The organism is Shewanella insulae, from assembly GCF_009831655.1.
In the GTDB taxonomy this organism is placed as follows: Bacteria; Pseudomonadota; Gammaproteobacteria; order Enterobacterales; family Shewanellaceae; genus Shewanella; species Shewanella insulae.
In genome coordinates, this window is the sequence record NZ_WRPA01000017.1 from 1 (window position 1) to 56,959 (window position 56,959).

General features: G+C 55.0%; 54 protein-coding genes (1 of these 54 cut by a window edge). 25 read left to right on the forward strand and 29 right to left on the reverse strand.

What is annotated here, in order from left to right; translation table 11 throughout:
* The first annotated feature begins 570 nt into the window (after positions 1-570).
* The gene (locus tag GNT65_RS16320; RefSeq protein ID WP_160798137.1) at positions 571-1,128 is read left to right on the forward strand and encodes a gamma carbonic anhydrase family protein; all 558 of its coding nucleotides are present in this window, start codon (positions 571-573) and stop codon (positions 1,126-1,128) included.
* Between the two features lie 134 nt (positions 1,129-1,262).
* On the opposite strand, the gene GNT65_RS16325 is transcribed toward GNT65_RS16320, so the two are convergent.
* Together GNT65_RS16325 and aroE are read right to left on the reverse strand one after the other, a co-directional pair.
* A complete protein-coding gene (locus GNT65_RS16325) occupies positions 1,263-1,535 on the reverse strand; it encodes a DUF1488 family protein (protein WP_160798139.1) in 273 nt (90 codons plus the stop codon).
* 38 nt (positions 1,536-1,573) lie between these two features.
* The gene (gene aroE, locus GNT65_RS16330) at positions 1,574-2,401 is read right to left on the reverse strand and encodes a shikimate dehydrogenase (protein ID WP_160798298.1); all 828 of its coding nucleotides are present in this window, start codon (positions 2,399-2,401) and stop codon (positions 1,574-1,576) included.
* Between the two features lie 188 nt (positions 2,402-2,589).
* Here aroE and GNT65_RS16335 point away from each other — a divergent pair, with 188 nt between their 5' ends.
* Positions 2,590-3,018 (forward strand): group II truncated hemoglobin, encoded by a 429-nt coding sequence (locus GNT65_RS16335; RefSeq protein ID WP_160798141.1) that lies wholly within the window; start codon positions 2,590-2,592, stop codon positions 3,016-3,018.
* A gap of 86 nt (positions 3,019-3,104) precedes the next feature.
* Here the strand turns inward: GNT65_RS16335 and hemF are convergent, their stop codons facing one another.
* From hemF to GNT65_RS16350, 3 genes are all read right to left on the reverse strand, one after another.
* On the reverse strand, positions 3,105-4,016 hold the full coding sequence (hemF, locus tag GNT65_RS16340; protein ID WP_160798143.1) for an oxygen-dependent coproporphyrinogen oxidase: 912 nt from the start codon (positions 4,014-4,016) through the stop codon (positions 3,105-3,107).
* Between the two features lie 18 nt (positions 4,017-4,034).
* Complete coding sequence (tsaC, locus tag GNT65_RS16345) at positions 4,035-4,592, reverse strand: L-threonylcarbamoyladenylate synthase type 1 TsaC (RefSeq protein ID WP_160798145.1); 558 nt, start codon at positions 4,590-4,592, stop codon at positions 4,035-4,037.
* Positions 4,593-4,694: 102 nt separating this feature from the next.
* On the reverse strand, positions 4,695-5,258 hold the full coding sequence (locus GNT65_RS16350; RefSeq protein WP_160798147.1) for a DNA topoisomerase family protein: 564 nt from the start codon (positions 5,256-5,258) through the stop codon (positions 4,695-4,697).
* Positions 5,259-5,395: 137 nt separating this feature from the next.
* On the opposite strand from GNT65_RS16350, the gene GNT65_RS16355 reads away from it, so the two are divergent.
* Positions 5,396-7,201 (forward strand): collagenase, encoded by a 1,806-nt coding sequence (locus GNT65_RS16355; protein ID WP_160798149.1) that lies wholly within the window; start codon positions 5,396-5,398, stop codon positions 7,199-7,201.
* 75 nt (positions 7,202-7,276) lie between these two features.
* Here GNT65_RS16355 and GNT65_RS16360 read toward each other — a convergent pair whose 3' ends face one another.
* From GNT65_RS16360 to GNT65_RS16370, 3 genes are all read right to left on the reverse strand, one after another.
* Positions 7,277-7,750 (reverse strand): DUF494 family protein, encoded by a 474-nt coding sequence (locus tag GNT65_RS16360; protein WP_011867527.1) that lies wholly within the window; start codon positions 7,748-7,750, stop codon positions 7,277-7,279.
* Between the two features lie 2 nt (positions 7,751-7,752).
* Positions 7,753-8,772 (reverse strand): DNA-processing protein DprA, encoded by a 1,020-nt coding sequence (gene dprA / locus GNT65_RS16365; RefSeq protein ID WP_160798151.1) that lies wholly within the window; start codon positions 8,770-8,772, stop codon positions 7,753-7,755.
* Positions 8,773-8,860: 88 nt separating this feature from the next.
* Positions 8,861-9,958, reverse strand: a complete 1,098-nt coding sequence (locus GNT65_RS16370) for a LysM peptidoglycan-binding domain-containing protein (RefSeq protein ID WP_160798153.1) — start codon at positions 9,956-9,958, stop codon at positions 8,861-8,863.
* Between the two features lie 125 nt (positions 9,959-10,083).
* On the opposite strand from GNT65_RS16370, the gene def reads away from it, so the two are divergent.
* The 5 genes from def to GNT65_RS16395 are packed head-to-tail and all read left to right on the forward strand — an operon-like array spanning position 10,084 to position 15,763.
* Positions 10,084-10,596, forward strand: coding sequence for a peptide deformylase (gene def, locus GNT65_RS16375; protein ID WP_160798155.1), 513 nt, complete (start codon positions 10,084-10,086; stop codon positions 10,594-10,596).
* Between the two features lie 7 nt (positions 10,597-10,603).
* Complete coding sequence (fmt, locus tag GNT65_RS16380) at positions 10,604-11,590, forward strand: methionyl-tRNA formyltransferase (RefSeq protein ID WP_160798157.1); 987 nt, start codon at positions 10,604-10,606, stop codon at positions 11,588-11,590.
* Positions 11,587-12,870, forward strand: a complete 1,284-nt coding sequence (rsmB, locus tag GNT65_RS16385; protein WP_160798159.1) for a 16S rRNA (cytosine(967)-C(5))-methyltransferase RsmB — start codon at positions 11,587-11,589, stop codon at positions 12,868-12,870. Before fmt ends, rsmB begins: the two co-directional genes overlap by 4 nt.
* Before the next feature lie 10 nt (positions 12,871-12,880).
* A complete protein-coding gene (gene trkA, locus GNT65_RS16390; protein ID WP_160798161.1) occupies positions 12,881-14,290 on the forward strand; it encodes a Trk system potassium transporter TrkA in 1,410 nt (469 codons plus the stop codon).
* Between the two features lie 30 nt (positions 14,291-14,320).
* Positions 14,321-15,763, forward strand: a complete 1,443-nt coding sequence (locus tag GNT65_RS16395; RefSeq protein ID WP_160798163.1) for a TrkH family potassium uptake protein — start codon at positions 14,321-14,323, stop codon at positions 15,761-15,763.
* Positions 15,764-15,786: 23 nt separating this feature from the next.
* Here GNT65_RS16395 and rlmF read toward each other — a convergent pair whose 3' ends face one another.
* Positions 15,787-16,944: a 23S rRNA (adenine(1618)-N(6))-methyltransferase RlmF gene (rlmF, locus tag GNT65_RS16400; RefSeq protein ID WP_160798165.1), complete on the reverse strand. Its 1,158-nt coding sequence runs from the start codon at positions 16,942-16,944 to the stop codon at positions 15,787-15,789.
* 44 nt (positions 16,945-16,988) lie between these two features.
* On the reverse strand, positions 16,989-17,396 hold the full coding sequence (locus GNT65_RS16405; RefSeq protein WP_160798167.1) for a flagellar basal body-associated protein FliL: 408 nt from the start codon (positions 17,394-17,396) through the stop codon (positions 16,989-16,991).
* Positions 17,397-17,607: 211 nt separating this feature from the next.
* Between GNT65_RS16405 and GNT65_RS16410 the strand changes: the two genes are divergently transcribed.
* A complete protein-coding gene (locus GNT65_RS16410) occupies positions 17,608-18,174 on the forward strand; it encodes a chorismate--pyruvate lyase family protein (RefSeq protein WP_160798169.1) in 567 nt (188 codons plus the stop codon).
* Between the two features lie 30 nt (positions 18,175-18,204).
* Here GNT65_RS16410 and GNT65_RS16415 read toward each other — a convergent pair whose 3' ends face one another.
* From GNT65_RS16415 to GNT65_RS16425, 3 genes are all read right to left on the reverse strand, one after another.
* Positions 18,205-21,060, reverse strand: a complete 2,856-nt coding sequence (locus tag GNT65_RS16415; protein ID WP_160798171.1) for an immune inhibitor A domain-containing protein — start codon at positions 21,058-21,060, stop codon at positions 18,205-18,207.
* 378 nt (positions 21,061-21,438) lie between these two features.
* Complete coding sequence (locus GNT65_RS16420; RefSeq protein ID WP_338091785.1) at positions 21,439-23,706, reverse strand: MGH1-like glycoside hydrolase domain-containing protein; 2,268 nt, start codon at positions 23,704-23,706, stop codon at positions 21,439-21,441.
* Positions 23,707-23,822: 116 nt separating this feature from the next.
* Positions 23,823-24,416 carry a YhgN family NAAT transporter gene (locus GNT65_RS16425; RefSeq protein ID WP_160798173.1) on the reverse strand — a complete coding sequence of 198 codons (594 nt, stop codon included), beginning with the start codon at positions 24,414-24,416 and terminating at the stop codon, positions 23,823-23,825.
* A gap of 229 nt (positions 24,417-24,645) precedes the next feature.
* Between GNT65_RS16425 and GNT65_RS16430 the strand changes: the two genes are divergently transcribed.
* A complete protein-coding gene (locus GNT65_RS16430) occupies positions 24,646-26,232 on the forward strand; it encodes a metal transporter (protein WP_160798175.1) in 1,587 nt (528 codons plus the stop codon).
* Positions 26,233-26,301: 69 nt separating this feature from the next.
* Positions 26,302-27,108 (forward strand): NRDE family protein, encoded by an 807-nt coding sequence (locus tag GNT65_RS16435; protein WP_160798177.1) that lies wholly within the window; start codon positions 26,302-26,304, stop codon positions 27,106-27,108.
* Here GNT65_RS16435 and GNT65_RS16440 read toward each other — a convergent pair.
* Positions 27,105-27,527 (reverse strand): YybH family protein, encoded by a 423-nt coding sequence (locus GNT65_RS16440; RefSeq protein WP_160798179.1) that lies wholly within the window; start codon positions 27,525-27,527, stop codon positions 27,105-27,107. The two genes, GNT65_RS16435 and GNT65_RS16440, sit on opposite strands and share 4 nt — an antisense overlap.
* 239 nt (positions 27,528-27,766) lie before the next feature.
* Between GNT65_RS16440 and GNT65_RS16445 the strand changes: the two genes are divergently transcribed.
* Both GNT65_RS16445 and GNT65_RS16450 read left to right on the forward strand, forming a co-directional pair.
* Positions 27,767-28,318, forward strand: coding sequence for a lysophospholipid acyltransferase family protein (locus GNT65_RS16445; protein WP_160798181.1), 552 nt, complete (start codon positions 27,767-27,769; stop codon positions 28,316-28,318).
* Between the two features lie 75 nt (positions 28,319-28,393).
* Positions 28,394-29,017 carry a LysE family translocator gene (locus tag GNT65_RS16450; RefSeq protein ID WP_160798183.1) on the forward strand — a complete coding sequence of 208 codons (624 nt, stop codon included), beginning with the start codon at positions 28,394-28,396 and terminating at the stop codon, positions 29,015-29,017.
* 39 nt (positions 29,018-29,056) lie between these two features.
* Here GNT65_RS16450 and GNT65_RS16455 read toward each other — a convergent pair whose 3' ends face one another.
* Entirely contained in the window at positions 29,057-30,313 is a 1,257-nt protein-coding gene (locus tag GNT65_RS16455; protein WP_160798185.1) for a mechanosensitive ion channel family protein, read from the reverse strand.
* Between the two features lie 183 nt (positions 30,314-30,496).
* Here GNT65_RS16455 and GNT65_RS16460 point away from each other — a divergent pair, with 183 nt between their 5' ends.
* Both GNT65_RS16460 and GNT65_RS16465 read left to right on the forward strand, forming a co-directional pair.
* Positions 30,497-31,021 carry a porin family protein gene (locus GNT65_RS16460; RefSeq protein ID WP_160798187.1) on the forward strand — a complete coding sequence of 175 codons (525 nt, stop codon included), beginning with the start codon at positions 30,497-30,499 and terminating at the stop codon, positions 31,019-31,021.
* A 93-nt stretch (positions 31,022-31,114) separates the two neighbouring features.
* Entirely contained in the window at positions 31,115-31,807 is a 693-nt protein-coding gene (locus GNT65_RS16465) for a DUF3157 family protein (protein WP_160798189.1), read from the forward strand.
* A gap of 49 nt (positions 31,808-31,856) precedes the next feature.
* Here the strand turns inward: GNT65_RS16465 and GNT65_RS16470 are convergent, their stop codons facing one another.
* From GNT65_RS16470 to hutC, 4 genes are all read right to left on the reverse strand, one after another.
* Complete coding sequence (locus GNT65_RS16470) at positions 31,857-32,336, reverse strand: PaaI family thioesterase (RefSeq protein ID WP_160798191.1); 480 nt, start codon at positions 32,334-32,336, stop codon at positions 31,857-31,859.
* 150 nt (positions 32,337-32,486) lie between these two features.
* Positions 32,487-34,019 (reverse strand): histidine ammonia-lyase, encoded by a 1,533-nt coding sequence (hutH, locus tag GNT65_RS16475; RefSeq protein WP_160798193.1) that lies wholly within the window; start codon positions 34,017-34,019, stop codon positions 32,487-32,489.
* A 27-nt stretch (positions 34,020-34,046) separates the two neighbouring features.
* Positions 34,047-35,717, reverse strand: coding sequence for a urocanate hydratase (gene hutU / locus GNT65_RS16480; protein ID WP_160798195.1), 1,671 nt, complete (start codon positions 35,715-35,717; stop codon positions 34,047-34,049).
* A 121-nt stretch (positions 35,718-35,838) separates the two neighbouring features.
* Complete coding sequence (hutC, locus tag GNT65_RS16485; protein WP_160798197.1) at positions 35,839-36,546, reverse strand: histidine utilization repressor; 708 nt, start codon at positions 36,544-36,546, stop codon at positions 35,839-35,841.
* 181 nt (positions 36,547-36,727) lie between these two features.
* Here hutC and hutI point away from each other — a divergent pair, with 181 nt between their 5' ends.
* The gene (hutI, locus tag GNT65_RS16490; protein ID WP_160798199.1) at positions 36,728-37,954 is read left to right on the forward strand and encodes an imidazolonepropionase; all 1,227 of its coding nucleotides are present in this window, start codon (positions 36,728-36,730) and stop codon (positions 37,952-37,954) included.
* A 684-nt stretch (positions 37,955-38,638) separates the two neighbouring features.
* On the opposite strand, the gene GNT65_RS16495 is transcribed toward hutI, so the two are convergent.
* Positions 38,639-39,652, reverse strand: coding sequence for an IS110 family RNA-guided transposase (locus GNT65_RS16495; RefSeq protein ID WP_160798201.1), 1,014 nt, complete (start codon positions 39,650-39,652; stop codon positions 38,639-38,641).
* Positions 39,653-40,059: 407 nt separating this feature from the next.
* On the opposite strand from GNT65_RS16495, the gene GNT65_RS16500 reads away from it, so the two are divergent.
* Positions 40,060-41,697, forward strand: coding sequence for a KAP family P-loop NTPase fold protein (locus tag GNT65_RS16500; RefSeq protein WP_160798203.1), 1,638 nt, complete (start codon positions 40,060-40,062; stop codon positions 41,695-41,697).
* Between the two features lie 325 nt (positions 41,698-42,022).
* Here the strand turns inward: GNT65_RS16500 and GNT65_RS16505 are convergent, their stop codons facing one another.
* From GNT65_RS16505 to GNT65_RS16515, 3 genes are all read right to left on the reverse strand, one after another.
* A complete protein-coding gene (locus GNT65_RS16505; RefSeq protein ID WP_160798205.1) occupies positions 42,023-42,247 on the reverse strand; it encodes a GDCCVxC domain-containing (seleno)protein in 225 nt (74 codons plus the stop codon).
* Between the two features lie 239 nt (positions 42,248-42,486).
* Complete coding sequence (locus tag GNT65_RS16510) at positions 42,487-43,434, reverse strand: PDC sensor domain-containing protein (protein ID WP_160798207.1); 948 nt, start codon at positions 43,432-43,434, stop codon at positions 42,487-42,489.
* Between the two features lie 274 nt (positions 43,435-43,708).
* Positions 43,709-44,854 carry an alpha/beta hydrolase-fold protein gene (locus GNT65_RS16515; RefSeq protein WP_181006341.1) on the reverse strand — a complete coding sequence of 382 codons (1,146 nt, stop codon included), beginning with the start codon at positions 44,852-44,854 and terminating at the stop codon, positions 43,709-43,711.
* A 277-nt stretch (positions 44,855-45,131) separates the two neighbouring features.
* Between GNT65_RS16515 and mtnC the strand changes: the two genes are divergently transcribed.
* Both mtnC and GNT65_RS16525 read left to right on the forward strand, forming a co-directional pair.
* Positions 45,132-45,809, forward strand: a complete 678-nt coding sequence (gene mtnC, locus GNT65_RS16520; protein WP_041509768.1) for an acireductone synthase — start codon at positions 45,132-45,134, stop codon at positions 45,807-45,809.
* Positions 45,810-45,996: 187 nt separating this feature from the next.
* Positions 45,997-46,425, forward strand: coding sequence for an acyl-CoA thioesterase (locus GNT65_RS16525; protein ID WP_160798211.1), 429 nt, complete (start codon positions 45,997-45,999; stop codon positions 46,423-46,425).
* A 15-nt stretch (positions 46,426-46,440) separates the two neighbouring features.
* Here the strand turns inward: GNT65_RS16525 and GNT65_RS16530 are convergent, their stop codons facing one another.
* Entirely contained in the window at positions 46,441-47,466 is a 1,026-nt protein-coding gene (locus GNT65_RS16530) for a Solitary outer membrane autotransporter beta-barrel domain (RefSeq protein ID WP_338091786.1), read from the reverse strand.
* A gap of 97 nt (positions 47,467-47,563) precedes the next feature.
* On the opposite strand from GNT65_RS16530, the gene GNT65_RS16535 reads away from it, so the two are divergent.
* The gene (locus GNT65_RS16535) at positions 47,564-47,809 is read left to right on the forward strand and encodes a GNAT family N-acetyltransferase (RefSeq protein WP_160798213.1); all 246 of its coding nucleotides are present in this window, start codon (positions 47,564-47,566) and stop codon (positions 47,807-47,809) included.
* Positions 47,810-47,814: 5 nt separating this feature from the next.
* Here the strand turns inward: GNT65_RS16535 and GNT65_RS16540 are convergent, their stop codons facing one another.
* The 5 genes from GNT65_RS16540 to GNT65_RS16560 all read right to left on the reverse strand — a co-directional run bounded on the left by GNT65_RS16540 (position 47,815) and on the right by GNT65_RS16560 (position 52,763).
* On the reverse strand, positions 47,815-48,219 hold the full coding sequence (locus GNT65_RS16540) for an acyl-CoA thioesterase (protein ID WP_041509764.1): 405 nt from the start codon (positions 48,217-48,219) through the stop codon (positions 47,815-47,817).
* A 120-nt stretch (positions 48,220-48,339) separates the two neighbouring features.
* Positions 48,340-50,136, reverse strand: coding sequence for an AMP-dependent synthetase/ligase (locus GNT65_RS16545; RefSeq protein WP_160798215.1), 1,797 nt, complete (start codon positions 50,134-50,136; stop codon positions 48,340-48,342).
* A gap of 127 nt (positions 50,137-50,263) precedes the next feature.
* Entirely contained in the window at positions 50,264-51,526 is a 1,263-nt protein-coding gene (locus GNT65_RS16550) for a hypothetical protein (RefSeq protein ID WP_160798217.1), read from the reverse strand.
* Positions 51,523-52,368 (reverse strand): ABC transporter ATP-binding protein, encoded by an 846-nt coding sequence (locus GNT65_RS16555; protein WP_244952211.1) that lies wholly within the window; start codon positions 52,366-52,368, stop codon positions 51,523-51,525. The genes GNT65_RS16550 and GNT65_RS16555 overlap by 4 nt, the downstream gene beginning before the upstream one ends.
* 14 nt (positions 52,369-52,382) lie before the next feature.
* Positions 52,383-52,763 carry a GntR family transcriptional regulator gene (locus GNT65_RS16560; RefSeq protein ID WP_160798221.1) on the reverse strand — a complete coding sequence of 127 codons (381 nt, stop codon included), beginning with the start codon at positions 52,761-52,763 and terminating at the stop codon, positions 52,383-52,385.
* A 115-nt stretch (positions 52,764-52,878) separates the two neighbouring features.
* Between GNT65_RS16560 and GNT65_RS16565 the strand changes: the two genes are divergently transcribed.
* The 5 genes from GNT65_RS16565 to GNT65_RS16580 form a co-directional block, all read left to right on the forward strand.
* On the forward strand, positions 52,879-54,432 hold the full coding sequence (locus GNT65_RS16565) for an alpha/beta hydrolase (RefSeq protein ID WP_160798223.1): 1,554 nt from the start codon (positions 52,879-52,881) through the stop codon (positions 54,430-54,432).
* Complete coding sequence (locus GNT65_RS16570; RefSeq protein WP_160798225.1) at positions 54,425-55,159, forward strand: ABC transporter ATP-binding protein; 735 nt, start codon at positions 54,425-54,427, stop codon at positions 55,157-55,159. Before GNT65_RS16565 ends, GNT65_RS16570 begins: the two co-directional genes overlap by 8 nt.
* Entirely contained in the window at positions 55,159-56,292 is a 1,134-nt protein-coding gene (locus tag GNT65_RS16575) for an ABC transporter permease (protein WP_160798304.1), read from the forward strand. Before GNT65_RS16570 ends, GNT65_RS16575 begins: the two co-directional genes overlap by 1 nt.
* A 180-nt stretch (positions 56,293-56,472) precedes the next feature.
* Entirely contained in the window at positions 56,473-56,595 is a 123-nt protein-coding gene (locus GNT65_RS20705) for a hypothetical protein (protein ID WP_276508672.1), read from the forward strand.
* 157 nt (positions 56,596-56,752) lie between these two features.
* Positions 56,753-56,959, forward strand: the 5' portion of a protein-coding gene (locus GNT65_RS16580) for a hypothetical protein (protein WP_160798227.1). 39 nt of this gene lie beyond the right edge of the window; only the first 207 of its 246 coding nucleotides appear in the window; it begins with the start codon at positions 56,753-56,755; its stop codon lies beyond the right edge, outside the window.

A 56,959-nucleotide genomic window follows, 5' to 3' on the forward strand; every position in this document is an offset into this window, starting at 1 on the left:
AGCCATGATCAAACTCTTCAATTAAAAGTTTTTTGATTCCTAAGAATCGACTCAATGAATTCTGATTCATATAAATGACTCGGAAGAATCATCTATATGTTTGTACATATTGCTATGGACTCTCACTATCTCTAGTGAAACTAGATTTAGTAAATCATGCATTGAGATTTAAATCGTTTTCGATTAACTCAATACCTGTGAGTGTCCACACAGATTTCTTGTTTTATCTTGTTAAAGAGCATTGCATCGTGATTTTCGATGCCGCCGTCGGCGCCGGGCCGTTGGCTTAGGGATGCGTATTCTACACTTCCCGATGTCGGCGTCAAGTGATTTTTAAGAAGTTTTTCAACTTTTCACTCGAACCATCTGAAGGCTGTTATCGTCGCTAAGTAGCGCCGTTTGCCGTGTCAGTGGGAGCGCCATTATAGGGAGCCAAATCTTTTACGCAAGGGCTTTTTTAAAGAAAAGTGCTACTTTTGCATTGTTTGAACGCTTTTTCGCCTGACTAGCCAATTTTTCCCCATTATACTGGGTGACCCACACTCATTTGGCCGTTTTAAGGATCTAGCCATGACAAAATCTATCCGTGCCTATAAGGGCGTTAGCCCACAATTTGATGCCAGTGTGTATATTGATGAAGCCTGTGTACTCGTCGGTGATATTGCATTAGACACAGATGCCAGCGTCTGGCCCATGGTGGCGGCGCGAGGCGATGTTAATCACATCCGCATTGGTAAACGTTCAAACGTGCAAGATGGCACTGTATTGCATGTGACCCGTAAGTCGGCCAACCGCCCCGAGGGTCATCCATTACTTATCGGCGATGATGTCACCATAGGCCATAAGGCAATGTTGCATGGTTGCCGAGTCGGTAACCGTATCCTTATCGGCATGGGCGCCATCATACTGGACGGCGCGGTGATTGAAGATGACGTGATCTTAGGTGCTGGTTCTTTGGTGCCACCCGGAAAGATACTGGAGAGTGGTCACCTTTATGTAGGCAGCCCAGCTAAGAAGGTAAGAGCACTGACAGAGGCTGAGATAAACTTCCTACCCGAGTCGGCCGACAACTATGTCCGCCTGAAAAATGAATACATTGAAGAGGCGTTACAGGATTTGCCGACCTAGGCGATTCTCGGCTGCTTGGGCCTAGCTAAGCCTTAACGAGTTAGACCTTAAAAAGCCTGGATTTAGAAGGCGTCGATGCTTAGGCGCCTCTATGCCAGCATTAAGTCGTCAGTGACGAGAGCTGGAAGCGCAAACTAGTCGACACGTTCCACCTGTATATGGCCTTGAACGTCAAACGCCTCCTGCTCGATCAACTTTTCCGCCTGCTCCTCGATATCGAAACGAAACTGCTCAAACAGCGACAGCGCCTGTTCGCTGTTGTTAATCTTCTCGGCCGCCAGATGCTCGAGCACCTTCAGCCCTATATAGCAGTCGATCAACACCCCCTGCTGCTGCGCCGTAAAGTGAATCGCATTTAGCTGAGCGTCCCAGGTCAATTGCTCGGTAAATATGATGCTTTGATTCATGGCCCATTACTCCTGTTGCCAATCGATATAAGTACTTATCACGCCTGCTCCGCGAGTTCACTACGCAACTTTGCCAGTACAGGCTCGACGGCAGGCTCGACGCCACGCCAGATGGCAAAGCTCTTTGCCGCCTGTCCCACCAGCATACCCAGGCCATCGATCGCCTCGCCCGCGCCCTGGTCTAAGGCCCAGCGATTAAAGGCTGTCACCTCCCTGCCATACATCATATCGTAGCAGATGCTATGGGCGGCGATAATCGCTTGAGGCAGATTCGGCAGCTCGCCACTCAGGCTGGCAGAGGTTGAGTTGATCACTACATCGAAGCTATGGGTTAACGCTTCCAAGGTACAAGCCTTCACCTGACCATAGGCCTTAAATGCCTCGGCCAGTTGCTCCGCCTTGCTGTGGGTGCGGTTATGTATTGTCAAAGATGCAATACCGGCATTCAGTAGCGGCAATATGGCACCACGGGCGGCGCCGCCTGCACCGATAAGCAAGACGTTTTTACCGCTTAAGGAGCCTATGTGACGCTCGAGATCCGCCACCAACCCCAAGCCATCGGTATTATCACCCTTGATGCGGCCATCGGTCAGGCGAGTGAGGGTGTTCACCGCGCCAGCTAGCCTCGCCTCGTCGCCCAGGCAATCACACAAGGCGTAGGCCTGCTCTTTGAATGGCAGGGTCACGTTGGCCCCCTTGCCACCATGTTCGAAGAAAGCTTGCAGAGACTCGGCGAAACCATCGAGGGGCGCCAAGATAGCTTCATATTGCAGCGACTCGCCCGTCGACAGGGCGAAAGCCTGATGAATAGCGGGGGATTTACTATGCCCTATGGGATGGCCAAATACGGCGTATCTATCTTGCACCTGCTGCGTCATGGGGAAATTGTCTCTGTTTGCTCCGATTGCGCCCAGTCTACTGAGCTTTTTCGGTGAAGCAAAGGGCGCTACCATGCAATTTCTTCAGGGAAACTTGGATTGATTGCCACCGGAGAATCCGCTAGTGTGCCGCTTGATATTCAAAATCGGTAAATCAGAGCCCGCGAGAGAGTCAGATGAAGTGGTTAAAAAAGATGATGGCTAAGCCTTCGGCCGAGCGTGATCCTCAGCAATCGAACGCCTATGACAGAATTGGTGGAGAGAAGGTGATTCGGGCGCTTGCCAAGCAGTTTTACCATCAGATGCAGACCAACCCAGATACCCAGGCCTTGCTGGCCATGCACAGAGCTCCCATTGCCGAGTCGGAGCAGAAGCTGTTCGAATTTCTCAGCGGCTGGCTTGGCGGCCCGCAGCTGTTTCATCAACGTCATGGCCATCCTGCCCTGCGCGCCAGACACATGCCCTTTAGCATAGACGAGACGATGCGCGATCAATGGCTACTCTGCATGCAGCGGGCATTGGCGATAGAGATCAAAGAGCCGCAGCATAGGGAGGCTATCTACCAAGCGATCTCGACGCTCGCCGACCATATGCGCAATCAATGATCTCATTGCCTTGATGTCAATGTCATTGATTTCATCACCAAAGAAAAAAGGGCTCATTGGAGCCCTTTTTCTATTGGCCTTATGCCTTACGCCTCGAGCCACTCTCTGGGCTTGAGGAAATCGCTATAAAGCTTGGCCTCTGGGCTGCCAGCCTCTGGGGTATAGGCATATTGCCAGCGCACCAGTGGCGGCATAGACATCAGGATAGACTCGGTACGGCCGCCGGTCTGTAGGCCAAATAGTGTGCCTCTGTCATATACCAGGTTAAATTCAACATAGCGGCCACGACGATAGAGCTGGAAATCACGCTCACGTTCGCCATATTCGGTGTCTTTACGCTTCTCGACAATCGGCGCATAGGCCTTCAGGAAGCCCTCGCCCACCGCCTGCATGAAGGCGAAGCTGTTTTCGAACCCAGCCTCATTAAGATCGTCAAAGAAGAGTCCACCGACGCCACGGGTCTCGTTACGATGGGGCAGGAAGAAATACTCATCGCACCATTTCTTATATTTAGGGTAAACGTCTTCACCGAAGGGCTCGCACAATGCCTTGGCACTCTGGTGCCAGGTCACCACATCTTCTTCGAACGGGTAGTAAGGGGTCAGATCGAAGCCGCCACCGAACCACCAGACAGGATCCGATCCCTCTTTCTCGGCGATGAAGAAGCGCACATTGGCGTGGGTCGTCGGCACATAGGGGTTGTTGGGATGAATTACCAGAGAGACACCCATGGCTTCGAAGCTACGTCCGGCCAGCTCGGGTCTGTGCGCAGTGGCCGATGCCGGCATGGCTGCACCTGTCACATGGGAAAAGTTTACCCCGGCCTGCTCAAACACCTTGCCCTTAGTCAATACTCGGCTGGTGCCACCACCGCCCTCTTCCCGGGTCCAGGAGTCGGCGACAAACTTAGCCTCACCATCGAGTTGTTCCAGGCCTTCACAGATCCTTTGTTGCAGGTAGAGTAAGAATGCTTTGACTTGCGTGGCATCGGGCTTCATAAAAATTCCTTGTTATGGTTATCGTAAAATCTTTCCGCTAATCACATCTATTATGGTCGACGGCTTAGGCTCAACGCCCAGGCTACCGGCCACCAGGCCATCTATCTTGCCATCAAACTGACGGTTAACTTCCTCTGGGGTCAAGGCGGGCTCTTCCCCGGTCAGGTTGGCACTGGTCGAGACGATGGGCTTACCCAGCGCCTGACACAACGCCTGCACGCCAGGATGATTGGAGACGCGTACGGCGAGGGAATCGAACTGACCGCTCAAGAGGCTAGAGAGCCCGGGGCGTTTCGGCATGATGAAGGTAAAGGGGCCAGGCCACTTGTCGAAGGCCGACTGCAACTGCGCCTCGGTGAGGACAGAACTGTCGATATAGGGCGTTAACTGATTGAAATCGCTGGCGACCAAGATCAAACCTTTCTGCCACGGACGCTGCTTTAAATCCAGCAGCTTCTGAATCGCCTCATCATTGTCGGGGTCACAACCCAGCCCATAAACGGCCTCTGTCGGATAGGCTATGACGCCTCCTTGCAGTACCGTTTCAACCAGGGCAGCGGGATCTTGCTGTAACATGTCGCCTTACCTTTCTATGTTCAACGGGTCGACTTGACCCTATGGGTCGAGATTATACAGACAAAGCTAATACGAACAATGGCGGCAAAGGGTAAATAGGCCCTACAGCGGACGCTTGTACTTACAGCTCTTTTGAGGACACTCCAGACGCATGCCGGCGGCCCCTTTGCGCTCGACTAAGATACCGAAACCACAATCTGGACAGGTTTCCTGCACGGGAGGGAAATTTACCAAGAACTTGCACTTAGGGTAGGCACTACAGGCATAGAAGCTTTTGCCAAAGCGGCTGGTTCTATGCTCCATCACCCCTTTATGACAGTTGGGACAGGTAACGGCCTCGGCGGGATCTTCCTGATCATGCTTCTCGATATGCTTGCAGTCTGGATAACGGGTGCAACCGATGAAGATACCGAAACGACCCGACTTTACCGCCAGCTCGGCGCCGCATTCGGGGCACTCTGAGCCTTCTATCACCTGGGTCTCGATCGCCTCGTGATGGACCAGGGGCCGGGTGTAGTCACAGCTGGGATAGTTGTTACAGCCGATGAATCCACCATGCTTACTGTTTTTCACCGATAGCTCACAGCCACACTTAGGGCAGAGTTCATACTCTTTCTCCAGTGCATGCTCGTGTGAACTAAACAGTTGATCATCTATCTTAGACATGGTTTTCTCGACAGCCGGTGACTCTAGCTATTTTACCAAGCTCTGCAGCGCCTTGGGAATCGAATGTGCACTTAATTATAGCTAGTCTTCTTCATGGGATTGAAATATATTGTATGCAAAAATAATAAGGAGACCCTATGTTGCGCCAATCCCTCTGCGCCCTCTTGCTCGTCGGCACCAGCCTCTTGGTGGGCTGCAGCGTCACTGCCCCAGGACAGATAGCCCCAAGACAAGCAGATTCGAGCTTTATCAATGATCTAAGCACCTTGCCGTCACAGCGGCTCTTCAGCCATGACAACCCCCTGCTCGATACCGCCAGCTTAGCTAAGGCAGTACGAGCCATAGCCCAAAGCCAGGATGAGGCAAGCCTTGACGCCCTGCTCTATTACCTTAGAGCCTTTAGCTATTTCGGCCCCATGGATAAGCTGACAGATGCCGAATACGCAGCGCTGACAGGCGCCTTGAACAGGCTTGGGGATAGTCCGTTGATTCTAGAGTCACCCAGATTACAGGAGCACTTCGCGGTCACCCTTTATCGCTACTATGGCATTGATAACAAAGAAGACAAAGTAAATGACCAGCGCGCCGAGCAGCTTGCTAGCTTGCTTCCCCTGCTGAATCAGCAACTAAAGAGAACCGCAAAACAATCCCCTAGCCAGGCAACAGACTATGCCCTGTGGGAGACCCTGAGAGCCTATGGCATGCTGCTCAATGTCGGGCGAAAACAACCTGATGGCGCGCTCAATAAGCAGCTGATCGCCGCCGAACTAGATAAAGTTTTGCTCGACTTTGCGGCCTCTACACAAAGCCTGCGTGATCAGCAAGACTGGCCGAGAGCCAATGCCTATTGGGCGCTTGGCCTCTATCGCCTTGCGCTCCCCAGCGGCGAAGAGGGCAAGATCACCCCAGCCGAACAGGCACTGGACGATGCCATGGTAAGACTCGCCGAGCAAGATGTCGCCCAGCGGGGCGAGGCCGCCAAGGCCACCTATACCTTGGGCTATCATGTGAACGCCTTCGCCGGCCAGGAGGCCTGTAGGGATCGCGGCACTGTCTGTCTGCTCCCCGAGTTGTCGCAAGTCTTACCCATACGCCATCAGTGTTCGGATAGCCTGTATATCCTGGCGCAAGATCTCACCCCAGATGAACTAAGTATCAGCTGCACTAAGCTCACCTCACAGGAAGCCGACTTTCATCGACTGCTCAAGACTCAGCATCAGCCTACCGCCAACGATAACAATGACGCGCTACAGGTAGTGGCCTTCAAGAATTGGAGCCAATACAACGCCTACGGCCAATTGCTGTTCGACATAAGCACGGATAACGGCGGCATGTATATCGAAGGCACGCCGTCGAATCCCGATAATCAGGCCAGCTTCTTCGCCTACAGACAGTTTTGGATCGCGTCTGAGTTTGCCATCTGGAACCTGAATCATGAATATGTGCATTATCTCGACGGCCGCTTCGTGAAATACGGCGGTTTCGGCCATTTCCCGCGCAAGCTGGTGTGGTGGTCGGAAGGGCTGGCCGAGTACGTCTCCAAGGGCAATAACAATCCATCGACCCTAAAGGTGATCAAGGAAAAACTCGCTGAGGCGCCGGATCTCAAGACCATCTTCGCCACAGAATATAAGGATGGCCTCGACAGAACCTATAAGTGGAGTTACATGGCCATCCGCTTCCTGGCCGAACATCATCCCGAAGCCTTGGTACGCCTGAGCCATTACCTGAAGACAGACTATTTTGAGGGGTATGAGAAACTGCTCGATGAGCTCGCTCAGCAGCAAAGTGCATTTTCAAATTGGCTAACCGAGCAGGTTGCCCAGTTTGAGGAAAATGACGCGGATAAGGCGCCCAAGATAAACAAGCTTAATCGTTACGCCTATCGCGATTATCTGATGCCGACCCATCTTAAGTTAGACGAGGCCCATCAACATTTTTAATCGAACCTCCTTCTTCGATGCCAAATTAAAAAAGGAGGCTCAGGCCTCCTTTCTTTTAAATCCGAATCGAGTCAATTAGGAGTGTAGCCGACCATCGGGTTGCTCGAAGATCAGATCCTCCATCTGCTCATAGGCAGACTCGTTACCCGGCACATTGAACAACACCATGAGGATCACCCACTTAAGGTCTTCCAGGATCAAAGCAGGTTCGTCCAGCTCCATCACGCGATCGATCACCATCTCGCGCAGCTCGACATTAAGCACCTTAATCTGTTCTAAGAAGAGCAGGAAACCACGACACTCGACATCTAACTTCTCCATCTCGGCCTGAGTATAGATACGGAAGGAGTGTTGATCATGATTACATAGGTAGGGTTGATCACTTTCTTGTAGCGATGCCAGGTGTTCCAACCAGGACAAGGCCTTGATAATCGCCGATTGATGAAAACCCGCGCGTGTCAGCTCTTGGGTCAACTCATCTTCATCGACTAGTAACTCGACCTCACTGTGCACATAGTTTTCAAATAGATACATGAGGATATCGAACATGGCTAGCTCCTCTTAAGTCTTATATAACCACCGGGTACAGCTGAAACCCAACCTTGAAGTTCAAGTTCAAGCAACTGCTCTAATACTAGCTCTATCGTTTTTCCACTATGCTCGACCACCACATCTAATGGTGTGGCCTCATAGCCTACACTAGCTAACAGCGAGGCAAATGGCAAATCAGAAGCTAACTCCTCCCCTATATGGTGACGACGATGCAACTCTTCAAGGTGAAATTTTGATAAAGCTGCAACCTCTTCGATAATATCGGCGGCGCACTCCACCAACTTAGCACCATCTCGTAACAAATCATGACAACCCTGATGATCCCCCGCCAGGATATTACCCGGCACGGCAAACACCTCGCGACCCTGCTCCAGCGCGAGACGCGCAGTGATAAGTGAGCCACTCCTGCGCGCCGCCTCGACCACGAGTACGCCAAGCGACAACCCGCTGATGATACGATTGCGCTTGGGAAAGTTGCCCGCGTAGGGTTTCATCTGAGGCCAGAACTCGCTAAGCACACAGCCCCTCTGCTGGATCTTCTCGTAGATGGGTTTGTGACGCTTGGGGTAGACGACATCTATTCCTGTGCCCAACACGGCCAAGGTCACGCCATCCATGTCTAATACCCCTTGATGGGCCGCACCGTCGATGCCGGCGGCCATGCCACTGATCACCGCAACCTTAGCTGCGGCGAGTTCCTGAGCCAGTTGATAACTTGCGGCTAATCCCGATTGAGACGCGGCGCGGCTGCCCACCATGGCAATGCTGGGATGCACCATGGCATTAATGTCGCCCTTGGCAAATAGGATCGGCGGCGGGTCGTTAATCTGCAGCAGGAGGCTGGGATAGAGAGCATCTTGGGGGCAGAGAATATGGTGGTGAGATGCGGCATCTTGCCATGCAAGCGCGTGTTCGACCAGGGAGAAATCGGGGGACAGCTTAGCCGTCAATAGACGCTCAGGCAGGGGTAAGGCATCGGGTTCATGCTCCAGCCTTTGCCTGAGCTCTGCTACATCCATGTAGTTTAATAATTGTTTAACCCGGGCCGGTCCTAACCCGGGTACTGCAGAAACAACTAGCCAGTCGACCAGCTTGTCGTCGATGGCACTATTCGCTCGCTAACAGGGTATCCGGTTGCAGCAACTTGTCATTCACACGCACAGGCTTCTCGTTGATCAGAATCAGTCCCATGCTGACACGGTCGAACACCTTGAAGACCATCAGCTTACCACGATAGATATCCGGCATCTTCACCGCGTTATCGGAAGAGATATTTGCCAGCAGCTCCTCATAGGCGCTGCGGTCCTTAGGTTGTACCGGCTTGCCGTCACCGTCGATCACCACCTCGGCACCGTCCCGGAAAATAGAGAACACATGACCAGGCTCGACGCCGTCTTGGCTACCACGGTCTATATAGACCACATCCAGTTTACCCATGGCGCGCACATCTTTTTCTGAGGCGAGCACTGTGCCGGGCGTCGTCGCCGCCTTAGGCATAAAGTAGGCCGACATCAGCGAATCATCTTCGATAGGCAACACACGATAGCCCGCCTTGGTCTCACGCATATTGCTCAGCAAACGCACCTTAGAAACAGGGCCAGACTCTATGACGCGGCCACTGGCAGTCAGAATCACCTCTAGCCCCAGCGCATCGCCGGACTCGGCATCTTCAAACTGACGTCCCTTGGCATAGACACCAAACTTATCGCCCAGGATGAGCTCACCTTGAACATAGATGACATCGTCTGTCACATGGTACCTGGACTCGCTCTCGCCGCCCATGACCATAGGCTGCTTATCGAACCACTCACCATCGACCACTCTATTTTGTACCAGGTAAGGCTGAATCAGGCTGAGATCCACCGCAGGAATCGCGCCGCCTTTAGGCAGGACACGTCCTTCGGGACTCTTACGAATATGAGGCTTGACCACCAATCTGGGTTCGCCGTCGATAAAGACCAGGGTCAGTCTGTCTCCGGGATAGATAAGGTGAGGGTTGGCGATCTGTGGGTTAGCGCCCCAGAGCTTAGGCCAGCGCCAGGGATCCTTGAGAAATTGGGCTGAAATGTCCCAAAGGGTATCCCCTTTCTTCACCACATACGAATCGGGATGGCCAGACTTCAATGTCAAGGTATCCGCGACAACAAACGAACTACTAAAAATCATTAAACCGAGTAAAATTAGTCGTTTCATGGGGGTATCCATGCTGTTTGCCCTTTATATAGAGCTTTTACTGTTATTGAATGCCACTAAGGATTAAAATTAACCCATTAGCCTGAGTCAGTATAACCAACTGTCTCGAATTTGACAGACTTGTTAAGAGTTTATGTATGAGTTTACTAAAAGTTTTACGCTTTCCCGATGAGCGCTTACGCACCATTGCGAAGCCCATTACAGAATTTAACACTGAGCTTCAGACACAAATCGATAATATGTTCGAAACCATGTATGAAGAGAAGGGAATTGGTCTGGCAGCGACCCAGGTAGATTATCATCATCAGTTGATCGTTATGGACCTGCAAGATGACGTAGAGCGCCCTAAGGTTTTCATTAATTTAGAGATAATCGAGAAAAGTGGCGATTTTTGCAACGAAGAGGGCTGCCTCTCAGTGCCCGGCATCTACGCCAAAGTCGATCGCGCCGAGTTTGTCACCATCAAGGCCCAGGACAGAGAGGGCAACGAGTTCACTTTAGAGGCTGATGGCCTGTTCGCCATCTGTCTGCAACATGAGCTTGATCACCTCAATGGCAAACTGTTTGTCGATTACCTCTCGCCCCTCAAGCGTCAGCGCATCAAACAGAAACTCGAAAAAGCCGCGCGCCTCGAAGCCAAACAAGGATAAGCCTCATTTGAAACCACTCAAGATACTCTTTGCGGGTACGCCAGATTTTGCCGCCCGCCATCTACAAGCACTCATAAATTCAGAGCACCAGGTCATCGGGGTCTACTCCCAACCAGACAGACCCGCGGGCCGTGGCAAGAAACTACAGGCCAGCCCGGTCAAGGCCCTGGCAATTGAGCATGACATACCCGTCTACCAACCCGTGAGCCTGAGAAACGAGGATGCCCAGGCAGAGCTCGCCGCTCTCGGTGCCGACATCATGGTGGTGGTTGCCTACGGCCTGATCTTGCCTCAGGTGGTACTGGACACCCCAAGGCTGGGCTGCATCAATGTACACGGTTCCATCCTGCCCCGCTGGCGCGGCGCGGCGCCGATTCAGCGCGCCCTTTGGGCCGGCGACGAGGCAACCGGCGTCACCATAATGCAGATGGATATAGGGCTGGATACCGGTGACATGCTGCTCAAGACTCATCTGCCGATCGAAGACAACGACACCTCCGCCAGCCTGTATGAGAAGCTAGCCGAACAGGGACCAAGCGCCCTTATCCAGGCACTAGAGGGCCTCGCCGAAGGCAGCCTCAAGCCCGAGCCACAAGACGAAGCCCTGGCCAACTACGCCGAGAAGCTCAGCAAGGAGGAGGCGCAGCTCGACTGGCGTAAATCGGCGCAGCAGCTGTGGCGTGAAATCCGCGCCTTCAATCCATGGCCCGCGAGTCACTTCCCCCATCAGGATGCGGTGATCAAGGTATGGCAGGCCAGCGTGTCTAACGAGGAAACGAAGCAGATCCCAGGCACCATCATCCGCGCCGACAAGCAGGGCATAGTGGTCGCCACAGGTGAAGGGGCGCTGACACTCGAGACAATTCAGTTGCCGGGCAAGAAGGCCATGGCGGTGGCCGACGTACTCAACGCCCGTGGCGACTGGTTTACCCCAGGTACACTGCTACAGGGCACAGATAACGTAAACAATAGCTCGGATGAGGCGCAGGCATGAAGAATCTGCGCGCCCTCGCGGCCAGAGTCGTCTTTCAGGTATTAGAGAAAGGGGTCTCACTATCCGTGGCCCTGCCCGAACAACAGCAAAGACTCGGCAGCGGTAAAGACAAGGCCCTGCTGGCCGAACTCAGCTATGGCGTGATGCGTCACCTGCCCCAGCTCGACAAGCTGGTGAGCGACTGCATGAGCAAGCCGCTCAAAGGTAAGCAGCGCATAGTGCACCAATTATTGTTGGTCGGCTGTTATCAGCTCTATTTCACCCGCATCCCCGGCCATGCGGCGATTTCGGAAACCGCCGAGGCCTGTCGCCAGCTCAAATTCGAGGGGCTGGTTAAGGTAGTCAACGGCGTGCTGCGTAACCTGCAGCGCAACCAGAAACCGCTGCCCGAAGACAGCGAGACCCTGGCCTTTAACACCCCAGCCTGGCTGATTAAGCGCCTCAAGGCCGCCTACCCAGAGGCCTGGCAGGAGGTGATCGCCCAGAGCCATCAACGCCCACCCATGTGGCTGCGTAACAATCAGTTGTCCCAGACCCGAGAGCAATATCTGGCGCTACTCGACGAGCAAGAGATAGCGGCGACACCCGGGGCAAACGAAGACGCCATACTGCTGGAGAGCCCGAAAGATGTCGGCCTGCTCCCAGGTTTTGCCGATGGCGCGGCGTCGGTGCAAGACGGTGCTGCGCAGTGGGCCGCCAGCCTGCTGGCGCCCGAGGCCGATGAGCTGATTCTCGATGCCTGCGCGGCCCCAGGCGGCAAGAGCTGTCATCTGCTGGAGAGTGAACCCAGCATAGATCTGGTAGCGGTCGACTTCGATGCCAAACGCCTGGAGCGGGTGCAGCAGAACCTCGACAGATTAAAACTCAAGGCCAAGCTGGTACATGGCGACGCCGCCAAGATAGACGCCTGGTGGCAGGGCGATAAGTTCGATCGCATCCTGTTGGACGCGCCTTGTTCGGCCACAGGCGTGATCCGCCGCCACCCGGACATCAAATGGCTACGAAAGCAGGCCGATATCGAAGAGCTAGCCACATTGCAGTCACAAATTTTGGATCATTGCTGGCAGTGGCTTAAACCCGGTGGCACACTCTTGTATGCTACATGCTCAATTTTACCGCAAGAGAACGCCGAGCAGATCAAGGCTTTCTTAGCGAGAACCCAAGACGCAACCCTGGTCCCCATCGCACAACAACAAAACTGCGATGACATTGGCTGGCAGATCACGCCAGGCCAAGACAATATGGATGGGTTTTACTACGCTCGCTTGGTTAAGGGATAAAGTTTAGGCTATGAAAATTATCATATTAGGTGCGGGTCAGGTCGGCGGCACATTGGCGGAAAACCTGGTTGGTGAGAACAACGACATCACCATAGTGGACAATGACCGCGACCGGCTGCGCTCGCTGCAAGACAAATATGACTTGCGGGTAGTGCTGGGCCACGGTGCCCACCCTGGCGTCCTCAAGGACGCGGGCGCCGAAGACGCCGATATGTTAATTGCCGTGACCAATAGCGACGAATGCAACATGGCCGCCTGCCAAATAGCCTTCTCCCTCTATGGCACCCCCACCAAGATCGCCCGAATCCGTTCGGAGCAGTATCTGGCGCTGCGTGACAAGCTGTTTATCGATAGCGAGACCAAGCAGAGCGAGAACCGTCCCCGCGGCGGCTTCATCATAGATGAGTTAATCGCCCCCGAGCAGCTGGTTACTTCCTATATACGTCGCCTGGTGGAATACCCAGGCGCCCTGCAGGTGCTGGAGTTTGCCGAGGGACGCCTAAGCCTGGTGGCCGTGCGCGCCTATTATGGCGGCCCCTTGGTGGGTAACGCCCTGGCGGCCCTGCGCGAGCACATGCCCAATATCGACACCCGTGTGGCGGCCATCTTCAGACAGGGCCGTCCCATCATGCCACGGGGCACCACCATCATTGAGGCGGACGACGAGGTATTCTTCGTCGCCGACAGCCGCCATGTGCGCGCCGTGATGAGTGAGATGCAGAAGCTGGACAACACCTACCGCAACATCATGATTGCCGGCGGCGGTAACATAGGCCTGGGGCTGGCCAAGCAGCTGCAACGCAATCATGCGGTTAAGCTAATCGAACACAGGCAGGATCGCGCCGAGGCGCTGTCGGAGAAACTGGAAAATACCACTGTATTCTGTGGTGACGCCTCAGATCAGGAGCTACTGCTCGAGGAGCATATCGATCAGACCGACGTGTTTATCGCGGTCACCAACGACGACGAGGCCAACATCATGGCCGCCCTGCTGGCCAAGCGTATGGGCGCCAAGAAGGTAATGGTGTTGATCCAGCGTGAAGCCTATGTGGATATCGTCCAGGAAGCCAATATCGATATCGCCATCTCCCCGCAACAGGCAACCATCTCGGCCCTGCTGACCCATATTCGTCAGGGGGATATCTGTAACGTCTACTCGCTAAGACGCGGCGCCGCCGAGGCGATCGAGGCCATCGCCCATGGCGACCCCAGCACCTCCAAGGTGGTGGGCAAGCAGATCGGCGAGATCAAACTGCCTCCCGGCACCACCATAGGCGCCATCGTCCGTGACGACGAGGTGCTGATGGCCCACGATAAGACAGTCATAGAACAGGGCGATCATGTGATTCTATTCCTGGTAAACAAGAAATTTATCGGCGAAGTTGAAAAGCTGTTCCAGCCTAGTGCATTCTTCTTCTAAGCTACTCGAGAAGCAAAAACTAAATTCGCGATGCTAAATTATCGGCCGCTACTCTTCATCTTAGGCGTGTTCCTGTCGACCCTGACCGCCTTTATGTTTATTCCACTGCTCTTCGCCCTGCTCTATGGCGAGGAAACGGTGGGCGCCTTCATGATCGCCTCACTGGTCACAGGCACCTGTGCCAGCGCATGCATGCATCAAGGCCAGAGTGAAAACATCCGCCTCAATATCCGCGATATGTTCCTGCTCACCAGCCTGACCTGGTTTATCGTCAGCCTGTTTGCCGCCATGCCCTTTACCCTCTATCACGGCATCAACTATACAGACGCCTTCTTCGAGACCATGTCGGGGATCACCACCACGGGCTCGACCGTATTGTCTGGCCTGGATACCATGGATCACAGCATCCTGATCTGGCGCTCCCTGCTGCAGTGGCTGGGAGGAATAGGCTTTATCGTGATGGCGGTGGCCATTCTGCCCTTCCTCAACGTGGGTGGCATGCGGCTGTTTCGCACCGAGTCCTCGGACTGGAGCGACAAGGCGGTGCCTCGCACCCAGGATATGGCCAAGCACCTCTTCTACGTCTACATCATACTGACTGTCTGCTGCTGCCTCGCCTATCATGTGGCGGGAATGAACTGGTTTCAGGCGATCAACCATGCCATGACCACTCTATCTACCGGCGGTTATTCCACCTCAGACAGCTCCATGGCGGCCTTCTCTAAACCCGCACACTGGGTCGGCACCATCTTCATGGCGGCCGGCGGCTTGCCGCTATTGATGTTTGTTCACAGCCTTTCGCAAAGATCCCTGCGGATCTGGGACGATGCCCAGGTGAAGGGCTATTTCATCTTCCTGGTATTCGTCTCCTGCAGCCTGGCCTTCTGGCTCTACCACGGACACGATATGACGACGGCCGACGCCCTGCGTCTGGCCAGTTTTAATGTGGTTTCAGTGGTAACGACTACGGGTTACGGCCTCACCGACTACACCGCCTGGGGCGCGGTGGCCAACGTGGCCTTCCTCTTCCTGATGTTTGCCGGCAGCTGTTCGGGTTCTACCTCGGGAGGGATCAAGATCTTCCGTTTTCAGATCGCCATAGCGATCATGCGCGAACAGCTGAAGCAGCAGTTTCATCCTAACGGTATCTTCAAGGAGCGCTACAACGGTAGGCCAATTACCGAAGATATCGTGCGCTCCCTAGTCACCTTCATCCTGCTGTTTATGCTGGTGATAGTGCTCTTGTCGGTGATCTTGGTGTCGACCGGACTCGATCCCACCACCAGCTTTACCGGTGCCGTCACCGCGGTGACCAATGTGGGCCCTGGGCTTGGGCCAGTCATCGGCCCGGCGGGGAACTTCTCCAGCCTGCCGGACATCGCCAAGTGGTCGCTGGCCATCGGCATGCTGCTGGGACGTCTGGAGATCTTGACGGTGGCGGTGCTCTTCCACCCTAACTTCTGGAAGTACTAAGCGAACTAGCGCCTAGGGCCCGACTAAACGCGATACTGACTCCAGAGGCGATGCTGCTCCTGGGTTAGGAAGGTCCAGGCCAGCACCCGGGTCAGCTTGTTGCCCTGGGCCATCTCCAACGTCTCAACCCGCTTGGCGCCCACCTGCTCCAGCAGACGATAGCAGGGTTTGAGGTTTTCCTTCTTCGACACCAAGGAAGTAAACCAGAGGCACTGCGAGCCGAACTCCCGGCTCTCGCGGATCATCTGGCTAAGAAAAGCGAGTTCGCCACCTTCGCACCACAGCTCCGCCTTCTGACCACCAAAATTGAGCTTCTCCTGACCCTTCACTACCTCATGGCCCTTGGCTCGCTTGTTGGCTGCCAGGTTCTTCAGCTTGCGCTCGCTGCCTCTGCTCGCCTCCGCCAGAGAGGCATGAAAAGGCGGATTGCACAGGGTTAGATCGAACCTGTCCTCGGCCCTGATAATACCGGTAAAGATCTGTTTCGAATCTGACTGCAGGCGTAGGCTCAGCTTGCCCGCCAGCTGTGGGTTGTTTGCTATGATCCTCTCGACGTTCGTAAGAGACACTGGATCGATATCGCTGGCCACGAAGCGCCAACCGTAGACCTGATGGCCCAGCAGTGGATAGATGCCATTAGCGCCTGTGCCGATATCCAAGGCGACCACTCGCTCTCCCCTGGGCGCTCTCGTCACATTAGGCAGCTTGCGCTTGGCTCCCTTGCTCGCGGGAGTCGATTCGGCCAGCAGATCCGCTAGATAGTGCAGATAGTCCACACGGCCCGGAATCGGCGGGCAGAGAAACCCCTCGGGTATATCCCAATAGCTCAGCCCATAATGCAACCTGAGCAGCGCCAGGTTGAGCTGTTTCACCGCCTTGGGGTCGGCAAAGTCAATCGACAAGTTGCCATAGGGGTTGGGGCGCACGAAGGGCTTAAGCGCCGGCGTGGCTTTCATCAGCGCGTTAAAGTCATAACCCTCGGCGTGTAGGTTTCGCTCATGTAGCCCCTTGGGCTGACGAGGCGTCTTACCTGATGTGGGCTTTGTTTTTTGCTTTGGCTTTGATGCCTTAACTGAGTTAGACGGCTTAGCTGCCTTTGATGCCTTAGCAGGCCTAGATGGTGACGCTTGAGAGGCAGACTTTCTTGCACCGGGGCGCGGGGGCTTGGGAGACTGGGTCATGAAGGGGATCCTGGCTGCACGCACAGCATGCAGCCCATAACACATTAATCGTACAGGTATTTAGTAAACAGCAGGTTGACGATCAGCGGCTTGCCGATCTCCTGCTCCAGGAGACGATTCAGGGTGTCGTAGCACTCGCGGCGGATCTCCTCCTTGCCGGTAAGGGACTTCACCTTATCTTCCGTCTGCGCCCCTAAGATCTCTATGATGGCGGCGCGCAGCAGCGGGTCGTGATGCTCGAGCACAATCAAATCTTCCGGCACCTTCACCATGAGCTCGACACTGATCTTCACGAAGCCCAGCTTCTTACGATTGGAGATATAGTTAGTCACAATATCGGGCTCGAAACCGTAATAGGCGTAGGTATCGACCACCTCTTCCTCTTCGGCATATGCTCCCAGGCTAAGTACACTGGCCACTAGCATGAGGCACAGCAGCGCAAACTTTTTCATATTAGACGAATACTCCGTTCATGATTTAATGGCCAACACTCGCTTTTCAGCCTGGCGATACCTTTATTAGCGGCACCAATACTTAATGCTTTAGTACCCAAGGCTTTAGCGCTCAATACTTTAGTACTCAAGGCTTAAGGCTTTAATTACCGACATCAAAGCCCCGTCGTGATAAACTGCTGACGTTTTTGAGTATTGTACCGAGAATTTAATGAGTGTGACCAGGTTAAGCTTCCCTTATGGTGAATCCATTCAATGGCATTCACCGGATCAAATTCCCCAGCTGCCAACCAGCCCCTTCAGGGAGTGGCTATTAGCTTCCGGTAGTTTAACCCAAAAACTCAAGTCTCACTGCAACCAATTTGAGGTCAAGGTGTTAGGTGAGGCCATGCTGCCCCCTTTCCCCGGCGAATTGCCCCATCAGGGACAGGCCTGGATTAGAGAAGTACTGCTCTGTCTCGACGGTATTCCCTGGGTTTTCGCCCGTACCTTAGTCCCTGGCGCCATGATGGACAGCGCCCAGAACAACTTCCTCTCTCTGGGCACCCGCCCCTTGGGCGAGCTGTTGTTTACCAGTGGCGATTTCACCCCGGGCAAGATAGAGGTCAGCCAGTTTACCGCCTGCGACTCCCTCGCCAGCCTCATCGATTCGCTGGAGCAAGAGAGTCATCACCCGCTGTGGGGCCGAAGACGCTACTTCAGTCACGGGGCGCAGCAACTGATCGTCAGCGAAATTTTTCTGCCTAAGGCCCGCCAGCTTATCGACCGACTGGTATAAAAAAACGCCTCATCAAGAGGCGTTTTTTGTTTAGCTTCTGCGGCGTAGTCCTAGCAGCATCAGCAATGACAGGCTGATCCACCCCAGGCTACCACCACCCGAGTCCTGATTGGTCTCCACCACAGGCGGCTGCACTACGGGAGCGGTCACGTTCAGCGTCAGGCTCTTGCTCGCCTGATTGTTCGCCTCATCGGTTACCGTCAGAGTCACTGTATAGCTCCCCGCCGCGCCATAAGTATGTGTCGGCGAGGCGGCCGTGCTCGTCTGCCCGTCGCCAAAGTTCCAGCCATAGCTCAGCGAGCCAACCCCTTGATTGGACAGGTTGCTAAAGGTCACGGTCAAGTCGCTGGCCTTATAGCTAAAATCGGCCACAGGCTGGATGACGACCGTCACCTGAGTATTGACAGTGACCGATTCACCGGCGCCATCTGTCACCGTCAGGGTCACCTGATAACTTCCCGATGCCTGATACACATAGGTTGGCGCCGCTAGGGTGCTACCAGCGCCGCTGACACCGAAGTTCCAGGCATACTGATAATTGCCATCACCACCTGTCACATTGGCACTGAAGCTAACGCTCGCCCCCTCTTGCGTCTTAGCGATAGAGGCACTTAGCACCTCTGGAGCCGGCGGTGGCGTCACAGTGCCCGAATACTCGAAGCGTACCTTGGCGCTGCTGGAGTCCTGGCTCTGGGTAACCACCTCCATGGTCAGGCCCAGCTCTGGCAGTATGATACCCGCCTGCGGCTTAAGGGGCGCACTGTAGTCCTGGCTGTCATCAAACAGGCTGTTGCCCGCCAGATGATTGTCACCCAAATAGGTGGATTGGTTATACAGGCTAAAGGTGGCATCGCGGATCTGGGTCGCCGTGCCATTGGTGCCAATTAGCACCTGGTCGGCGTCGACCACACCGATCAGGCCACTACCCGGATGGGTACTTGAGTTGTTGTCGGACTCGTTAAAGTTTTCCAACCAGAGCAAAACACCCGGCTCATAGGCATGGCTCTTCAATCCCGCATCGACGCCGTTGTAGCTGCGCAGCTGCACCAGGTAGCGGCGCGGCTTGCCCGGACGGGTGTTATCGATTCTGGCAAAGCCACCGTTGAGCGCCATGGTATTTGGCTCCTCGGCACCGTCGCTGTAGATAACCGACTCACCGTCGAGCACCTTAAGCTCATCGAACACGAAACCATAGTCGCCCACGGCCTGATCGGTGAAGTAGACAATGCTGATCTGGCGATCATTACTGCCCGCATAGGCACTGAGGTCGAAACTTAGCTCCACCCAGGAGTCGGCGCCTTCGGCACCCGCCACATCAGAAGACTTGCCCGTGATGATGTTCTTGGCGTTATTGATGATGTTGCTGGCCTTGGTGTGGTTACCCGCTAAGGCCACATCGCCCACCTTCACCTGCACATAGTCATAGTCTGTCTCTATGTTCCAGTGCGCCTTCATCTTCAGCGTCAGGCTGCTGCTCGCCGGGAAATCTAGGCTAAAGGAGGCCGCGGTGCTCAGCAGGTTACCCTGACCCGAATAGTACTGATAGCTGCCGGCATAGGGCTGCTTGAAGGGAATATTGTCCGAAGGTAGAGGAATAGAGATCTGGTTGACCTGGTTGGCATTGACTGCCTCGGCCAGCTGTACTTCCTGGCCACCCGTCGGAATAGACGCCAGATCCACCTGAGTCTCGTTGATCCACTTGCCCTTATACTTGTTTTGCAGGTAAGAGCGGGCATAGGGACTAAAGCCTGTCGGCTCACTGCCAGGGATAGCCCCGGTCCAGCTACCACCAGACATGATAGACCAGGAGCCCACGGGCGAGCCGTCTCCGCTGTTGCTGGTGTCGTACTCGTCCGGCAGGCCGAGATCGTGGCCAAATTCATGGGCGACCACACCGGCAGCCGCATCTATGGGCTGAACCGTGTAACCAAACACCTTCTTGCCCGTACCTGGGATCTCATAGCCAGGCGAATTGCCCTCATACACAAAGTAACGGTGGGACCAGATGGCATCATCACCCAAGACACCGCCACCGGCCTCCTCGCCTATGCTGGAGTGAAACAGCATCACATGGTCTATGTCGCCGTCGGCCTCATTGAGGTTGCCGTCACCGTCGAGATCATAAGGGTCTTCCACGTCGAAGGAGGCAATTTCGCTGGGCGTCATGCTTGCCAGTGCCTGGGTCACCGCCTCTTTCACCAGCTCGGGCACCGCCTTGTCGTCATCGTCGCTGTTGGGGTCGTTCTGCCCGTAATAGGCCGCGTTCTGGCTGGCGGTATACCAACCATAGACCTTACCGGTGAAATAGAAGCTACCACCGGATTCCGCCTGATAATATTGATACCCGGTCAATAGATTCTGCCCCTGAGGGCCGGCAAAGCCAGTCGTCGAGAACATGAGATCCTGATAGTGGGAGACAGGGTAGCTCGAGTAATACATGGGCGTATCGGCCGCGGTCAGGCGGTTGTTGTCGTGAGGCAGATCGGGAAAGTCGATCAGCACCCCCAACACCTTCACCGTCTTGGTCACATCCGCGTCGGCCTGAGGCGTCACGAAGGACATCACCCTAGCCTTCTGCTGGGTCTTCTGACGCAGACGCTGCTGCGACTCCAACTTGGCCTGTACCTGACCACCTTTTTCCTGATAGCCCTTGGCTCTCTGGGTATAGGCCTTAATGGCGGCACGCTTCTCCGCCTCGCTGGCATCACTGGCCAACTCGCCGCGTTTCACCAGCCAATAGAGGATCTGCTGCTCGTTAATCACCCCGGCATCCGCCACGCCTGTCACTTCCTTCATGGTGATCGGGGCGGCATTTGCCGACCCACCAATCAGCAGGAGGGAGAGGCTCAATGCAGACAACGCACCGGTATAATACTGTCTCTTCATGCTAAAAATTCCTTGTGCCTTCACTTATCCCCAAACGGAATGCCTTCCCGGCTGGGTGACCCTAAGGCAGGCTGCCTAACTTAGATAATTTTAGTGGGGACTTGGGAAGGAGGCTAACTCATCGCTATAGGCAGTCACATCGCCAATAAAAATAAATACAAAAAACGCGTAGAGTTAAGCGGCCGATGACTCGGCCAGACGGGTGTTAACGCCTACTTGGCGGCAAACGTAACAACAACACCCAAGGTCCACTACAAGACATTAACAGTATTTTTCCCTGTAGAGTAGAGCAAAAATGCTATTTTTCACTAAGGAGGTATAAGTCAGCGGGCAAACTGAGTCCGAATTGCCGGGCCAGTCTGACGCTTTCTCCCACCTCTATGGCTCACCTCTATCCTCGCTGAGCCAGCTGCGATAGATGAGCAACAGCACAGAAGCCGACCAGCTAAAGTTAGTGCAGTGCAGTCCGTCTCCCGTCAGAGGATCATAGTTCTCCCGAATGGGTGCATCACCCAGCACTCCTTCGGCCTCATTCACCAGCCGAGTGGCGAGGCGCCGCGCCAGCTCGTCGTGGCCGTAGCGGGAGACTCCCTGCAGACCAAACAGCGCCTGATCCAGCCAGACAGGGCCGCGCCAGTAACGCCTCGGGGCAAAGGCCTGATTGTCGGCGCTTACCGTGGGAAAAGGCAACTTAGTCCCAAAGTTCGAAGCGTTAAGCTGAGTGGCGATCATCTGCTCCGCCTGAGCCTGACTGGCGGCGCCGGCCCACAGCGGTAACCAGCCCTCTACCCCCTTACCCTCGGCAATCATCAAGCGTGAGTGCTCACCGGCTAAACGCCTGTCGTAGAAGAAGCCGCTCTGCGTATCGAAAAACTCGCCGCGTATCAGCTCTCCAAGGCGCGCCGTCTGCTCACGCCAGGCTGCCGCCTCGGTGTCTAAGCCAAGCTGCTCGGCCATCTGCGCCAGATAGCCCTTCTCCGCATACAGGTAGCTGTTGAGATCCACAGACTCCTGGGAGATGGAGTAGCCCAGCAGCCGCCCTCTGTCATCATAGTTTTCCAACACCTTGAGACCATCGCTCATGTCGAAGCGCGGGGCATTGTCCATGCCCGACTCCCAGGCCGCCGCCTCGATCACCGCCTCCCTGTCCGGCTTACCCGGTTTGCCATGGCGGGGATGACGGTTGGCGCCATATTCCACCAGGCCGTTATGGTTATGATCCCGATTGCGATACCACCACTCATGGTAGGCGACCAGCTTAGGGTAGAGTCTCGTAATAAACGCCTTGTCATGATTCTGCTGGTAGATCTGCCACACGGCCCAGGCCGCCAGCGGCGGCTTGCCGTTACGTTCGTTCCAGTTACCCCCCTTGCCGCCGCGACTGGCATCAGGGTTATAGAAGATGGCATCGGGCAGGTTGCCCGCATCCTCGGGACGTAGCGGATCCTTGACATCGAACTGATAATCAAACATCGCCAGCACATTCGACTCGGCCAGCGCCACGTCGAACTGCGCCAGCGCCACTGCCTGCTTCCAGCTGTCCCAGGCCCAGACGCCATTGAACCACTTGTAAGTCACAGAAGGGGTGACGGCATCATGCAACAGTGCGCCCGCCGGGCTACGCCAGTTGTGCAGCAGGGTCACCATGGCCTTGGTGGCCAGGCGCTTGGCTTCGAAGTCCCCTCCACGTACTAGCTTATCCAGCCGCTGCTGCCAACGGGACCGATTGGCCGCAAGCTTTGCAGTCACTACCGCCCAATCAAGCTTAGCCCCGCGGCTGGCCTCACTTTGAGTGTGAAAATACTGGTGAGCGGCACGCAGTACCACCGTCTCTCCCGGCGCCAGGGTCAACAGCCCACTGTCGGCACGATAACCCTGTGGGCCCTCTGCCGATAGGGTTACCGCCTGCTCAAACTGAAGCCGGTAACTGGCATCGTCGAGCTGCATCTGCCAGGTCTGGTCTATGGGGGTAAACAGCCAGGTGACGGCGCGATCGGACAACAATCGCTTGTCGATCAGGCGATACTGTTTCAGCTTGGGATGAGAGTTGAAGGGGCTGCCCGACCAGCTCAAACGCCAGGAGCTTGGCTTGTCGCTCAGGTTAATCAGCCTGGTCGAGACGATGGCGGTGCGATTATCGCTATATTCCAAAGTGGTGGTCAGCTCAAGATCCCTGAAACTAAAGCGCTGCACTAACCCCCAGGGCTCGCTATAGATCTCAACCTTCTCCGCCCGGGCCAGCTCTATGGTCTCGCCAGTCTCTCCCGAGAACAGCTTCAGCCGCTGCAGGCTATCGCTTAGATGCAGGCTGTATTCCTGGGCGATAAACAGCGGCCCGGTGAAGTCGCCATAGTAGGCGGGCGAATCCGGCAGGTGAAAACCATGCCAGGCACCTTGATCTATGTAAACGGCGGGAATCGTCAGATTACCCTGGGGATCCCGCTGCTCCATGGTGCTTGGTACCCCACGATAGTTGAGCAGATCGCGATACTCGCTGGCCTGCGCCATCGAAATAAGAGGCAGGGATACGAGAAGAGAAATAGCAAACAGCAGGAAGCGGCGGACAGATAGGGCAGGCAGACGCGTCATGGGATCACTCAAGAGAAAATTGAATACAATATCCAGATGATTCCAGAGTCGGTTCATAGATGCAAGGAGATCTCTTGCTCATCAGACTTCAAACTAAAGATATTAAACCAGCAGATCACGTCGTAAGGGTTAAGCACTGGCTGTCTCGGCAAGCGCCTAACCACCAAATTCATTTATGCGGCGTGGGCGATATATTTAGCCACGCCGTCGAGGAACATCTGCACAGAGATCATCACCAGCACCATGCCCATCAGACGCTCTACCGCTGTCAGGCCCTTCTCTCCCAAGAGCTTGGTAAACAGCTTATAGAAGAGCAAGATTACTGCGCTAGCCGCCCAGGCGGCAAACAGGGCTATGGTCCAGTCCAGCATGCGTGAGTTATCGGTATGTGCCAGCAAGATCAACGCCGCCAACACCGACGGGCCGGCCATCAGGGGGATCGCCATAGGGACGATGAAGGGCTCCTCGCCCGCCGCCAGTCCCACCACCCCGCCAGGCTGCGGGAAAATCATCCGGATGGCGATCAGGAAGAGTATGATGCCGCCGGCGATGCTGACCGACTCGGACCTCAGGTTCAAAAAGCTGAGAATCGCCTCACCGGCGAATAGGAAGAGCATCATGATGACCAAGGCGAATATCAGCTCCCGCACCAACACCTTGCGCCGCTTCTTAGGCTCGATATGACGAAGGATCGAGGCAAAAATGGGTAAGTTCCCCAGGGGATCCATGATCAAAAACAACATTACCGCAGCAGAAAAGATATCCATAACTCAATATTCGTCAAAAGTTGAACCTATATTGTATAACCTAATGGCAATATTAATCAGTAGCTAAGGTAACAAAATCGACACCGAACCAAGGATTTTCGGCCATCACTAGACGTGCAACACCTGCCGTGCCATGTAAATTCTGCTGCCCTTCGGGTTATTTGTTCGATTGGCAGACATAAGACTGATATACTAGCTGGCTTTCTAGGCTCCCTTTGTTAACACTTATATGTACTATCTCGTCGCCAGTTGTATTGCACTCCTGCTAGGCCCACTCTTCTATCGTTTCTTTACGACAGGGACAGGTCTGCAAAAAGGCTTAGATGGTTTCATCTTCGTGTCTCTTGGCGGACTGGTGCTGATCCATATTCTGCCCGAGCTTCTGGAGCATGGCGGCTTCCTCTCCCTGATGTTTGTGGTCGTCGGCCTCTGGGGCCCGACACTCAGCGAGCACCTGTTTCACCGCTACTCAGAGGTCACCCATAACCTGACACTGACCCTGGGCGTAGGCGGCCTGCTGCTGCATACCCTCACCGATGGCGGTGCCATGGTGCTGGCTCAGCAAGACGGCAATTCCAGCCTGTTGGCCCTAGGCGTTATCCTGCATCGTCTGCCTGTGGGGCTGGCGATCTGGTGGCTGCTCAAGCCCCAGGTGGGCAGTCGCTGGGCATCCATAGTATTAGGCGGCATGATGCTGCTGACCGGCGTGGGCTATTTTGCCGGCGAGCAGTTGCTGGCGCAGCTCAGCCTGGACAACACCGTCTATCTGCAGGCCTTCGTCACTGGCTCGATTCTGCACGTGGTGCTGCATCAGCCCCATGGCCATACCATAGACGACAAACAGGGCAAGTATGAATATCAGGCAGGCATCGGCAGCCTGCTGGGTATCGCCCTGCTATTTGTGCTGCTGGCATTCGATTCAGGCGGCCATGACCATCACGAACACAGCCACAGCAGCGAACAACTGCTGGACTGGCTGCTGACCCTGGCCCCAGTGCTACTGCTGAGCTATAGCCTGGCGGCGATGCGTTATCTAGTTGGCCTGTCACCCCACCATAAGCGCCTGAGCCAGCGCTGGCTGCAACGCCTGGCGGGACCGGAAGCCCTGGTGATCACCCTGCTGCTCCTGGGGCCTAGCCTGGCAATTATCCAGTTGATCGGCCTGACATTGGTAGGGATCTTACTCACTATGACCAGGGTCGAACCGACAGATCCCCATCATGGACTACCAGGTTCGGCCTGGCGCTTCGGCTTCGCCCACCTGGTGGATCGTAGTGCACCCTGGATAGTTCTCAGCCTGGTGCTGGCAAACCTAATCGGCCATCCCTCTGTGCCCCTAACCTCACCTATGGTACAGGTAGGCGTCTTGCTCCTACTGCTTCTGCCGATGCGTTTCTGTAGTCTCGGCGGTGCCGTGCTGGCCCTGACGCTGGCCTACAGCGGCTGGACCATGGAGGCAGTCATGCTGGTGTTGCTGGCGGCACCTGTGTTTAACCTGGCACAGCTGAAGCAGATGGACTGGACCCAACGCCTGGCACTCACAGGAGTGATCGGGCTCTGTCTGCTGGGTACCCATTGGTTAATCCCTGAGTGGAGCCGGCTGCTCAGCCTACCCGAAACAGTCAACCTGCTGAGTCTGGCCCTGGTCGCCCTGCTATTCGCCGCCAGCCTGTTACGGCTGGGGCCGCGTAAGTTTATGGCCCGCATCATGCTTTGGAAGCCTAAGGCTCATGATCACAAGCACAGCCATGGCCCGGCTAACGGCAAAGGTCATAGCCATGAGCACACACATCACCACGAGCACGGTCAGCATTAAGGGCTAAGGGATAGCTTTTCTCACCACGGGGCGCTAAGTTAGAGACAAACGCCCCCTCTGGAGCCATCCATGTGCATTCTCTTCGTCGCCCTCGAGGTACATCCCCAGTATCCACTGATCCTCTGTGCCAACCGTGACGAGTTTCACCACAGACCCACTGAGCCGGCCCACTTCTGGCCACCCGACAATCGGCTGCTTGCAGGTAAAGATCTTGAGGCTGGCGGCAGCTGGCTCGGGGTAAACCGCCAGGGGGAGCTCGCCGCACTCACCAATATTCGCGCCCCTGAATTGCACGAGGCTAATCGCCACAGCCGGGGCGATCTGGTGATCAAGGCGCTGACCCAGTCTCAGACCATGACAACGTCCTGGCTCAGGGAGCACAGCCAACACTACAACCCCTTCAACCTGCTGTTCGGTAAAGACTTAGAGCTCTACTGCTACCACAGCGTCAGCAAGACGGTTAAGCCGCTGTCACCAGGCTTTCATGCCATCAGCAACGGCGCCCTCGACGATATCTGGCCCAAGATGGCTCAGGGGACCCAGGCGTTAGAGCGAGAGATTAACAAGAGCGGCGAGATAGATGTTCAGGCCCTGCTGACCATAATGACAGACGAGCGTCAGGCGCCCGATGAGGATCTGCCGCAGACCGGGGTCGCGTTGGAGTGGGAGCGCCTGCTCTCCTCCATCTATATCAAGCATCCGGAATATGGCACCCGCTCAACCTCTATCCTGCTAAGAGACAAGCAAGGCAGGTGTGAGTTTGTCGAGGTCAGATACGATGGTAAGGGCAGAAACTTGGGCAGGCAGGTGTTTAAGTTTCAGACCGGCCCCGAACAGGGGGCCGAAGTGAACGGTGAGTCGCCTAAAACGGCCTAATCCGACGAGTGATCGTGGGTGATCACCCACTTGTCGTCTATCTTCTCTACCAGCAGGGTAAACACACCATTTGGTTTGTCTTTGACCCGGATCAGCTGCCAGCGGCCCACGACAATGGCGGCATAGTTGCTGAGCATCTTGGTCTCTTCTATGGTGAACTTGAGCTGCCCCAGGGTGGCCTTATCGGGATAGTTCTTCTTGTAGGCCGCCAATGTCTCGGCCCAGCCATAGCGGAATTTATTGCCCGAGACGAAACGCATCTTGTCGCTCTGCCAATAGCCTTGCATATAGGCATCCAGATCGCCTCGATTCCAGGCCGCCTCCTGTTCCCGCAGGATATTGGCGATATCGTCCGTCGGCACCGCCTGCACCGGGAGTCCCAGCAGCAGGAACAGTAAAATCCATCCTTTTTTAAGCATCATCATCTCCAGGTGGGAGGCTAGGGCCAGTTTATCTTCCCTATCTGTTTTTACAGCAGTTTGCAGGCGATTTCTAAAGGCCGAGCCTGATTATTCTAGCCATTCTACACAAACTGGCGATAACGCGGTAGAAATGGCCAACAAACCCTGCCTAAGGGTGTATTATATAATAAATGTTAGTAAGGCATTATCTTCTCTATAAAAATGCCTCGTTCGAGCGATTCAGTAGAGTCTAATTTATGTTTCAATCTTTGTGTAAAGCCATCCTTAAACTCAGCGGCTGGACCATAGACGGTCAACTCCCCGAGGCGAAGCAATATATCGCCATCGTCGGCCCCCATACCAGCAACTGGGACTTCATCGTCGGGGTGTTGGCCAGAGGCGCCCTGGGGCAGAAGATCCACTTCCTCGGCAAGCATCAACTGTTTATTCCCCCCTGGGGCTGGCTATTTCGTGCCATCGGCGGCACCCCGGTGGATCGCCGCAAGAGCAACAACCTGGTCGACGCCGCGGCGCAGCTGTTTCAGCAAGATCCAAATTTCAAGCTTGCCCTGGCACCGGAAGGTACCCGCAGCCCGGTAACACGCTGGAAGACTGGCTTCTACCATATTGCCACCAAGGCACAGGTGCCCATAGTCACGGTAGCATTGGATTTTGCCGGTAAGCGAGTGGTGCTCCCAGAGGCGCTATACGTCACAGGCGATATCGACAAGGAAATGTCGCAGATCCTCGATTTTTACCGCACCATCAAGGGCCGTCATGCCAAGGTCATCCCCGACTACCAAGCCTAAGATTGCCTAACAGATTGCCAAATCGGATCGCACTGGTTATAGTGCGGCCACCGGCATTTTGTATACAATTTTCAGATGAACTTAGATACCTGGCTACTCTACTTGGCGGCGATCCTGCTTATCGCCATCTCCCCCGGCACCATGGCGGTGCTGTCCATGAGTCATGGGATCCATTTCGGCAAGGTACGCAGCCTGGCCACCGCCCTGGGAAGCGTCAGCTCGGCCTTGCTGTTGATGTTTGCCTCCGCCGCCGGCCTGGGCGCGCTGCTGAGCGCCACCGAGTACGGCTTTACCCTGCTCAAATATTGCGGCGCCGCCTACCTTATCTATCTGGGGATCAAGCTGATACTGACCAAGGCCAGCGCACAGGGGCTGGACCTGCAACATATCAAGGGCAAGGGCTCGCCTAAGCAGATGTTTAAAGAGGCCTTCCTGGTAGGGATAAGCAACCCTAAGGATCTGCTCTTCTTCGGCGCCCTATTTCCACAGTTTATCGATATCACCGCGCCCCAGGGACCACAGCTCGCCATCCTGGCACTCACCTGGGCCCTGGTGGATTTCAGCTTCGTGATGATCTACGCCAGCATGGCAAACGTGCTGGCACCCAAACTCAGGGCCAGCAACCGCCTGCATTGGTTCGACCGCACCAGCGGCGGCGTGTTTCTCACCCTGGCCGCCATACTGGTGACAAAAGACTAATCAGACTGCCCCAGTCCCGACAACGTCAAGAAGCTGGGTTTATAGCGCGCCCTTTAGGCTACGCACATCGGCGCCGGTCGGCCCCTGGAAGGCCCTCAGGTTAAACTGCGGCAGAATCGCATAGATATGATCGAAAATATCCGCCTGAATATCCTCGTAGAACGCCCAGCGGGTATCGTTGGTAAAGATATAGATCTCTATGGGTAACCCCTCTGTGGTCGGTGCCAGCTGACGCACCAGCAGGGTCATCTCCTGATGCACCTTAGGGTGTTTACGCATATATTCCAGCAGATAGGCCCTGAATGTGCCGACATTGGTCAGGTTGCGGCTATTCACTGGCATGTCACCATCCTGAATATTGGCGTTGAACTCGGTGATCTCCGCCTCTTTGCGGGCCAGGTAATCCTTGAGCAGGTTGATCTTACCCAGACGTTTGAGCTGTTCATCACTGAGAAAGGCGATGGAGTCGATATCGATATTGACCGCCCGCTTGATGCGCCTGCCGCCAGACTCAGACATGCCGCGCCAGTTCTTGAAGGCGTCGGACACTAGGGCATAGGCGGGGATCATAGTGATGGTCTTGTCCCAGTTCTGCACCTTGACCGTGGTCAGTGAGACTTCTTCCACCGCGCCGTCGGCACCATACTTATCCATCTGGATCCAGTCACCCGGGCTGACCATGCGGTTGGCCGCCAGCTGAATACCGGCCACGAAACCCAATATGGTGTCTTTGAACACCAACATCACCAGACCCGTGGCGACACCCAGGCCGCTGAGGAAGTAGACCGGCGACTGCTCTGCCAGCACGGAGATCGAGATGATGATGGCGACGAAGAACATAAACAGCTTGAGTAGCTGCACGAAACTCTTGATCGGCAGGCGACGACTGATCAGGTTAACGTCGGCAATCTCGTTACCTGCATCCAGCACGCTATACACGGCGCGCACGAAGAGAACCACGATAGTCACATCAAGCAATCTATCCGCCAGGCTGCTGAGCAAAGGATGCTCCACCAGCGCCAGCGGCAACAAGATGTTGAGGATCAAGGCGGGCACCAGCTTGGCCAGCTTCTCCAGCACCTTGTGCTGCATGAAGATATCGTCCCAACGCACCTTAGAGCGCTGGATCACTATGTTCATTGTGCTCACCACGCCGCGTTTCACCACCACATAGCCGATGAAGGCGATCAACAGACAAGCAAAGACCATGACGCCGGTAGATACTCCATCCGCCGGGCTGTCTATTCCCAAATGAGTCAACCAGAGCGACACCTGTGAGCGTAATTCTTGATCCAAAATTCTCTCTCCTTGCAAATTCACCTGTTGTGGCAAATCCGATAATGAGCCTGCAACAAGACCATTTCAGCACACCAACAAAAGCGATACAACTACTTATTTTAAAAGCTATTTTAGCCTATCTGATTGACTGTAATACAGAGATTCTAAACAATCCATTGTCCCTCGATGATGGAGAAATTTATGCTAAAGCCTCTACTCACCGCCATCTTGCTCATGGCCGCCACTCCCCTGTTGGCGGCAGACCAGGCGCAGGGGCCAAGCCCCAAGACAGCCATCACCCTGGATTACATCCCGGCCGAGTCGGCGCTCTATGGTATCACCCTGGCACCCAGCCATTATGACAGGGATTATGCCAACTGGGGCTACTATCTGGGCTATGCCCAGAGCCAGAAGCGGGACATAGCCGTCGAGGCGCCCAGCGAGGCCTATTCCCAGGACAAGCTGTGGCGATTCGGCCTCAGCTACGGCCTCACAGACCATCTCAGCCTCTACGGCGGTGCCAGCGCCTACACCCAGGAATACTCCTACACCAACAATATCTCGCCGCGTATCGTCGACGGTAAACCCACTTGGGAGACGGAGCGGGAGACTCGCTGGGGCGGCGAGCTCGGCGTTCGCTATCGACTTGGCCGTCATCTGGTACTCGGCCTGGGTTATGACTCGGCCAGCCAGTCGGCGCTCTTCAGCCTGGGCTACAGCAACTAAAATCCACTAATCGCGATCCTGGCATATAGGAATTTACCGCGAGTTTGACTATGCTAGAGGCCACAAACAAACCGCTAAAACTGGTTAAATTCAATGTATAAAGCACTACAAAGCTGCGCCATCATGGCCCTCTTCCTCCTGGTGGCCCCCACCTTTGCAGCCGATAAGGCTGACGATACCGTCGCGCTGATCACCCTGGAAAATGGCGCCACCGTCAGACTCAACGCCGACTTCACCTGGGAATATGTATTCCTGACGCCTCAGGCATCTTCTACTGCAACTGAAGGCCAGGCGACTGAAAACCAAGAGACTAAGACAGTCCAGACGCAGGCCAATACCCAAGCCGAGCAGGCCAGTCAGCCCGTCGCCAAGGTACAGCAGCCCGTGGTGATCGCCAGCGGCCCGGTCGTGGGCGGCGCCATGACGGCATCGGCCATGGATCACGCCAACCTGCTGAGAGCAACCGCCAAGGGTGGCGCCAAGGTGAGCTACCTCAAGAGCCAGTGGGACAGCGAGGGGCGCCTGGGTCTCAACTTCGAGCTGAGCAGCAACAGCGAAGAGAACTATGTGATCATCGAGATGGAGATCGGCCTGTATGCCGACTCGGGCGAGCTGATCAAGACAGAGACGGTCAACGTCTGGCAGGCAATCTTCCGCGTGCCCGAGACCTATCTGCGTAAAGGACAGACCCGCGACAGCGAGACCTTCTGGATCGAAGGCGTCGACAAGGCCAGGTGGAGCAAAGAGCTGATGACGCTGAAAATTATCGACATGAGCTCGCGCTAACGACGAGTATCGAGTGGAAAGCAGAAACAGGCCCTAGTGGCCTGTTTTATTATGCGGGCGTAGCGGCCATGGTCTCTGGCATCTTGACCGCCACCATATGGCCGCGGGCACACAGCTTACCGTCTGCCGACAGGGCAATCTCCACCACCATCTTGCGGGGCTTCACCTCTTTGATCTCACCGACAAGCTCCAGCTCCACGCCCATGGGGGTCGGCGCCAGGTAGTCTATGTTGAGGGCGGCGGTGACAAATCTTGGCGGCTCATCCAGCTGCTCCCCCGCCTGTTCGAGTGCGCGCTGGGCGGCGGCGCTGGCACTGCCGGTGCCGTGACAATCTATCAATGAGGCAATAAGGCCGCCATAGACGAAGCCTGGGATCGCCGTATGAAAGGGCTTGGGCATAAAGTGGGCTATGGTCTGCTCGCCGCGCCAATAACTCTTGAGTTGATGCCCCTGCTCGTTGTTGCGGCCACAGCCATAGCAGTGGCTCAGGTCATCCGGGTAGGCATCCTGAAAGGCGATTCCCTGCATAATATACTCCTTGATAAATTGGCCTTCTACGCTAACGAGATAGCGCCCCCATGGCAACACAGACTTATGGACTAATACCATTCGTAGTTGGCCCTATGCGCCAGCCAATAAAAAAGGGCCCTAAGGCCCTTTTCGCTCACAGCATTTCCACTAGAGGCTAGGTAACACGCCAGCCGGTAGATACTGGTTGTAGCTGGCGCTCAATAGCAGGTCGGTAGCCGCTTCGATATCCGGACCGAAGAATCTGTCCTTATCATAGTAGGCCACTACCTCACGCAGCTCGGCCTTAGCCTTAGCCACGGCCGTCGCAGGCTGCAGCGGTGCGCGGAAATCCAGGCCCTGAGCCGCCGCCAGCAATTCAACTGCCAGCACGCCACGGGTGTTTTCCGACATGTCACGCAGACGGCGCGCCGCGAAGGTCGCCATAGAGACGTGATCTTCCTGGTTGGCCGAGGTCGGCAGGCTGTCGACCGAGGCAGGATGAGCGTAAGTCTTGTTCTCAGAGGCCAGGGCCGCCGCCGTCACCTGAGCGATCATGAAACCAGAGTTCACCCCGCCGTTCTCCACCAAAAATGGTGGCAGCTTAGAGAGGTTAGAGTCGATCAGCAGGGCGATACGACGCTCGGCGATGGAGCCCAGCTCGGCGATGGCAATCGCCAGGTTATCCGCCGCCATGGCCACGGGCTCGGCGTGGAAGTTACCGCCCGAGATGATGTCGCCGGTATCCTGGAACACCAGTGGGTTATCGGTTACGCCGTTGGCTTCGGTGGCCAGCACCTCGGCGGCGTGACGGATCTGGGTCAGACAGGCACCCAGCACCTGTGGCTGACAACGCAGCGAGTATGGATCCTGCACCTTCTCACAGTTGATGTGATCCAGGCTGATCTCAGACTCATTCCCCAGCAGGTGACGGAACACGGCGGCCGAGTCGATCTGGCCCTTCTGGCCGCGCGCCGCATGGATGCGTGGGTCGAACGGGCTACGACTGCCCATGGCGGCCTCGACGCTCATGGCGCCGATCACCGAGCTGGCCGCAAACAGATCTTCGGCATTGAACAGACCTTCCAGCGCCAGGGCGGTAGAGGCCTGAGTGCCGTTAAGCAGCGCCAGACCTTCCTTCGCCGCCAGTTCGATAGGCTTGAGACCGGCGATCTCCAGGCCTTCGGCGGCCGAGATGATCTGTCCCTTGTGGCTCATCTCGCCTTCGCCCAGCAGCGGCAGACACATGTGTGACAGCGGCGCCAGGTCGCCCGAGGCGCCTACCGACCCCTTCTCGGGCACACATGGGTAGACTTCGGCGTTCACCAGGGCGATCAGGAAGTTGATCACCTCGAGACGAATGCCTGAGAAGCCACGGCTGAGGGAGTTGATCTTCAGCACCATCATCAGGCGCACTGTGGCGTCTTGCATATACTGGCCGGTACCGGCGGCGTGAGACAGCACGATAGAGCGCTGTAGCAGCTGCAGATCTTCCTCGCCAATCTTAGTGTTGGCCAGCAGACCGAAGCCGGTGTTGATGCCGTAGACGGTGCGACCTTCGTCGATCACCTTCTGTACCAGACCGGCACTGGTGTTGATGTCGGCCACGGCGCTGTCACACAGCTCCAGGCTCAACTTACCACGGCTGACGGCTCTTAGTTGTGCCAGGCTAAGGGTGCCCGGCTTTAATACTAGATGACTCATAGTTACAACCTCTTGTTCTTATTGTTTTTACAGGTTGAGCATGGGCAGATCCAGGCCCTGCTCCTTGGCACACTGCTTGGCGATCTCATAGCCAGCATCCGCATGACGCATCACGCCGGTTGCAGGGTCGTTCCACAGCACACGGCCCAGACGCGCCTCGGCCTCGTCTGTACCATCGGCAACGATCACCACACCCGAGTGCTGACTGAAGCCCATGCCGACGCCGCCGCCGTGGTGCAGAGACACCCAAGTCGCGCCGCTTGCGGTGTTAAGCAGGGCGTTCATCAGCGGCCAATCCGATACCGCATCACTGCCGTCCAGCATAGATTCGGTCTCACGGTTAGGGCTGGCAACAGAGCCAGAATCCAGGTGGTCACGACCGATCACGATTGGCGCCGACAGCTCGCCGTTTTTCACCATCTCGTTGAAGGCCTTAGCCAGACGCGCCCTGTCTTTCAGGCCGACCCAGCAGATACGTGCCGGCAGCCCCTGGAAGGCGATGCGCTCGCGCGCCATGTCCAGCCAGTTGTGCAGGTGCGGGTTGTCTGGGATCAGCTCCTTCACCTTAGCGTCTGTCTTGTAGATATCTTCCGGATCGCCAGAGAGCGCCGCCCAGCGGAAGGGACCTATGCCTTCGCAGAAGAGTGGACGCACATAGGCAGGTACGAAACCTGGAAAGTCGAAGGCATTTTCTACGCCCTCTTCGAACGCCATCTGGCGAATGTTGTTACCATAGTCTGTGGTGGCCGCGCCTGCCGCCTGCAGGGCCAGCATGGCTTTAACCTGTACCGCCATCGACTGCTTGGCCGCCTTAACCACGGCTGCCTCATCTTTTTTGCGCATCTCGGCGGCGTATTCCAGGGTCCAGCCCTGTGGCAGGTAGCCGTTTAGCGGATCGTGGGCCGAGGTCTGGTCGGTCACCACGTCTGGGGTGATGCCGCGTTCCACCAGCTCGGCGAAGACATCGGCGGCGTTGGCGAGCAGGCCGACTGACACTGGCTTGCCGCTCTTGTTGGCTTCGTCGATCATCGCCAGCGCCTCATCCAGGCTAGTGGCCTTTTTGTCTACATAACGGGTACGCAGACGGAAGTCGATGCGAGTCTCGTCCACCTCACAGGCCAGTACAGAGTAGCCCGCCATGGTGCCAGCCAGTGGCTGAGCGCCACCCATGCCACCCAGACCGCCGGTGAGGATCCACTTGCCACTGGCGTCACCGCCAAAGTGTTGCTTGGCCATGGCCACGAAGGTCTCGTAGGTGCCCTGAACGATACCCTGAGAGCCGATATAGATCCAAGAACCGGCAGTCATCTGGCCATACATGGCCAGGCCCTTCTTATCCAGCTCGTTGAAGTGTTCCCAGTTAGCCCAGTGTGGTACCAGGTTAGAGTTGGCGATGATGACGCGTGGCGCGTTGCTGTGGGTCTTGAACACGCCCACAGGCTTGCCCGACTGCACCAGCAGGGTCTCGTCTTCTTCCAGGCGCTGCAGCACCTCTACTATCTTGTCGTAGCACTGCCAGTCACGGGCCGCACGGCCGATACCGCCGTAGACCACCAGGTCTTCCGGGCGCTCGGCCACATCTGGGTGCAGGTTGTTCATCAGCATGCGCATCGGCGCCTCGGTGAGCCAGCTCTTACAGCTTAGCGTAGTGCCATGTGGCGCTATGATGCGACGGCTAGGGTCGTGTCTCTTATCCATTCTTGCTTACCTCAATTGTGCTGTCACGATGACATTATTTTTATGTTTATCTGTTACTTAATACCTGTCGCAACCTAATGGCTACTGAGGGAACAGGCGGTCCCGAAATCTGTTGTGCCGACTAGCGATTAAAGGTCAGGTGTCCGCCTAGGCGGAAACGGCTGCCCGGATGCAGCAGGCGGGCGAAACTCACCACCCCCTGACGGGACCAGGTGCGACGCAGGATCTGCAGGCAAGGTTCGCTAGACTCTATCTGCAGACGCGCGCGTTGGATATCGTCGGCCACCACGGCCTCTATGGTGTGGCGGGCCTCGGTAAGTGGCGCCACCAGGGAGAGGTATTCGTGGGGGGTCTGCAGGCTAAAGTCTTGATCCGGGTAGTCGGGCACTAGCTGCGGATTAACGAAACGCTCCTCCAGCTGCAGCGGCGTCCCCTGCTCGCAGTGCACCAGCACCGAGTAGAACACCTCGCTGCCCTCCTCCAGCCCTAAAGCGATGGCGATCTGCGCCCTGGCCTGGACGCGGGTCAGCTCGAGCTGCTTGACGCTATAACCATGGCCCCTGTCCTTGATCTCGTCGGCGATGTTGCGGATCGCCATCATGGAGGATTGCGACTTGAGCCCGGCCACGAAGGTACCCAGGCCCTGGGAGCGCTCGAGCACGCCAGACTCGGTCAGCTCGGTCAGAGCGCGCCGCGCCGTCATGCGGCTACAGGTAAACAGCTCGGCCAGTTGGTTCTCCGACGGCACGCGGCTATGCTGCTGCCACTCACCGGACTCCACCTTGGTCAAGATAAACTGTTTAATCTCTGCAAACTTGGGCGTCGCCATCTCTGTTCCTCTGTGGGCTGCCGGGTTGCTATCGCCCCGGACATAGCCGCAAACTCGATTACACTTTTCAAATGCTGAAAATTACCGCTATAATCCTAGCTTGTATATACAAGTAAATACAAGCGAGCTCACACAAATTTATTGCCGCCATAGTTAAGGCGCGCCAGTCGAGGGAAACATCATGTCTTGGGATCAGGTTTGGATTGACGTCAATATCGCCACTATGGACCCTGAAATTTCAGCGCCTTACGGTGCGATCACCGATGCCGCCATCGCCATCAAGGAGGGCAAGATCGCCTGGATGGGTCCCCGCAGCGAACTACCCGAGTTCGATGTCTTGTCAACGCCAGTTTACAGAGGCAAGGACGGCTGGCTCACACCCGGCCTTATCGACGCCCACACCCACCTGGTGTTTGCCGGCAACCGCGCCAACGAGTTTGAGCTGCGCCTGCAGGGTGCCAGCTATGAAGAGATCGCCCGCGCCGGCGGCGGCATCATCAGCACGGTCAAGGCCTGTCGCGAGGCCAGCGAAGCCGAGCTGTTCGAGCTGGGACGCCAACGCCTCAACGCCCTGGCCAAGGAGGGGGTGACCACAGTCGAGATAAAATCCGGCTATGGCCTGGATACCGAAACCGAACTCAAGCTGCTCAGGGTCGCCCGCGAGCTAGGCAAGCATCACCATGTGGACGTGAAGATCACCTTCCTCGGCGCCCACGCCATCCCGCCCGAGTACAAGGACAACAGCGACGCCTATGTAGATCTGGTGCTCGATGAGATGCTACCCGCAGTGATCCAAGAGGGGCTGGCCGATGCCGTGGATGTCTTCTGCGAGAACATCGCCTTCAGCCTGGCACAGACAGAGCGGGTGCTCAGCGCGGCTAAACAGGCTGGACTGGATATCAAGCTGCACGCCGAGCAGCTGTCGAACCTGGGCGGTTCGGCCATGGCGGCCAAATTAGGCGCCAAGTCGGTGGATCATATCGAATACCTGGATGAGGCGGGCGTTAAGGCATTGAGCGAGAGCGGCACCTGCGCCACCCTGCTTCCCGGCGCCTTCTACTTCCTGCGGGAAACCCAGATGCCGCCTATCGACATGCTACGTCAATACGAGGTGCCCATGGTGCTGGCCAGCGACTACAACCCAGGCTCGTCGCCACTCTGCTCGAGCCTGCTGATGCTCAACATGGGCTGTACCCTGTTCCGCCTCACCCCAGAGGAAGCCCTCGCAGGCATGACACGCAACGCCGCCAAGGCGCTGGGCGTCGAGGCCTCTGTCGGCGTACTCAAGGTCGGCATGCAAGCCGACTTCTGTCTGTGGGATATCACCACCCCCGCGGCCCTCGCCTACAGCTATGGAGTGGATGTGTGTAAGGAAGTGTTGAAAAACGGGAACCTGGTTCATCAGTGAAGATGAAGTGATCTTCTGGTTTTGTGCCCATCAGGGTTTTGGTATTTAGCCAGTGAATGAGATAACCATGATTTAATGGTTATCTATCACCTGCGGTGGGTGCAGCATAGGGACATGCTAATGTCGTGATCACATGGATGTGAAAGAACGACCTCATGTGCAAGCACTCTTTTGGCACGGTGAGTGAAGCGCAGCTTCTAGCTCACGAACGAGAGGCATGGATGCCGAACTGGATTTTAAACAGGGACGTTGTTCAAGCCCATCCCTCCATGAACTGTAATGGCATAAATGCCAAATGACTTCCTAGTCAGCAAATATATAGCTGTAAATTCTTCGCTTCAGCTTTTGATATTTAATAAGTAATTGAAAGCCATGACGCCATGGCAACCTATCACCTGCGGTGGGCTCATGTGCAAGCACACTTTTGGCACGCAGCAAGCCCGTATATGGACACCTGGATAGATTCAATAGCTAATTTGTTAGTAACAAAAGATATTACTGCATCCGTATATCCGACCTGTTTATGAGCAATTAGAGGCTCTGGCCTTAATGAGAACCGCGCCTCTACGCCTTAACCGTCCCTCCGAACTCTTAGGTTCATGGACTCTCTCAGGTGTTGTAGAGGCCGGTATTACCTGTTGTTACATTACTTTTTAGCAGTACATGGTTTGTTTTACTTACAGGTCAAACCGCTCTGAACTCCGTTTTCTTAAATAGAATAGCCCAAACAATTCTTGCTAACTTGTTAGCCAGTGCGACTGCAGACTTGTGACTGCCTCGCCGTTCGATAAGCGTTTTAACCCAAACAGACAGCCTGTCTTGCGCTGTTTTACAGTGTCTTATAATCGACCAAGCACATTGAATAAGTAGCTTCCTGAGGTAACGGTTACCTCGCTTCGTTATCCCGCCAAGACTCTGCTTTCCACCGCTTGAATGCTCTTTTGGCACTAAGCCAATGTTTGCTGAAAAATGTCTACCGTTTTTGTAGGACGAACCATTACCTGCAAACGAGACTACGGCTGTTGCCGTAATTTCTCCTATTCCCTTTATTTGCATTAGCAGTTTAGCTCCTTCGGAAGCCTGGGCCTGCTGTTTGATATCCTTTTCTGATGACTTTATGGCTTCATTAATCGCGCTCCACTCTTGGTGTAGCAGAGTAAAATGGACTCGAGCTCTTTCGGTTAATTCATTTTCAGCATCTTCAATTAAGTCAGGTAATGCTGCTTTAAGGCTTTCTTTGCCTTGAGCAATAACGATACCATACTCATTTAGCAGGCCTCTGATTTGATTAATCAATGTTGTTCTGGCATCGACCTGCCTTTCTCTGATTCGATGTGCCAACATCATATCAACCTGCTCTAACGTTCTAGGCTCTACAAATTGAATATTAGGTCTATGCGCTGCTTCACAAATAGCGAAGGCATCATTACGGTCGTTTTTATTACCTTTGACAAAAGGCTTCACATGCTGAGGGGGAATTAACCTTACTTGATAACCTTGAGCTTTTAAGCTTCTTCCCCAGTAATTTGACCCGCTACAAGCCTCCATAGCTATGATTACATCAGGGTATTGGGCTAAAAACGCCATAAGTTGATGTCGACGAAGTGCACGATTAAATACAGATTTACAAGCCTGATTCACACCACAAACTTGGAAGACATTTTTTGCCAAATCGATACCAATTAGAGTAACTTTCATAGTGGACACCTTTTGTTGATATTGAACTCGCAAATTCAATATGGCGCTTTTGACGCCGACTTTACAAGAGGTGTCCATCTCATCATCCCTGGGGGCTCTGCGGTGGCATCTGATGTGAATGGATTCACAAATGCAGCGATGACATGGATGTCAAAGAGCTGCCATGCCACCGAAGGCCAAAAGCGTGCTTACACCCGGTCATCAGTCTCTTCGATTTGGCATCATTGCAGAAGTGCCTAACTCTCTTAAGTAAACTCTCTCCTCCCCCAAAGGCTAACTCCCACTGCCAAGGCGTCCAATACCTAAAAGGATTGCTGAAACAAATTCTTGTAATGAGGAATATGCAATTGAAATTCATAAATATAAAGACCAAGATGACCTATCAAATGTCACTCGAGATCTAGTAAATGACGTCACAAATTACGATTGATTGGTCGACCCCATTACAAACAGAAGACGATAGGGAAAACTTCCCAGCAGACCAGCTAGTTCGCGCAAAGTATGCAGAGTTTCTAACACATTTTTTGGCGTCTAAGGGCGAAGATAGCTCAAGCGAGAAACATAGCTATGTATTAAATTTGAACGCCGAATGGGGAGCAGGTAAATCTTACTTCCTGCGTCGCTGGGCGGCAGACTTGAAAGAAGAATACCCAGTTGTTTATGTAGACGCTTGGAAGCAAGACTACTCAGATGATCCCTTAATGACTGTTATCTCATCGATGATAACGCAGTTAAGAGAGCAAGCAGGGAAGAATGAAGAAGATCCTCTATTTAAAACACCACGTAAATTAATAGGCTTACTCAAAGCTGCCGCACCGAGCATTGCAAGAGGAGTTGCAACCAGATACTTAGGCATAGATCCCGTAAAAATCATTCAACAAGCTGATGATGACGATATTGGTGAGACGGTTAAAGACCGAAATGGACAAGATATCGATATGGGGCTAGCAGCCTCAAAAATAGTCGAACACTTAATCAAGGATCACGATGCCAAATCTGACGCAATAGCCAGTTTAAAGCTAAGTGTTGGGCAGTGGGTCAGGGCCGTCGTCGGACTTCAAAAAAAACAGCATCCCGCATTTATTTTTATTGATGAACTTGATCGATGCAGGCCTAGCTACGCCGTTGAAATGCTCGAAACAATTAAGCACATTTTCGACATCCCTGGCGTCGTATTTGTTGTTGCAACCGATACAGAACAACTACAACACACAATAAAGGCAATCTACGGCCAAGGGTTCGATGCTCGCACTTACCTCGGCAGATTCTTTAACAGCCGCTATACCCTCAAGGCCCCCTCTTTTGAAAAGTTACTTTCTGTTCATTGTGATGTGGAGAAGTTATCTGAATCATACTTCAACGATAGAAATATCAAGAACTGGCCAGCACTTGATGTCCAGACTGAAGACTCAGGTTTAATGCCACTCAAAAACCTGACGACCATTTATAACGCATTTTCGTTATCGGCAAGGCAAGTCATTCAAACAACAGAACGCCTCATTTCTGTTGTCGAAAACCTAAAGAAACATTCTCACGTCAACCTACTTTATCTCGCCTTCCTATTTTGCCTAAGAGAAAAAGACCAATTCCTATATGACACAATGCTTACAAAAGGTATCACTCAAAATTTTTCAGGCCAACAATCACTACACCAATTACTAATTGAAAGACTCGTAAACATAGCGATCAATAAGTTGAATATCCGATTAGATCCTTCAACTTTGATCAATGAACCAAGGGATAACTCTCTAAACCCCATATGGTCTACTCACATTGCTCCAGATGGTCAATACGCTCTCTCTATTTTCACATTTATTGAAGTTACAGATGCGCTCATAAAAACTGGATCACAATGGTCAAACCTCAGAAGTGAGGCAATACGTTATTTATCCAACAAAAATAATGACGTACATGTTAAAAGCTGGTTCACCCTTTTAGCTGAAAAAGAAAACACACTGAGCACCTATGGTATTGGTGCGTACAAAGATTTAGTCGAACTTGCTTCGGCATTGGATATGCCAGAACCGGAAAGCACACAAAGTTAAATTACTATTTTACGATGACTTAAACCGTCAGAAGATATCAAAAGTAGCTTAATCGAAGAGACGTTGGATAAGGTGTGTAGGTATGTCTGAGGGTATCGAAAACAGGGATGTTTTCGTTAAGCGGCCAGGGATGGCTTTACAGCGTCCCGAAGACGTACCTGCACATAAGCCCGCGGCAGGCGATTAACAGCAATTATGGTAAGATTTACAATCACCTATACAAATGACAACTCAGCGCAAAGTTAATAATTTGCTCTTTACCTCACAGGTTCAGATCCAAACCGTTATTAAAGAGAGCCCGCGCTAATCCCCACCATTCTGGGTCTCAGGAAGACCTATCCTGACAACACTGCCCAAGTTGTATTGGCGGACACTTCACCGTGCCGTAGGAGCAGAATACACAGCAGTCGCCGGGGAGCGGCTTGAGCAGCTCATGGCAACCCTGGCATTCGTAGAAGAACTGGCAGGCATTGGTGGGCATAGTCTCCTGCCGAATATGCCCACAATGGGGGCAGGTGATTTCAGACGTTAACACCAGATCACTAACCATGACTCGCTAAACCTCAATGGTAATAAGCCTTAACCCTAAACTACGCCTATTGTGCGCGAATAAACAGTAGTTAACTCACATCGGTCTACTGAGGCAAAGGAGCAACAGCTTAAGGCGGAGGACTCCACCGAGAAGGAGTTTTTGGCTCAGGTTTAGGGCTATCCAACAAACGTACCTGTACTCGCCAGGCTGATGCCTCAGGTCTGCAACCTGTCGCCTAAGGTTTAAGGGCTAAGGACCTAAGGCTTGCCATTGCCCTGCTTGAGCAGTAGCTCGGCCTTGGCGCCGAGAAACACATAGATCCCCAGCCCCACCAGCAGGCCGACCACGGCGAACATCATGCCGATGGCGGGCTGCACATACTTCATCTCTCCCAGGGAAGCCTTAAACATGGTCAGCAGGGCCTCGATGGAGATGGCGATCAAGATAGTGGAGATGAAACGGGTGATGGTGCGCCGGGTGGAGCTGTGACGAAAGATATCCTTATGCATCAACACCTCCTCTTCGAGTATGGTCTTGCCCAGATCGAACACGGCCAGGGCCAGGGTGATGAATATGATGATGCTAAAGGGCTTGATGGAGCCGCTGGGCACCAGCCCCTCGGCGAGCAAGGCGACGATATCCACGGTAGCCATGCTGATGAGCACGAGTACCATGATAAACAGCCCGACCACTAGCGCGGTATAGACCCCCTTGAACAGGGGCGTCGCCCTGCGTCTTGCCCGATCGCCCATCATAAACTCGATCAACTGAGTGAGATTGATATCCACCACGATAAAGCCCCGACCCGAGTCGTCTTCGATACGATAGGAGGCCGACAAGCAGAGCTGGCCGCTGGCGTTGGAGAGATAGGGGGTGGTGATCTTGAGTCGCTCAGTCTCCTGCGCCTTGGAGAAGTAAGGCCTGTGGCTGCGGCTCAGGTTACGCCCCACGGGGATCGCCTGCACGACACGATTGACTATGGCCACGTTGTCGCTGATCTGCACCCCATCGCCATCGAGCACATAGAGCAGCTCGATAAAGGGATAGCTGTTGGCGATCTCGGCCATGGCCCGCACCCGAAAGCCGGGGTCGGACAGCATCAGGGGATCGCTTATCCCCACCAAAATAGACTCCAGCAGCTCCTTCACCAGCTGCTCATGTTCATGGTACCGCTCGATCACACTTAGATAACTCATTGCCGCCATAGACAGCTCCCCTTAGATAACGGCTCTAAGCTTTGCAACTATGGCGCCAATCCCATTCGCGGGCACAGAAACCAGGCTAAGACTGGGAAAAACGCCGCGCCATGGGGCGAAAACCCAGGCAGGTGGATGCTGATAGTGAGATGAATCGCCGGAGCCAGGGCGTGCAATTCTCGCTGACTACTGCCCAAGCACACAGGCATCTGCACCAAAAGAGGGCAGATGCCGGGGTATTTCAACACAGGTAAAGGGTGAAGATAACCTTATGTAGAATCAATTAGTGCCGCTGCTGCGCCTCTAACGTCGCCAGGCTCTCGCTGTATTTGCGGGTCCAGAAGGGGTGATCTGTCTTGGCCAGCGCCTGCTTCTGCTGGTCTATGGCTAAGTCGAACATCTTCAGCTCGCCATAGGCCCGGGCCAAAGCATCGTGGGCGGTGTGGGAGTCGGGGTTGGCCTCCACCGCCGCCTGATAGACAGCTAACCCCTTGTCTTTATCCTTGGCAAACTCGGCATCCGCCAGGGCGATCAGCGAATCGGTAGACGGTACGGGGAAGCCATACTTCTGCTGCGACAGGTAACTATAGTGGTCGAGGATCGCCTTCACGCCCCCCTTGGCGATCTCTGAGTCTGGCGAGAGCACCCTGTGATAGTCGTCGAACAGCCACTCTATGCCGTAGGCGGTCGCCAGGATCGGCTGGGTCATATAGTAGGTGCCGTCGAAACGCTTCACCTTATAGTGCAGCGCCGGATGATTGGTAGTCTCGAGCAACTCCTCCAAAGCGGCGAAATCCGCCAGCTGACGCTGCTCGAAATCGCTGTCGCTGGTGGTCAACATCAGGTAGCGCGGCTTGCCATTGAGCTTCTCTAGCTTGTCCGCGGCCGACTTCATCACATAGGCAAAATCGTCACTCAGCACAGGGCTCGCCGCCAGGTAGGCGTTGAACAACTCGGGGCGATTAAGCAAGGTGTAGAGCACCAGGCCGGCGTTGCCGGTGAAGCCGTTCATGATGCGAAAGCCATTGGTACGATACTTGGCATCGATGGCGGGCAGCAGCGACTGGGCCATGAAATCCAGCAGCGCCGTGTTGCCCTCCTGCTCGATCGCCTGCTCTTTCAGCTTACCTAAGCCCTGGTCACCATCGGGCGCGGTGACGATGATGGTCTCAAGCCAGGGCCAGTCGCCGTTGTGGCTCATCCAGTCATGCATGCCCTCCAGATAACCACGACTTCGGGGATGAAAGTCGAACAGCAGCACATAACGCTTGTCGGTATTTTTGCTATAGCTAGGTGGAAGGGTTACCTGAAAGGCCATGGGCTGCTCGTTGCCAGGCACCTTGATCATCAGGGTCTCAAGTTGGGCGGCTTGAACCAGATTCAGGCCGCTACACAGCAACAAGATGACACCAGCAATCCATTTATTCATCACGTCTCTTCCTTATTATTCTTGTTAAATGATTAAGTGATTAGCAGGTGCTCACCCAGGTGCGACGACCTACAAGGTGAGATGCTATTTTTTAACATAGCAAATGAGTATGCTTTTCAGCGAGATACTCGTCAATCTGTGAAGCTGCTGCACTAGGCTGGCATTTCGTCTTTTAGGGGGTAGCTTCTGGCGATAATTCACTAGCCAAAGGGACATTTTCCGCTTAGGATCTGGTCTGTCATTTAACGATTAATGCATAGTGGAGTAAGCCAACGTTATGGGTATTCGAGCCATAGTTGTAGATACAGCAGGTACAACAACCGATCTGAACTTTATTCAGGACACCCTTTTTCCCTATTCGTCTAAGGCCCTCGCTGATTTTTTAGAAGAAAATCAAACTAATGTATTAGTAGACAACTGCATCAGCGACGTGAAAGATATCGCGCTGGAGCCAGACGCCTCACTGGCGCGCGTGGTGGAGATACTGCAGCAATGGATTGCCGAAGATCGCAAGGCCACTCCGCTTAAGACACTGCAAGGCCTGATCTGGAAACAGGGCTACGCCAAAGGCGAATTTAAGGGTCACATCTACCCTGACTTCATCGACAGCGTGAAAGACATTAAGGCGCAAAATCTGCGTCTCTACAGCTTCTCTTCAGGCTCGGTAGATGCGCAGAAACTGCTGTTCAGCCACAGCGATGGCGGCGATCTGACCGAGTATTTCGATGGCCACTTCGATACCCGCACCGGCAACAAGCTGTTTAAGCAGGCCTACTGCAACATCATCAACACCATCAGCCTGGCGCCTAAGCAGGTGCTGTTTATCTCTGATGTGTTGGAAGAACTCAAGGCGGCGGAGCAGGCGGGGATGCGCGTCATGCAAATGGTACGCGAGACCACGCAGCGCACCGGTGACTACCCACAGATCACCAACTTCAAGGAGTTAAGCCTCTAAGGCTGTCGCTCACTATGTACAAAGGCACCTCGAGGTGCCTTTTTTGTTGCCCGAATAAAACCGGGCTGAACCAGGGTGTCAATTCGTCCCGCAGCGAACGACTAACGACTCGGGGATTGGTATTGTCGCGAGATGCTGATATCTTAACCTAAAACTAAACGCTTGTTTGAAAATTAAAGGTTAAGATATGGAGCAGTTCGTTAGTCGCTTTCCCTTCCATACCCGCATCCAGGTTGCCTGGGGTGAAATGGATGCCCTGCAGCACGTCAACAATGTGGTCTATTTCCGTTACTTCGAAACGGCACGTATCGACTTTTTTAATCAGCTGTTCCCGCTGGATAAACTCTATAAGTCGGGCATGGGGCCGGTGATCAGCGACAATAATGCCCGCTATAAGCGCCCGGTCACCTTCCCTGATACCCTCTTGGTCGGCGTCAACATCAGCGATATTCATAAAGATCGTTTCACCATGCATTATCAGGTGTTCAGCGAGCGACAACAGGCGATCACCACCACGGGCTCCTCGGTCGCCGTCATGTTCGACTTCAACAAGCAAGCCAAGGCCGAGTTACCCGCCGAGCTACTGGCCGTGCTTCAGCAACACTGCGCAGACTAGCCGGGCTAGCCTAAGTCACATCTCCTCGTTAAACAGCAACACTATGCCGCCACCACTGAGGCCGCTGTTGATGTTGAGGGTTATGCCTATCCCTATGTTGCGCAGCCAGGATGACAAGGATGGTGTCTGCACTAGCCAGCCGGCGCCAAACTCGTAGTAGTGGCGCGTGCCCATGGGGTCTATCACGTCGCCACTGAGATCGATGCGCTTGGCCAACAGACGCATCTCGTTCTGTCGCTCGAAGAAGTCGGGCAGGCCATAGTGAAACACCAGGGCATTGCTCAGGCGCCCGACCTGAGGGGTGACGGCCTGCATGCCATCATCGGTCAGCAGGCTACGGCCTATGCCGTATCTGAGGGTGCTGATAAACTCCCATTTATTGCCCAGCAGGTCGCCGGTATAGCTAACCTCGACATTGGGATCTAACATGATGGCACCATAGCTGGTGTTCACCAGCTTCTCATCGAGCTGGCCTCTAATCTTGCTCAGCAAGGGATCCTTATAGGTTAAGGTGTTCTCCAGCCAGAGCAGTTGGGCACCGAGGCCAAACATTGCACGCCACTGCTGGTTTATCTGATACTTCCAGCGATACTCGCCCGCCAGCAGGTAGCTGGTATCTTTGATCGGACTACTGATGGTCTCATCCTCCAGTCCTTGTATGCTGTCGCTGGCGTGCACGTAGGAGAGGCGAACTTGGATGCTTTGGGACCACTCGGGCGAGAGCGGCACTGTGTCGCTCTCCCAGGGCAAGGTATAGGAGGTGAGCTGACTGCGCCGCTCAAGCGACTCCTCGCTACCGACATCGCCTATCTCGCTCAGATCCACTATGGTGTTGGGATTAAAATCCACTATCCCTAAGGTGATCAGGTTAGCATCGGTGAGCACCATGGCACTGGTGATGTCCCCCTTGAGTTTGGCCTCGACAGCGGGGCGCAGGTTAATCTCCGGAGCAGCCAATGCTTGAGTAAAGTAAACCCCAACACAGAGCCCAAGCCAGCGGGTCAGCGCGCTCTTAAGGTGTATATGGCCCTTGATTTTCACGCGAAGGCCTCATCTAATTTTAACAAAATCATCTTGTTACTAATTTTATCACCCTGTGCTAACGTTAAGTTTCATCCCGTCAAACGAGAGGCAGACTATGACGCAAGAGACGATTCGACACCAGGACGACCAGCAGAAATTTGTCCTGTCCATTGCAGGCCATGATGCGGTATTAGAGTATCAACGACAAGGCGACAAGGTGGATTTTGTTCGCACCTTCGTGCCGGATGAACTGAGGGGACAAGGCGTGGCCGGGCGCCTGGTGCGCCATGGTTTAGCGTGGGCCAAGTCCCAGCAACTCGCCATCACAGCCAGCTGCTGGTACGTGCAGAAGTTTTTGTAACCCGCCTATTCGCCGGTCAGGGTCAGCAGCGCCTGCTTCACCTCTTCCCCTATGGGTTGGCTCTTGTCGACGCTATAGTCGTAATGCACTAAGGTGGTCTTGGCCTCGGCGGTCATCTTCCCCCCCTGCCAGCTCTGCTGCGCCACCTCGAAACTGGCATTACCCACACGGCTGATCCAGGTCTTGATCTCCACCGGCAGACCATATTGGGTCGGCGAGGTGTAGGCGATGGTAAAGCCCGCCACGATCAGGTTCCACTCCGCCAGATTAAGCGAGGGATTGAAGATGGCGAAGATGGGCTCACGCGCCGCCTCGAACCAGACGGGCATAACGGTATTGTTGATATGGCCCAGGCCATCGGTTTCATTGAATCTGGGTTGAATGGTTAAACTGAAAGAGCGTAACGGCACAGGGAGCTCCTAAGGCTAAGTCGTTATTTTTGTGGGAATACGCTAACCGAGAAGCCCTTGGGATGCAAGATGGACTTTCGACCTAAGGGCGCCTCGTTGCGAGACGCCCTTAAGATCTAATTACTTCACATACATGGCGTTAATTTCGGTGGCGTACTTGTGATAGATCATCTTACGCCTCAGCTTCATGGTCGGTGTCAGCAGACCGGCCTCCATAGAGAAGGCCTCGGGTAACAGGGTAAACTTCTTGATCTTCTCGAAGCCCGCCAGCTCCTGCTGCAGATGCTTGAGACGCTGCTCGAAGTGCTCGATCACATGGCTGTGACGCAGCAGCTCAATGGGCGACTCGTAGTGCAAGCCCTTCTCCTCGGCCCAGGCCTCTAACGACTCGAAAGCGGGCACGATAAGCGCGGTCACATAGTTTTTGGCATCGGCGATCACCGCCACCTGCTCGATGAAGGGACAGCAGCCTACCTTGCCCTCGACCCTCTGGGGCGCGATATATTTACCGTTAGAGGTCTTCATCAACTCCTTGATGCGGTCTGTGATGAACAGGTTACCCTGCGCGTCTAGCTCACCGGCATCCCCCGTCTTCAGCCAACCATCTTCGAAGCTATCGGCAGTCTCCTGGGGACGATTGTAGTAGCCGCGCATCACGGTATCACCGCGCACCAGGATCTCGTTGTCTTTACCCAGCTTGATCTCGACTTCCGGCAGGGTCTTGCCGTTAGAGCCAGCCACCCGGTTATCCAGGGTATTACAGGTCACGGTCGCCGTGGTCTCCGTCATGCCATAGCCGCAGAGCACGGGAATATCGATGGCGTGGAAGAAGCTGGCCACGTTCTGATCCAGCGCCGCACCACCGCACGGCATAAACTTAAGCCTGCCACCCAATACCTGTTGCAGCTTGCTGTACACCAGCTTATGAGCCAGTTTCCACTGGGTCTTGAGCCACCAGGAGCTCTTGGCCCTGCCCTGGCTGACCTCGAACTGACGCTCGCCCACCGACATGGCCCAGGCAAACAGCCTCTTGCGGGTGTCGGGCGCCTTATTCACCTTGTCCTGCACCGCACTGTAGACCTTCTCCAGGAAGCGCGGCACCACACAAAGGGTGTGAGGACGAATATCGACGATCGCCTCTTTCACCGTCATAGGATCTTTGAGGTAGACGTTATGGCCGCCGCGGCACAACACATAGAAACTCCAGCCCCGTTCGAACACATGGCTCAGCGGCAGGAAGGCCAGCGACACATCGCCAGGCGTGAAGGGTAATATGGTATCGTGCTGACGGACCACAGAGGCGATATTACGATAATCCAGCATCACCCCTTTAGGGTCACCCGTGGTGCCCGAGGTGTAGATAAGGGTTAGCAGATCGTCCAGGGCCAGGTTAGCCAGACGGTGAGCCAGTTCGGCCTCGACCTCAGGCGAATGGGTTTGCGTCAGCAGGCTATCGAAATGAACAGCTGTATCCTCTTGCGCCAGCGCCACCTCGGCATCGAAGACCACTATCTGGGTCAGGCTGGGGCAGAGTGCAAGCAGTTCGCGGGCCATGCGGTACTGCTCGGCATCGCCGACGAAGATCAGCTTGGCCTGGGCATCGTCTATGATGTAGCGCGCCTGCTCCAGGGTACTGGTGGGATAGATGGGCACCACCACCGCCTTGGCCTTGAGGGCACCGACGTCGGCACAGGTCCATTGGGGGCAGTTTTGCGACAGGATCACTACCTTGTCCTGGGGGACAAAGTCTGAGGCGATCAGCGCTTTAGCGATCTGGTCACCAATCTCGTCGAATTGTCGCCAACTGATCTGCTGCCAAGGCGCCGATAAGCCATAGCCTTCCAATGCGATGGCATCGCCACGTTGCTGGCTCTGGGCCTGCATCAGGCTAATGGGATGATACTGTTGGAGCGACATAATTTTCTGACCCTTTTAGCGTACACTTGTACCTTTTTTGACGCATTTTACTGTAATGGCGGCCAAAAAATAAGAGTTTTTGCTCCAATAGTGTTAATTGGAGCACAAAAGCCAGAGGGCAAGGGGATCAGACCAGGGCGTCACACCACAACTTTCGCTTGCCCCACCAAAGTGTTAGCAGTGAAAATGCCACCAGGCCAATATCTATCGTCACATAGGTGCTGAGATCTCTGCCCTCCCGCAGGGCCACCAGTGCTGTCGACAACCAGATGGCATGGCAGATCACCACCAGCAGGCTCAGCGAGATATGCATGGCGCTGCGGGCAGCGCAGCCGAGGCCGAGTAAGAGCGCACAGACGCAGAAGGTGCTGAGCACCAGATGGCTCCAGATGAGCAAGGTAAAGTCTGGATTGAATATCAGGGTACAGGTCGCCAGCAGCGCCATGGTGACGGTGAAATAGCCAAGCAGGCGATACTGGGCACTGGCAAAGGCCTCGATCAGCCCCTGTTTACCGTCAAAGCCCGGCAAGATATAGAGGGTCTCGGTTGCGCGCCATCTCTGCACGCGGCTCCAGTGAACCAAGGTACAGGCGACGGCGCTGAACTGGCCCATGATGAAGAGCACAGGCAGCTCGATATCGACAAAATAGTTCACCAGCTCCAACAGCAGTGCCAATGCCGGCAGTAGCACCAGCATCATGGAGAGCATGGGGCCAACGAAGAAATTTACAGGGTGCAACCATCTGTCCAGACGGTTCATCAGGCTGTTAGAGCCAAGGTTAGGCAGCCAGAACCAACCCATCTCCAGACCGTTGAGGTAGACAGATCTGGCCTCCAGATGCCAGACCTCAGCCTTGAGATCATTGCGGATCAGATAGATAAAGCCCACGGCCGCCAACGGCAATAAATAGAGGCTGAGACTAGGCAGAAACGCCGTTATCTCTGGTGTGAATGGCAGCAGCAGAAACAAAGCGAAAGAGAAGTAGAACCCCTTGATGTGGCGACGGCAGAAATAGATGAAGGCGATCCCCGCGACACTCGCCAGCAGCACCTGCTCGACCGCGCCTTCCAAGGGCATTAGCATAGCCGCACTCAGCGAAATCAGGGTAGAGATGACCCCCACGATTAACGCCTGCCATTGAATGCTCTCGGTATAGCCAGGCACTAGGCTGGCCCACTCTGTGGCCGACAGACGGTTGAGCTGCCAGGCAATCGCCGCACAGGTAGAAACCTGTATCATCCCCAGCATGATAGGCATGGCGTCGTATTTGCCCGAGAACGCCAGCACCAGCATCATCGCCAGCGCCAGTAGCCCGGTGCCGAGAAAGCTGGCACAGCCCACATCGAACAGCCAGAAGCGCAACATGCCGCGCAGCGCTCTAGACATCATCTGTGCAACTCCATGAAGAGTTGTTCCAGGTTCATTGGCGTCACTGAGGTGAAGCTCGGCGCCATGGCGGCCTCATAGTGATCCACCAGCAGCTTATCCTGCTGACTATTGAGCACAACAAGCCCTTCGGGCAGAGACTCCTCAGGCTTGAGACTCACCAGCTGCACGCTCTCCCTGAGGGCGTCTATCTCCTTGAAGAGCACCAGCTTGCCCTTACGCATCAGGGCCACATGGCTGGCGACCCGCTCGAGATCTGAGGTGATGTGTGAAGAGAAGAGCACCGCCGAGCCGGCATCCAACGCCAGGTCGAACAGATCCGACATAAACTCGCGCCGGGCGATAGGGTCCAGACTGGCGACGGGCTCGTCGAGGATAAGCAGCTTAGGACGATAGGCCATGGCCATGATCAGCGCCAGCGACTGGCGTTGCCCCACAGACAAGCGCTGTACCTGCTGCGCCCCATCGAGCTGGAAGCGGCTCAGCCACTCCTGCTCCAGCGAAATGTCCCAGTTAGGATAGAAGCTGCGATGCAGGGCCAGGGCACGGTCGACGGTGAAGCCCTCATAGCCGAAGGGTTGCTGGGGCACATAGCCGATCAGCTCCTTCTGCGCCGAGCCGATGTTGTCGCTGGTTCCGCCCAGTATCTCTATCTGCCCCTCTGTGACATCCAGGATCCCCAGGGCGCAGCGCATCAGGGTCGACTTGCCCGCGCCATTTTGCCCCAGCAGGCCCACCACCATGCCGGGATAGAGGGTCATCGACAGCTCGTCTATGGCTAACTGGCCGTCAAAGGCCTTGGTGATCCCATGAAAGGCCAATATGGCTTGATTACTCTCTTGCATCTGCATCTGTTCCTTTATTGCGCCTGTTGCCATGCCTTGGCGATGATGGCATTAAGTTCTTCCAGACTAACACCTAACTGTTTAGCCTGGTCGATGAGTGAATTGACCTGGGGTGCCATCAGGTCGGCACTCGAGGTGCCTTGGCTATCACCACGCTGTGCCACCCGGGTCGGTTGGCCGCGACGACGCTCGAGCCAGCCCTGCTCCACCAGCTGCTGAATGGCGCGGGAGACCGTCATGGGATTGACCGCCAAGTGCTCGGCGATCTGCCGCACCGAAGGCAATACCTCCTGGGGTTGCAGCTGGCCGCCGACGATCAAACGTACTATCTGATCGCTAAGTTGGCGGTAGATGGGGTCACCATTACTGGGGTTGACATTAAGTAAATCTAGCATTAGCCTTTATTCACTGTATTAATACATTGATACACCGATACAGTACTAAATTAACATAGATACGGTAAATTTCAACTAAGGAATAGGTATCATGCTTCAAGGAGAGGTTAAACCGATGGCCACAAGATTCACCCGGCAGCAGCGGCTGATTGCGCTACTCCTGCCCACCTGTTTGGCGCTACTGCTGTTATCTCAGCCCACCTGGGCCGACGTGAAGCAAGAGGATCGACAAGACAGTCAGCCAGAGTCTTGCTATGTGGATGATCTGCCAGATCGTCTGCGCTGCGGCGCCATCTGGGTACCGGAAAATTACGCTAAGCCCCAGGGCAAACAGATACAGATCCACTATCTGATCCTGCCCGCCATCAAACCCAGTTTCGAGAAAGAAGCACTGCTGGCCATCGCCGGCGGCCCGGGCCAATCGGCCATAGATAACGCCGCCAGCTTCGACAAGATCTTTACCAAGGTACGCCAGCAGCGAGATATCCTGCTGATCGACCAGCGCGGTACCGGCCTCTCCAACCAACTCACCTGCGAAGGCGCAGGCTTCGAGGGAGGCTTGGCCTTCAACGACGACGAGCTGGATATCGCCGCCGAGACCAAGGCCTGCCTCGCCAAGATAGATGCCGATGTCAGCCAGTATGGCAGCGAAACCGCCCTCAAAGATTTCGAGGCGGTCAGGCAAGCCCTGGGTTACCAGAAGCTGCACCTCTATGGCATCTCCTACGGCACCCGCATGGCCCAACTCTATATGCGTCACTACCCAGAGGCCCTGGCCACTGTGACCCTGGACGGCGTGGTGCCCATGCAGCAGAGTGTGCTCAATATCGGCGATGCCATCGGCCGCGCCATCGACCTGCTGATCCAAGATTGCCAAGGCAACGCCCTGTGTCATCAAGAGTTCCCTAATCTCAAAGCGGAGCTCGAACAGGTAGAGGCACTGCTGAGCCAGGGACCGCAGATCAGCCAGACCCGCGATCCCCTCACCAATGCGCCGACCCAACTCACCATGACCCGCGCCAAGTTTATGGGCGCCATCCGCATGGCGCTCTATATGCCCAATGTAAGGGCTCTGTTGCCCCATGCTATCCATCAGGCGGCAGAGGGAAATTATCAGGCCATCATGGGGCTGTATGCCCTCACGGTGAACAGCACAGGCATAGCCGCCGGTATGCACTCGGCCGTGGTCTGCGGCGAAGACTGGCACCGTTTCAGTAAGGACGAGCGTCAACAGATAGGCCAGAGTTACTTCGGCCGTGAGATGCTTAAAGCCTTCGACCTGAGCTGTCCTATCTGGCATATCCCGGCGGCCGATGCCAGCTTTGCCGCGCCCATTGCCAGCAACCTACCCACGCTAGTGTTGTCGGGACAGATAGATCCGGCGACACCACCCAGCTGGGGCGAGCTTGCTATGGCTAAGCTAACCAATGCCAAGCATTTCGTCGCCCCCTATGCGACCCACGGCGTGGCCTATCAGTCTTGCGCCAACACACTGATCGCCGAGCTGATCGGCAGCGGCAGCGTCGACGGCCTGTCTCAGGAGTGCCTGAGCAAAGATATCAGCCGCAACTTCTACCTCAATGCCAACACGGTAGAGGCCATCCCACAGGACACTCTCAGCCAAGCCAAGCTAAATGACGACCAGCAGCAAGGAGCACGCCATGATTAAGGTATCGAATTTATCTAAACTTATCGGCGAGGTTCAGGCGCTGAATGACCTGAGTTTCGAGGCCCTGGACGGCCAGATCACCGGCCTGCTGGGCCCTAACGGCGCGGGCAAGACCACCTGTCTGCGCACTGTCTTCGGCCTGCTCAAGCCGGATCAGGGCATCGCCGAGATAGACGGCATAGATGTCGCCAAACAGCCGGTGGCCGCCAAGCAGCAACTGGGCCTGTTCCCTGATCCCTTCGGCCTGTATGAGCGCCTGACGCCGAGAGAATACATCCGCTACTTTGCCGAACTCAACGGTCTCTCCCGCGAGCAGGCCAAGGCCGCCTCGGCCAAGGTGCTCAGCAAGCTGCATATGAACGATATCGCCGATCGTCGCTGCAAGGGGTTCTCCCAGGGACAGAGAATGAAGACGGCGCTGGCCCAGGCGATAGTGCATGAGCCCACCAACATCATACTCGACGAACCCACCCGGGGCCTGGACGTGATGAGCACCCGGGTGCTGCGCGACCTGCTCAGGGATCTCAAACAGGCGGGCCACTGCGTACTCTTCTCCAGCCACGTGATGCAGGAGGTCGCCGCCCTGTGCGATCGCGTCATCGTCATGGCCGAGGGGCGCGTGGTCGCCGTCGGCAGCCCACAGGAACTCTGCCAGCAGACGGGCCAGGCCTCACTGGAAGACGCCTTCATTCAGCTAATCGGTACCGACGAGGGAATCGCAGCATGATCAGTTCAATCATTACCATGGTCAGAAAAGAGCTGACCGATGCCGCCAGGGACAAGCGCTCTGTGATGGCGGGCCTCTACTACGCCATCGGCGCGCCGCTGATGATGTGCGGCATGTTTATGATCCTCATCGGCCAGATCACCAGCCCTGAGGCGCTTAACATCACCATCACCCACGGCGAGCGCGCGCCGGATCTGGTGAAATACCTCGCCAGCAACGAGATAAGCCAGGGTGACGAGGCCGATCGCAAGGAGATAGAGCTTATCATCAGCCCCGACTACGCCGCCAACATGGCCAAGAGTCAGGCCGCCGAGATAGTGCTGATCGCCGACAACTCCAACGAAAAGTTGCAAGCCTCTATCCGTCGTCTGGAGAAGGCACTGCAAGAGTACAGCGCCGAGATGGGTAGCCTGAGGCTGATCGCCCGCGGCATAGACCCTAAGGTGATGCAGCCGATCAAGGTTAAGGTGGAAGATCAGGCCACCTCAGACTCCAAGGGCGGCATGATCTTAGGCGTCGCCATCTTCATGATGGTCTATGCGGTGTTCATCTCAGGCATGAACCTGGCTATAGACACCAGCGCCGGTGAGCGCGAACGCAACTCGCTGGCACTGCTGCTCAGCCACCCGGTATCGACCCGGAATATCGTGCTGGCCAAGGTGGCGGCGGTGACCATCTTCGCCATGCTAGGGCTTATTCTCACCCTGGTGATCTCTAAGGTCGCCTATGGCTTCGTGCCCTGGCAGGAGCTGGGCTTCTCGGTCAACATCAACGTCGACTTCATCCTCTTGATGCTGGCGATAGGCCTACCCATCGCCCTGATGGCGGCGGCGCTACAGCTGTTTGTCTCCTTCATGGCCAAGTCGTTCAAGGAGGCCCAGTCCTACCTCACCATAGTGCTGATCGTCCCCATGATGCTGTCGATGGCGGCGAGCTACAACATAGCGCCAGACACCCTGCAGTGGCTGCCAGTCTCGGGTCAGATGCAGGCGCTTATTGCCTTCATCAAAGGCAAGGAGCTCCCCATGATGCAGCTGGCACTCTCCAGTGCCATCACCTTCATCATCGCCCTGGCACTTGCCCTGGGCATGGAGCGCTCACTGAAGAGCGAGAAAATCGTCTTCGGACTCTAACCCCACGAAACTTCACTAGAAGGGGCCTTCGTCAGGAGGCCCACTTAAAGGAGCATGCTATGGATAAGCAACAAGTGGTTATGATCGTCATGTTGGTACTGGTGGTCGCCACCATTCTCAGCGAGCTGTACAAATATCGCCTAATGCAGGAGAGACGCAGAACTACGCCGGGCAACAGAGATGGCCCGCCTGAGACAGGAAAACCAGCGACTGGCCGAGCGTGTCAGCGTGCTAGAGCGTATTGTTACCGACGGCGATTATCAGCTGAAACAGGAGTTTGCCGAGCTTAATCACGGCGCCTAACCCTTAGCATAGCTCGAGGCTTAGTCCATGGAATAGCCCCCCAAAAATACCATATAGTCTTTAGGGTTTTTCACTTGTGCTGTGGGCGGTAAATGGTTTTATAATGGCAGATTGATACAAATCGCTACAAAAACCTTATAACCGAGACGATGTGACCATGATATCCACCATAAAACACACTTTTGTTGGCCTATTTGCCCTGGCCAGCCTATCTGGCTGTGCCAGCGCGCTGTGTGGCGCTCAGACCGACCATGCCACCAATCCCTTGCAGAGAGAAAACAACCGCCTGGAGTGCGAACGCCAGGTGATGAGCGCCATGGACGAACATGAGCGCAAGCAGAAGAGGGAGAGCGACGAGCTGTTA

Bases quoted from the DNA above. Each gene is read 5' to 3' on its own strand.
- GNT65_RS16320 (WP_160798137.1), top strand. From the start codon at position 571: ATGACAAAATCTATCCGTGCCTATAAGGGCGTTAGCCCACAATTTGAT.
- GNT65_RS16325 (WP_160798139.1), bottom strand. From the start codon at position 1,535: ATGAATCAAAGCATCATATTTACCGAGCAATTGACCTGGGACGCTCAG.
- GNT65_RS16335 (WP_160798141.1), top strand. From the start codon at position 2,590: ATGAAGTGGTTAAAAAAGATGATGGCTAAGCCTTCGGCCGAGCGTGAT.
- hemF (WP_160798143.1), bottom strand. From the start codon at position 4,016: ATGAAGCCCGATGCCACGCAAGTCAAAGCATTCTTACTCTACCTGCAA.
- tsaC (WP_160798145.1), bottom strand. From the start codon at position 4,592: ATGTTACAGCAAGATCCCGCTGCCCTGGTTGAAACGGTACTGCAAGGA.
- GNT65_RS16350 (WP_160798147.1), bottom strand. From the start codon at position 5,258: ATGTCTAAGATAGATGATCAACTGTTTAGTTCACACGAGCATGCACTG.
- GNT65_RS16355 (WP_160798149.1), top strand. From the start codon at position 5,396: ATGTTGCGCCAATCCCTCTGCGCCCTCTTGCTCGTCGGCACCAGCCTC.
- GNT65_RS16360 (WP_011867527.1), bottom strand. From the start codon at position 7,750: ATGTTCGATATCCTCATGTATCTATTTGAAAACTATGTGCACAGTGAG.
- dprA (WP_160798151.1), bottom strand. From the start codon at position 8,772: ATGGATGTAGCAGAGCTCAGGCAAAGGCTGGAGCATGAACCCGATGCC.
- GNT65_RS16370 (WP_160798153.1), bottom strand. From the start codon at position 9,958: ATGGATACCCCCATGAAACGACTAATTTTACTCGGTTTAATGATTTTT.
- def (WP_160798155.1), top strand. From the start codon at position 10,084: ATGAGTTTACTAAAAGTTTTACGCTTTCCCGATGAGCGCTTACGCACC.
- rsmB (WP_160798159.1), top strand. From the start codon at position 11,587: ATGAAGAATCTGCGCGCCCTCGCGGCCAGAGTCGTCTTTCAGGTATTA.
- trkA (WP_160798161.1), top strand. From the start codon at position 12,881: ATGAAAATTATCATATTAGGTGCGGGTCAGGTCGGCGGCACATTGGCG.
- GNT65_RS16395 (WP_160798163.1), top strand. From the start codon at position 14,321: ATGCTAAATTATCGGCCGCTACTCTTCATCTTAGGCGTGTTCCTGTCG.
- rlmF (WP_160798165.1), bottom strand. From the start codon at position 16,944: ATGACCCAGTCTCCCAAGCCCCCGCGCCCCGGTGCAAGAAAGTCTGCC.
- GNT65_RS16405 (WP_160798167.1), bottom strand. From the start codon at position 17,396: ATGAAAAAGTTTGCGCTGCTGTGCCTCATGCTAGTGGCCAGTGTACTT.
- GNT65_RS16410 (WP_160798169.1), top strand. From the start codon at position 17,608: ATGAGTGTGACCAGGTTAAGCTTCCCTTATGGTGAATCCATTCAATGG.
- GNT65_RS16415 (WP_160798171.1), bottom strand. From the start codon at position 21,060: ATGAAGAGACAGTATTATACCGGTGCGTTGTCTGCATTGAGCCTCTCC.
- GNT65_RS16420 (WP_338091785.1), bottom strand. From the start codon at position 23,706: ATGAACCGACTCTGGAATCATCTGGATATTGTATTCAATTTTCTCTTG.
- GNT65_RS16425 (WP_160798173.1), bottom strand. From the start codon at position 24,416: ATGGATATCTTTTCTGCTGCGGTAATGTTGTTTTTGATCATGGATCCC.
- GNT65_RS16430 (WP_160798175.1), top strand. From the start codon at position 24,646: ATGTACTATCTCGTCGCCAGTTGTATTGCACTCCTGCTAGGCCCACTC.
- GNT65_RS16435 (WP_160798177.1), top strand. From the start codon at position 26,302: ATGTGCATTCTCTTCGTCGCCCTCGAGGTACATCCCCAGTATCCACTG.
- GNT65_RS16440 (WP_160798179.1), bottom strand. From the start codon at position 27,527: ATGCTTAAAAAAGGATGGATTTTACTGTTCCTGCTGCTGGGACTCCCG.
- GNT65_RS16445 (WP_160798181.1), top strand. From the start codon at position 27,767: ATGTTTCAATCTTTGTGTAAAGCCATCCTTAAACTCAGCGGCTGGACC.
- GNT65_RS16450 (WP_160798183.1), top strand. From the start codon at position 28,394: ATGAACTTAGATACCTGGCTACTCTACTTGGCGGCGATCCTGCTTATC.
- GNT65_RS16460 (WP_160798187.1), top strand. From the start codon at position 30,497: ATGCTAAAGCCTCTACTCACCGCCATCTTGCTCATGGCCGCCACTCCC.
- GNT65_RS16465 (WP_160798189.1), top strand. From the start codon at position 31,115: ATGTATAAAGCACTACAAAGCTGCGCCATCATGGCCCTCTTCCTCCTG.
- GNT65_RS16470 (WP_160798191.1), bottom strand. From the start codon at position 32,336: ATGCAGGGAATCGCCTTTCAGGATGCCTACCCGGATGACCTGAGCCAC.
- hutH (WP_160798193.1), bottom strand. From the start codon at position 34,019: ATGAGTCATCTAGTATTAAAGCCGGGCACCCTTAGCCTGGCACAACTA.
- hutU (WP_160798195.1), bottom strand. From the start codon at position 35,717: ATGGATAAGAGACACGACCCTAGCCGTCGCATCATAGCGCCACATGGC.
- hutC (WP_160798197.1), bottom strand. From the start codon at position 36,546: ATGGCGACGCCCAAGTTTGCAGAGATTAAACAGTTTATCTTGACCAAG.
- hutI (WP_160798199.1), top strand. From the start codon at position 36,728: ATGTCTTGGGATCAGGTTTGGATTGACGTCAATATCGCCACTATGGAC.
- GNT65_RS16495 (WP_160798201.1), bottom strand. From the start codon at position 39,652: ATGAAAGTTACTCTAATTGGTATCGATTTGGCAAAAAATGTCTTCCAA.
- GNT65_RS16500 (WP_160798203.1), top strand. From the start codon at position 40,060: ATGACGTCACAAATTACGATTGATTGGTCGACCCCATTACAAACAGAA.
- GNT65_RS16505 (WP_160798205.1), bottom strand. From the start codon at position 42,247: ATGGTTAGTGATCTGGTGTTAACGTCTGAAATCACCTGCCCCCATTGT.
- GNT65_RS16510 (WP_160798207.1), bottom strand. From the start codon at position 43,434: ATGGCGGCAATGAGTTATCTAAGTGTGATCGAGCGGTACCATGAACAT.
- GNT65_RS16515 (WP_181006341.1), bottom strand. From the start codon at position 44,854: ATGAATAAATGGATTGCTGGTGTCATCTTGTTGCTGTGTAGCGGCCTG.
- mtnC (WP_041509768.1), top strand. From the start codon at position 45,132: ATGGGTATTCGAGCCATAGTTGTAGATACAGCAGGTACAACAACCGAT.
- GNT65_RS16525 (WP_160798211.1), top strand. From the start codon at position 45,997: ATGGAGCAGTTCGTTAGTCGCTTTCCCTTCCATACCCGCATCCAGGTT.
- GNT65_RS16535 (WP_160798213.1), top strand. From the start codon at position 47,564: ATGACGCAAGAGACGATTCGACACCAGGACGACCAGCAGAAATTTGTC.
- GNT65_RS16545 (WP_160798215.1), bottom strand. From the start codon at position 50,136: ATGTCGCTCCAACAGTATCATCCCATTAGCCTGATGCAGGCCCAGAGC.
- GNT65_RS16550 (WP_160798217.1), bottom strand. From the start codon at position 51,526: ATGATGTCTAGAGCGCTGCGCGGCATGTTGCGCTTCTGGCTGTTCGAT.
- GNT65_RS16555 (WP_244952211.1), bottom strand. From the start codon at position 52,368: ATGCAAGAGAGTAATCAAGCCATATTGGCCTTTCATGGGATCACCAAG.
- GNT65_RS16560 (WP_160798221.1), bottom strand. From the start codon at position 52,763: ATGCTAGATTTACTTAATGTCAACCCCAGTAATGGTGACCCCATCTAC.
- GNT65_RS16565 (WP_160798223.1), top strand. From the start codon at position 52,879: ATGGCCACAAGATTCACCCGGCAGCAGCGGCTGATTGCGCTACTCCTG.
- GNT65_RS16570 (WP_160798225.1), top strand. From the start codon at position 54,425: ATGATTAAGGTATCGAATTTATCTAAACTTATCGGCGAGGTTCAGGCG.
- GNT65_RS20705 (WP_276508672.1), top strand. From the start codon at position 56,473: ATGGCCCGCCTGAGACAGGAAAACCAGCGACTGGCCGAGCGTGTCAGC.